The following is a 57,671-nucleotide window of genomic DNA, read 5'->3' as shown; positions in this document are numbered from 1 at the left end:
GTCGTACCGCTGAACAACTCAAATTGCTCGTCTTTTTGCTTATGATTGCTGCAGTGCTGATCGTCCCGATGATGTTGATTGTCTGGTAATAAGTGAGGTCTGAGGCTGCAGGCCCCAGCGCATGGTGTTTACGGCATCAATTCGACACCCGGCGCTTCGTTGAGATAGTACTATAGTCATAGTCCGTAGACCTCAAACCGTCAGCTAGCAACTGACAATGATTATCAGCTTACGCAGCATCATATCAGCCATCGTTCAGACCAGCGCCATGTGACTGAGAACGGCTCATTGCAGCTACCTGTAGACCCGGGCAATTGATGTGTAGTCGAAAAAGTCTTGACACTAATCCTGGCTCGCGCAAGAGGCTACGTAGACTATTTGGCATTCTAATGCACAAAAACGACTGGATCACAGGTACTATTGACAGAATGCGTGACATATCTTAAACTTAGATTTACCATTTTGGCGCACAGTGATTGTGTAGCCTCCCCACATAACTAACGCTTGCACGTGCGATGAAAGCGGATGTGGGGCAGCAAACTCAAAGTCGGTCACTTTCCCAGCACGGTAACAACCCACTTAACACCTGATACGGCTCTGAGAATTGCAGGGTGTGCAGACCTGTGTTATATTCAGGTTCCTCGTTCCTGATAGCCAGTGAAGGCGCAAAGGCACCCCGATTGTGTTGTGGGCATAAGACCTGCGCATATGCGCCGTATGGATTACAAGTGAGGTACATTGCTCCATGATCGAGCTTAATCGCAATCAGCCTTCTTCAGACCTGCGCAGTAGCACTGAACATCTGCAACAACAAGCGTCAAGACGCCATGATCGCTACCGTCAGCAGAGTCACCCTTTCGCCGGCCTTGGTTCCAAGGGCATCATTGCCTTTCTCCATCCCCGAACCTGGGTTTCGTATCTTCCGACACGCTTTATTCTCCACGCGATCATTGCGTTGATGATCCCTCTGGCATTGCTGCTGAGTCAGTTGCCAACCACAGTTCCCATTGCTCCTGCTCCCGAAGCGAGTGCGCTCATTTTGCCGGGAGAGTCTGCTTTTGGTTCGGTCGCGTTGCAGATCGAAGATGGTGTGCCGCTGGTCGGTGATCCTCCGCTTGATGAGCACGACGCGCTGCCGGTTCCTATTTCGCTCTCTTCGCGCACTGAATTGCTTGCACCATTGATTGTTCCCGCTACCATTGCAGGTGATAGTGTGCGGCTGCGGAATGGTCCTGGCCTTGCCTATGATGATGTTGAACGTGTTCAGGTTGGTACCGAAATTGAGGTTGTCGCCCGGTTTGAAGAGTGGCTCCAGATTCGTCGTGTCGGCGAAGGGACACTGTACTGGGTCTCGGCTGAACTGGTCAATATTCCTGAGGCCGTTGTCTATACGCTCAATCAGGTTTCTGCTGACGTTATTCCGCCGCCCCCGCCGCCCAAAATTGGCGTGGTGCGCGAAGAAAGCCTGAACCTGCGTGATGGCCCCGGGGTCAACTATGTGAGTATGGCCAAAATGACTGCCGGTCAGGAACTGACCCTCATCCAACGGTACGAGGAGTGGTTCCTGGTCGAGTATGGCTCTCAGTATGGCTGGGTCACGTCAGAGTTTCTGAATATTGTTGATGGTGTCATCGAGCGCATTCCAATTGCCGCCTCCATTCCTGATCCCAATCCTCCCCTGGTGGGCATGGTACTGGAAAACCGAGTCAACCTGCGCCGTGGTCCGGGTTCTGCTTATGACCGGGTTGGTTCGGTCAACGCAGATAATAACGTGAAGTTGCTTGCCCGCCATAAAGATTGGTACCGGGTTGAACTCGAAAATGGAACCCGTGCCTGGATCTTCTCGGATCTGCTGCGGGTGTCGCCAATGGCGGCCCGCCGTGTGCCCGTTACCAATGATATCCCTGCGCTGCCTGTGCGTACTGCGGTGGCGCAGACACGGAGCAGTGGCGGCGGCGGTGCTGCCGTTAGTGTGCCTGCGAGTGGCGATGTCGCAAGCTATGCGGTGCAGTTTATTGGTTCACGGTATGTCTGGGGTGGCAGCAGCCCCCGGGGCTTTGATTGCAGTGGCTTGACCAGCTATGTCTATCGTCAGTTTGGGGTTAATCTGCCTCATAGTGCTGCCGGTCAGTACAGCACACGCTATGGTGCGATGATTGGCAGTATGGGCAGCCTTGCCCCCGGTGACTTGATGTTCTTTGCTAATACCGGTGGGCGTCGTGGCATCAGCCACGTGGCGATCTATCTTGGCGGTGGCCGGATGGTTCACGCGATGACCCCCAGCTATGGCGTGCAGGCTTCAAGTATCTGGAGTAGCTACTGGCAGAATACGTTTGTCGGTGCTATTCGTCCGTATCGTTAGATGATGGCGCGGGCTACCGCCCTGAACATCCTGATGGGTGCAGAAGAGGCCAGCATTGCTGGCCTCTTCTGCATCCATCAACAGTTTACCTGGCAAGTGCCATGCGGTTGCAACGCATTGTGTACATGCAACACGCGGATACTGGTACAATAGAAGCATGGGTTATGGCCGTGGTTATTGAAAGGTTGTTGCATGAAAGGGCTCGTGCTGAGTGGAGGCAAAGGAACACGCCTTCGCCCGATTACCTATACGAGTGCCAAGCAGCTCGTTCCTGTTGGCAATAAACCGGTTCTCTTTCGTGTGATTGAAGCGATCAGGGATGCCGGGATCGGGGATATTGGGATCGTGATTGGTGACACCGGCGACGAGATCAGGGCGGCTGTTGGCAATGGACGCCGCTGGGGGGTGCAGATTACCTATATCGAGCAGGATGCGCCCCTCGGTCTGGCCCACGCGGTCAAGATTAGTCACGATTTTATTGGCGATGACCGTTTTGTGATGTTCCTCGGTGATAATTGTATCCAGGGCGGCATCAGTCCCTTGATCCAACAATTTGGACATAGCGATTTCAATGCCCAGGTGGTGCTCAAACAGGTCGCTGATCCTCGGTCGTTTGGCGTCGCTGAACTGGACGAAAATGGACGGATCGAGCGCCTGGTCGAAAAGCCCCGTGATCCCCAAAGCGATCTGGCCCTGGTCGGGGTCTATATGTTTGACCACCACATTTTTGAGGCTGTGCATAGCATTACGCCCTCGCTGCGTGGCGAACTCGAGATTACTGATGCCATTCAGTGGCTCATTACGTCGGGCTATCAGGTCTTCCCCTATATCCACGATGGCTGGTGGATCGATACCGGGAAGAAAGACGATATGCTTGAAGCCAATCGCCTCGTGCTCGAGGAGATGCAGCCAGTTGTCCATGGGTATGTTGACCGCGACTCGAATCTGATTGGCAAGGTGATTGTCGAGGCTGGGGCCGAGATTATTAATTCAACCATCCGTGGTCCGGCCATTATTGGTGAACAGACCCGGATTTTGAATGCCTATGTCGGGCCTTTTACGTCCATTTATCATCACTGTCTGATCGAAGATAGTGAGGTCGAACATAGCATCGTGCTGGAACATAGCACGATCCGTGGTATGCCTGCACGCATTGAGGATAGCCTGATCGGGCGTAATGTGACGGTGACACGTAGTCCACTCAAGCCGAAGGCGTATCGGTTGCTGATCGGCGATAATAGTACCGTGGGAGTGCTCTAAACTATCTGGAGATGGAGGGGGTGTGCAGAAAATTCCGTCCTCGGAGATCACGTCCGAGGGTTTGTATCTGTCGCGCCGGGCGTTGCTCGGGGCTGCCGGCACGTTGAGTGCGGCAGCCTTGCTGGCGGCGTGCGGTAGCGACACGTATGTTTCACCTGAAGTTCTTGAGCAAGAGGCTGCTGGACTAACGGATGAACTGGGCGCTCCCTTGAATAGTTTTCAAGCCATCACAACCTACAATAACTATTATGAGTTTACGACGGATAAACAGGGCGTTGCCCGGTTAGCCGCTAACTTTCAGACGTCACCGTGGGAACTGGAAGTTAGTGGCCTGGTCAACAAGCCGCGTATCTTTGCGCTGGAGGATCTGCTTGCGTTTGAGCAAGAAGAACGCATCTATCGGTTACGTTGCGTAGAGGCCTGGTCAATGGTGATTCCGTGGCTCGGGTTTCCCCTGCATCGTTTGCTCAAGCTTGTTGAACCACGCCCCGAGGCAACGTATGTGCGCTTCGAGACCGTCTATCGCCCGGAAGAGATGCCAGGACAGAAGGATCGCTTTTATCCGTGGCCGTATGTGGAAGGGCTGCGCCTTGATGAAGCGATGCACGATTTGACCCTCCTTGCCACCGGGTTGTATGGTCAGACCCTGACGGCCCAGAGTGGTGCCCCAGTGCGGCTTGTGGTACCCTGGAAATATGGCTTCAAGAGTATCAAGGCGATCGTCAAGATCGAACTGGTCGACACGATGCCAACCTCGCTCTGGATGGCGCTGGCCCCCAATGAGTACGGTTTTTACGCCAATGTCAATCCCGACGTGGCTCACCCGCGTTGGTCTCAGGCCAGTGAACGACGCATTGGTGAGCAAGGACGCCGCCCGACCTTGATGTTCAATGGCTATGAAGATCAGGTTGCAGCGTTATATCAAGATCTTGATTTGCGGGTGAATTATTAAGCGAGAACGTACATTCATCAAGCGCCAGATCCTTGATCTTATCGTAACGATCGTGGCACTCTTGCCGCTGGGGCTCATCTTTTTTGATGCTATGACGGGGCGGTTGAGTGTCAACCCGATCCAGGAACTCATCCTGCGCACAGGCAAGCCGGCCCTCGTGCTGCTGATCGCCTCGCTAGCCTGTACGCCACTCAACGTACTCTTTGGGTGGAAATGGATCATGGCAGCACGCAAGCCCCTCGGTCTCTACAGCTTTGGCTATATCGTGCTGCATCTCTTCCTGTTTGTGGTGGTGGATTACAGCCTGGATCTTGGCTTGATCAGCCAGGCGGTACGTGAAAAACGGTACGTTTTGGCAGGGATGGCTGCTTTCTTGCTCCTGGTTCCGCTTGCCCTGACGTCCAACGGGGCAGCGATGCGGAAACTCGGGCGCTGGTGGCGGCGTTTACACCGCCTCGTCTACCTGGCGGCCATCCTTGCCGTCTTGCACTATCTGTGGCTAGCGAAGGTCATCCGTGAACCTGTTATCTACGGGGTCATCTTACTCGCCTTGCTTGCCCTCCGGCTTCCCATCATTCGGCGCACGTTGCTACGGCGCACGTAAGCGAGCTCAGCGCCCACGGGGGCGCTCGGAAGTCAATCCGCGGAGGCCGAGCCAGATACCGAGGGCAAACCCACCGCCGATGCTCAACAGGGCAAACATTGACGCTGGTCCATAGACGATTGCTGCTGCGCGGAGGGCACCGGCGAGCAACAGGGCAATAATCCAGCCCATAAAGAAGAGGCGCTGACGAGACTCTGGCCCGAACCACTCTGGTCGCCCCTGAGCAACCAGATACCCAATACCGCCCGCGATTGTGAGGAGAAGAAGGTTAGTGATCAGAACTTGCATTGCTCTATGATAGCATAGCTTGTACCTGGTGTGAACGTCGGCTATAAGGACAGGATCGTTGTATGTCAGAGCTCAAAGACAAACTGGTGTTAGTCGTTGATGATGAGCCGCGTATGGTCAGTTTTATGCGGATGAATCTTGAACTCGAGGGGATGCGTGTGGCGACTGCCTCGAATGGCCGCGAGGCCGTTGATCAGGTTCGTGAGACAATGCCAGATATTATCCTGCTCGATATTATGATGCCGGTACTCGATGGCTTCGAGGCATTGCGCCGGATTCGTCAATTCACGCAGGTACCTGTCATTGTCCTGACGGCCAAGGACGAGGAAGAAGATCGTATTCGCGGGCTAGAGCTGGGGGCTGATGATTATGTGGGCAAACCTTTCAGCCATCGTGAACTCGTGAGCCGGATTCGGGCCGTGCTGCGCCGTCACTATGCTGCACCTCCGGTGCCACAGACACTGGTACAGGTTGACGAACGCCTGAGCATTGACTTTGCCCGTCGTGAGGTGCTTGTCGAAGGTGAACGGGTCAATTTGCGGCCCACTGAATATCGCCTGCTCTACCATCTGGTGCAACATGCTGGTTATGTTCAGACGCACGAGATGTTGTTGTCGAAAGTCTGGGGACCAGAATACCGCGACGAGAACCACTATCTGCGCCTTTACATTACCTATTTGCGGCAGAAACTGGAAAAAGATCCGGCCAATCCGCGCTATATCCTCACCGAGCGTGGCGTCGGGTATCGTTTTGTTGCTTTTGATGAGGCATCCGAAAAAGCGACGGGGTAAGGGTTTCAGGCTTCGACGAGACTGAGGATGAGGCGTCGGATCTGGCGGAGGCGCCGGTCACTCCCTTCGGGGCGGAGGCGGAGTTCGTCGCGGAGTTGGCTGATCTGCAGGCGGAACGAGTCGATCGGGCCTTTGTCCTGCTCGGCGCTGAAGGCATAGGCGCGATCAAGCGAACGATAGACCAGCATCAGGGTGCGGTCTGCTTCATCGAGATCATTCGCCTGCAATGCGGCAAGCACATCATCAATCTGCGCGACTGCGCGCAGGAGATAGATCACGCTCCAGAGGCGTCGTTGTTCAGCCTGGAGATCAAGAATATCGAGGCGTAGGGCACTCTCGTCAACCATAGTCGGGGGAGGCGTTGCTGGAGGCACAGGCGTTGGCAACGGTGTGGTTACTGGCGTAGGCTGCACCTCAGTTGCAGGTTGCGCAACAGAGGGAGGCGTCACTGACGTTGGCGAGAAGAACCATGCCTGAAACGCAAGGCTGACAAAAACGGCTGCGATTGCCGTTACAACAAACGGCAATGCAGCCCTGATCCACGACCGCGCAGCAGATTCTGGCGGTGCTGATGAATCCGCAGAGGGCTGAGGCTCTTCGGACACAGAAGACCTAGATCTCGTTGGCCAGAATAATGGCCTGCGCGATCTCTTTCATCGACTTGCGCGTATTCATCGAGAGTTGCTGGATCTTGCGAAACGCTTCAGCCTCTTTGAGCCCCTGGGAATCCATAAGAATCCCCTTGGCTCGTTCGACCAGCTTCCGCGTATCAAGGGTCTCCTTCAGATCGGAAATTTCGCGATCCATCTCAAGAAACTCTTGATAGCGAGCCATAGCGATCTCAATTGCCGGCAGCAACTCAGCCTCGCGGAAGGGCTTGACCACATAATTGACCACGCCGGCCTCTTTCGCGCGTTCGACCAGATCGCGATCAGAATAGGCAGTCAAGAGCAGGACTGGAGCGATTTTTTCTTCGGTCAAAATCTTGGCAGCTTGGATGCCATCCAGCTTGGGCATCTTAATATCCATGAGCACCAGGTCAGGCTGCAACTCACGGGCAAGATGGACGACACTGCCACCATCACCAGCCTCTCCGACGACAAGATAGCCAAGACCCACGAGAGTCTCTTTCAGGTTCATGCGAATGATTGACTCATCATCGGCAATGACCAGACGTGTCTGGGCCATACGGCACCTTCTTTATTGTTAGAACAAGGATACAAAAGCAATCATCAAGACAAGGGCTAGTATAGCATGGTGCAGGGGCGTGGGTCAACCCGAAGCATCAGGCTGAATGCGGGCATAGCTGGTAGGGCAATGGGTTGGGATCAGGGTTACAGAGGGGTTGGCGCGGGCAAAGGTGTGCAGGTTCGCCAGAGTTTGATCAACCTGGTGCGCGTCGTCGGCAATGAGATAGCCAAAGAGTCCAGGGCCGCGTTGTTCTTCAATCGAACGGGTCAGCCATGCGCCGTCAGCAATGAGGAAGACGGGGCCAGTGTCGGTTTGCAGCAAGAGGCCCATCTGCCCACGAGCATGGCCTGGCAAGCGTACCAGACGCAGCGTATGGTCACCAAAGAGGTCGTGGGTCGCCCCGAAGGGGGGCAGCGGCGCATCATTGAAGTGGTACACCGGCTGCACGCGTTGCCCAAAATCATCAGGCAAGAGGGATGGGGCAAACGCCCGGCGCAGCGCCGCGAAGCCATCCAGCCCGATCACACTATCGAGTGCCTCAACGTCAGCGACAATGGTCGCCCGTGGGAAATCACGCAGGCCACTGATATGATCAAAGTGAAAGTGCGACACCAGCACATAGCGAATCTCGGCGGGATCAATGCCCCGTCGTTGCAACTGGGTCACAAGGGCCAGGTGTGGTTCAATCGCCAACGGCATGAGGAGCGGGTAGAGCAGAAAAGGCCAGCGACGCAACGCCTCAAAGAGACGTGGTGCATAGCCGGTATCCCAGAGGATCCAACCATACCGGGGGTGCTCGATCAGGGCCACAAGGGCGTGAAATGCGATGGGTTCTGAAGGGGCACCGCGTAAGGCCTGCTGCAGTGAGGCACGGCACGAGCCGGTATCGAACAGATAGAGACGAACGACGGTTTGGTTCATGGCTGAAACTCCTGGATCAACGTTGCGGCATACGCTTGCCAACGGGTTATCTATCGTGCTATGCTATAGTGCCGCTCGATAGATGTCAATGCTGGTCAGTTTATGGACAACACACCTGGAGATAAATCAACCTTGGACGCTCTTAGCCAACGGATCAGGTTGTTAGAGGCCGTGCGCTTTTTTGATGGTGCCTATGAGGATGCGCTTCCAACGATAGCAGCGGCGCTAGAGTCGGTGCGCCTTGGCGAAGGTCAACTGCTCTTCCAGAAGGGTGATGTAGGTGATAGCCTCTATGTCATTATTTCGGGAGGGGTGCGGATTCATGATGACGCTCTGATCTTCAATGAACTGGGGCCGGGTGAGGTTGTCGGCGAAATGGCGGTGCTCGATGCCGAGCCGCGCAGTGCTTCGGTGACGGCGACGCAAGCCACCGAGTTGCTCTGTCTGCGTCAAGCCGTTCTCTATGATTTAATCGAGAATCATAGCGGCGTGGCGCGTGGCATTATTCATGTGCTGACGCGACATTTGCGAAGTCGGGTGCGCGACGTGATCGAAGACTATGCGTATATCAGTCAGGTACGCATTATTACCGAAGCCGCACAGGCGATCAATGATGGCCGTTATACCCCCGCGAGTCTGGCTGATGTTGGGCGCCGCGATGATGCTCTGGGGCAACTGGCCCGCACCTTTCAGCAGATGGCCGACGAAGTCATTGCCCGTGAGCAGAACCTGCGCCGTGAGGTACAGGAACTGCGGATCGAAATTGATCGTACACGCCAGCAAAACCAGGTCGCCGAGATTACCGAGAATGACTATTTCCGGCGCCTGCAGCAACAGGCCAGAGCGATGCGCGCCAGTGTAGGCGAGAATAAGACCGGGGATAAATCAACGCCTGAGAGCTAGCAGCAAGCCCGTGTAGGGAGGAGCGGAGGAGCGTGCCTGTGATGACTCTCGCCTTCGCTCTTCCCGAGACGGTTGTTAATGAACCATCGTCGCGATAGGCGGTCTTCCCTTGATGATGGTGCGCACCAGTTCGATCTGCGGTAGCGGGTTGGTAACGCTGTCGCGGTGGGCTGTACCAGCCAGGCGGTAGACGGTGGCTTGGGGGTAGAGGCTGCGCAGCGCGGCTTGCTCATTCGCAGGCAGCATACGATCCTGGGGTGCTTCGATGATCGCGATACGGCCAGGCCATGCCTGAAGATCCTCGGGGGTGAAGCGATAGTTGTGGTCGTAGTCAGCCAGGGTTTGGAAACGCGCAGCCAGACTGGCGCGTGTTTGCTCGCCAATGACCCCAGCAAAGTGCCAACGCCAGAAGATCATCTCTTCGCTACGGCCTGGTAAAAAGGCATGGACGGCCAGCCGTAAGCAGCCCAGGATCAATGCGGCGGGCAACTCTTCACATGCTCTGGCAATTAACCGATCGAGCCACGCCCGCTCACGACGCGGTGCCCCCGTCTGCGCAAGGATGAGCGTCGCGATGCGCTGCGGGTGGTGCCGCACGAGTACCTGGGCAACGCCGCCACTGGCGGAGCCGCCGACGATGTGCGCTGCACCGACCCCACAAGCGTCGAGTATCGCAACTACCCCGGAGGTAAGCTGCGCAACCTGGTTGAGCCGGGGCGGGTAGCTCAACGCGATCACATGATAGTCAGATGCAAGTGCGGCAATGTATTGAAATGAGGTTGCCGCCAGGCCAAAGCCGCCCGGCAAGAGCACGACCGTCGGGCCTGTGCCAGCCTGTATGACTGTCCATCGTTCACCCGCGATCATGCGTTGCACGGGTGGGTACGCCGCCAACACATTCTCGTATGTTTCGCCAAGCTTCATTAGTCGCGCCGGTGCACGAGGCGGAGCGTACCGCCACGTTCGATCTGCATCGTATGTCCACGCCAGTTGATCCTCCGGGGGGCCAGCAACGCGCTCACGAATTGCGCAGGCAGCAGGATTTGCACCAGGGGCACCATCCAACTCCAGCGCCAGGGGGTTGCGCTGTTGAGGTAGCTCCTGTTGTGATAGGCAAAGATCAGGTAGCTCAGGCCAGCATAGGCGAGAAAGAGCCCCCGTGTGGCCTGCCCCGGTCTTCCCACTGACACGGCGAGTGCCATCCACGGCAAAAACGTCGGTAGCCCCACCAGGCTATAGATCAGTACCAGTTCGTGCGGTGGCAGATGACGCATCAGCGACTCGCGGGGGAAGATGAGCCAGCGTTGCATCAAACGCAGATAGTGACGTGGCCCTGCGACCGTCGTGCGGATCGCGTGACGCACCGGGGTCTGCACCAGACGATAGCCGTGTTTTCGCAACCGATCGGCGACGGCAAAGTCGTCGGCGACAAGTTGTTCCAGACCAGCGAACCCACCGACAGCCTCAAGCGTGGTGCGTCGGATGGCATAAAACATGCCATTGATCGTCACGGGCTCGTGAAGTAGGCTGAACGGAATGTAGGTCATCAAGCTGCTGCTGTTGACAAACGTCGCTACCAGACCTGACCATACATTGTCGTAACTGACATAGTAGGGCAGGCCAAAGACAAGCCCGGCCCCAGGCTGCGCCAGATAGGGCAGGCACTGCTCTAGACCATGGTCGGGCAACATGGTATCGTCGTCGAGCACACAGATGACCGTGCCACGTGCGCGGGCACTTCCAGCGATCAGCTTGACAAGCTTCGGGTTGTGCTCAGGCGGCGGGGCAGGCAAGGCCACCAGCGTAATTGCCACCGAGGGATAGCGGCCCATCAGGTCAGTGCAGATCTGCCGCGCTGGCTCATCATCATCGTCAATGAGCCAGAGAAATTCACGTTGATACCCTGAATGCGCTACGAGATTGGTCTCCAGACATGCTGCCAGCGCCAGATCACCGCTGAGGATCGGTTGCATGATGCTGACCAGCCCTGGGTCAGCCTCGACTGGTGGCTGAGCACGACGAAAAAACCGCACCACAGCCAGGTGTTTCAGCAACCGCTCGCCACAGAGCAGGATGATCAGCAACCGCCAGAGCCAGCGCATACGGCTTCCTTTGCTTGATACATAACGTCATTCTTCGATGACGGCATATGTCCCTCCGCGTTCAACCCGTAGGCGTTGCCCACGCCAGACAATGGTATTGCTGCCGAGGCTGATCACGCTGACATAGAGGGGGGTGAGCCAGTTGAGGATCGGGAGCAACAGCATCTGGCGTAGTGGCATCGCCTGGCCCAGATAGATGCGTTCGATCAGCGCCTGGGTTGTCGCAACATAGCCCAGACTCGACCCGAGGCTCAGCCACGGCACACGTCGGCGCGTCACCAGGGCGAGCAGCAGCAGCAGTGGCGGCAACAGGTTCCCGAGGCTCCCAAACAGCATCGCGCTGCGCTCACGAAGGTTCAGGTGCGGCAACATTGCCTGGCGCGGGATCACCAACCAGCGTCGCATCTGCAAGTGATAATCGCGCAGACGGGCAAGCCGGTTGTCTACATCATAGACCAACGGGGTCTGCACGTTACGCAGGCCGTATCTGCGCACCCGCCGCGCAAGCTCGTGGTCATCGTCGATCCGTTCTTCCATGCCCTCTAGTCCACCTATTGCGGTAAAAACCTCACGGCGCAAGGCAAAACAGTGGCCGGTGATTGTGAATGGCTCGACCAGATAGGTCACCGGCACATAACTAAGCAGCGCATTAGTATTGACAAAGCCGCTCATCAGGCTTTCGGCAAGCGTCTGCCAGCGTGTATAACAGGCCAACCCAAAGGCTGCCCCCGTAGTGGGCTGCATCACATACGGCACCAGAATGCGCAAGGTATCGGGTCGCAGGAGAATATCGTCATCAACAAAACAGAGCACCTCGCCATGCGCCTCGGGCAACGCGGTGCGCAGTTTAGCAATCTTCGAGGCCAGCGTTCCATGCTCCGGCTCAGCCAGCACGATGCGCGCCGGCCACGTTGGATAACGCTCCATTACCTCCGTACAGATCGCCTGCGTTGCAACATCTTCACGGTCGCAGATCAAGAGACACTCGTGCTGACCAGGATAGACGAGGTGCGCTCTGGCGATCAGCACTGATCGCAGATCATTGGGCGACCGAGTCATCGGGCAGAGCAAGGTCAGTGATGGCCATTGCGTAGGCACTGGTGGCGGAGGTCGCCGAAAAAAAGCGACGACAGCCAGGATCTTCCAGAGCCGGTCAAGTAGATAGAGCAAACCGAGTACCTGGGCAAGACGATCAAGCCGGTGTGTCATGGGAGGTTGCTTGGGTAAAGATGAAGTCGTAGGCGTGGACACCATCGGCGATCTGCAAATTCATCGTCCCGGTGAGGCCCTCTAGCTCGTCGGTGCCTGAGTCTGGTACGACGCTGATGGTGAGTTGCTGGGCCCCGCGGGTCATCGTGCCACTGTGCTGGAGGACGAAACTGCCACGGCGACCGTGGAGCGTGCCGGTGAATCTTTCGATGGCGACATAGCCGGCTGAGCCATCGACCGCGCTGCGGGCGCTGAGCATCTCACCATGGCTTATGCCAGTGATGTCGCCCTGAAACTCCTTGGCGATAGCGAGACGGCCGAGTAGGCTGTCGGCAGTGGGGTCGGCAAGGGGCTGAGGGGTGAGTTGAACCGTGAACGTGCCGTGGGCATGCAGGGTCATCGTGTGCTCCTCACAAAATGGATGGGATCTATTGGTCGTGCCATGGTAGTACACTTGAGCGCTTTTGTCAACGATGAACATACTCCACCCACACCATAAGCCAGAAGGCAAACGCCAGATCTGGCCAGAAGTAGAACTGGTCAACCATGCCATGGAGAAGTCCGCCCGCCATCGCGGCACTGACTCCAGCGACTAGCACGGGGCCGTATGCGCCAGCGTGCCGCGCCGCACCAGTGCGAGCAAGCGTTTGCCAGGCCCCGCGTGCGAAATTAAAGAGCAACCACCCGAAGGCAAGCAGACCGAGCGGCCCCATCCGCAGGGCGAGATCAAGCAACAGATTGTGCGGATGCGCCGTATTGATCTCGTTGGTCGCGGCCAGGGCCGGGTTGATATAGGCTGGATAGAGGCGGCCAAACTGGTCGAGGCCGATGCCCAGCGGGTGATCGCGCCACATTGCCAGCGCCGAAAGCCAGGTCTGCACGCGCACGCCGCTGCTTGCCCCAAATGGATTGAGCCGCTCGATATCGAGGATGATCACCAGGATCACCCCAACCACGCCGATTCCCGCGACTATCGCGAGGGGCACCAGCACCCGCCGCGTGCGCCACAGTTTTGCTGGTACCAGGGCGAGCGCCAAAACACCACTCGCTACCAACATCCCCAGATAGGCCCCCCGCGAAAACGAGACGAGCAAGCCCCCCAGGGTAAGCAGAGTCACCAGTGCATAGGGCCATGCCCTGCGTACACCACCCGCACGCAGCGCCACAAACGTCAACGCCGCCGCCACGGGCCAATAGCGCCCCATTGCGAGGCCCAGATTATTCGGATGCCCATAGAGACTCGCGACGCGCCTTACGCCCTCAACAAAGAAGCTATCATCGCCAAAACCTGCCTTGGTGCCAAAGAGGGGCACCAGATTGAGCCCACCAAACTGGAGCAAGCCAACCAACCCGGCGAGTGCCCCACCCGTGAGCCAGGCAAGCACCACTGGGCGTTGATACGCCTGACCAAAGAGTGCGGCGACCCCCACAAAGACCATTGGGCCAACAAACATCCAGCGCAATTCGCGCAACGCAGGCCCGCGCTGCTCGGCAATGACGACGCCCCAGACTGCTGCCAACCCAACAAGCAGGATCGGCAGCCAGAACGACCAGGTCTGGCGACGATCGCGCAAGGCACACATAGCGTTGCCAGGCAAGGCAAGCACCTGCGGCTCGCGGAGCGGGCGCTTGAGCCAGTGCGCCATCACCTCAATGACCAGGCGCACGCCAGCCGCAAAAAGCGCGATCACCAGCAAGAGTTCGTGCAGCGGCAACGCCAGGCCACTCTCGCGCAACCCAAAGCGGCTATCAAAGATCAACTTGGGGATAAAGTAGAGCGGCAACGTCAAGGGAACAAAGAGCAGCGCCACCCTGGGCCGCATCACCGCCAGGATCGCGAAGAGCAACAGGCCAGCGAGGGTTAGCGGTACCTGGGGCGAAGCCCGGTAGGCAATGATCACCGCGAAAAGCATGCCACTCGCAACAAGCGTGTCGGTCTGCACAAGGTAGGCCAGCCATCCGCCGCGTGCAAGCATCTGCCCACGCAGACGACGAACACGCTGACTCATCAGCACAAGCACAGGCGGTGCTGCCAACATCGTCGCCGCGCCACTGACCGCCATCAGGGCAAGCAAACCCAACGCCCCATAGTCCCACCAGAAAGCCCACCGACGACTCCGCTCAACAATGAAACTCACCGGCGCACGCGGCCCTTGCAACTCAAGCACATGCACGCTATCGGGCAATTCGTCACTGACCAGCAGCGATCGCCCGTCCGACTCAGCGTGACGCAACGCAACCGGGTCGCCATTGATCGTCACTGCCACAGGGTTGGCCTGATCAACCACGAGGGCAATGCGTGTCCCAGCGAACTGCAAGCGCCATCCATCAGCCAGGGGGGCAACGGCGGCATGGTTCCACGAATGCGCCCCGACGCCGGCAATTGCGGGGGCGGTCGCAAAGGCTTGCAGAATGTCGAACGACGGCTGGATCTGCCAATCACGGCTAACCAGGGCAAAATAGGGCGTTGGATCAGCGGGATCTGGCTCGGCATAGCCGCCGTAGCGCAGCATCCAGACATTCATCACGCCGATCCAGGGCCACTCGTCGCGGGCGCGTTCCATCTGGCCGACCAGATATTCGCCCTTGGTTGTTTCGCTCACCGGCGGCCCCCAGGTCATACGGCGCTCGGGCGGGATGTGATCGGGGGCGCTATTCCAGCCAAACTCGGTGATCCAGATCGGCGTCGCATGATCGCCGTGTCGCTCCATCACCTCGCGCAAGAGCACCACCCGGCTCACGTCGTTGCGAGTATCAATCGGGCGTTGCCAGTTCCAGTTGCCACGACCGCGCAAAAAGACATACCGATGCTCATCTGGCGACTGACCGAGACCATACCCCTGCGCTGCCATCACATCAAAATAGGCCGCGCCGCCCGCTCGATAGACCCGGTCGAGGTACTCGAGTTCGGTCATTGGCGCACGAAAATCGAGCCCATCGGTCGGGGCAAGACCGGGGAAGATGACGACCGCATCGGGATTTGTCTCACGCACGGCAGTGGCCCCGACACGCAAGAGTTCAACAAAATCCTCGGGCCGCGGATCGTGCCAGTTCCACTCATTGCGGAGATTTGGTTCATTCCAGATCTGGAAATAGCGCACCACCGGGCTACCGGGGGCGTCATCCACCCCATTACCGTTATAACGCTCGACCACAGCCCGCACAAAAGCCGCATAATCCGCAAGATCGTCGGGAGGGCCGGTCGAATTGCCATCCACCAGCAACCCGGCCTGAAAGACCGGATCAGCCTCGAACTGACGACGTGCCCATACGGGAGGCCTTTCGAGGCGCCAGATCAACTCTATCCCGGCGGCACGAGCGGCATGGGCAATCCGATCATATTTGGCCCACGACGAAACTACGCCGATGGCCTCAACATTGCGCCGATCCTCAAAATCACCCCGCCCGTGGATCTCAAGATCGTCCCAGGGTACCTGCATCCGCACAAAACGCGCCCCGAGTTCAGCCGAGAGTTCAAAGGAACGCTGCACCGCCACAGGGTCTGGTTCGAGATGAACATTAAACAGATTGATGCCCAGGGTTGGGCCATCAGCCTGTGGGATAGGCTCAGGGTCAGGGGTAAAGACAACGCCCCGATGAAGCGCATTATCAGCCCAGACAAAGCCAGCAAAACTAACAAGCAGCAAGCCATTCAGCAGCAGCAACGCGACGAGCCTGAAGGAGTGGTGAATCTTCATGATGACATATTATAAAACACTCTTGATACACGGGGCGTCGCCCTGCGCATCAAGAGTGTTTGGGAAGCTTCCCCTCCCGTTGCTGGGTATGGCTCTAGAAAGCATAAGGTGAGAGTGCTATACTTGTCATATATACAACCCAGGTGCATGCGCAACAACTGTCAATCTACCATCGGCACGCTTAGCAAAGGGAGGGTTCGATGCGTACCCTATCTTCGAGTAGCAGACATGGTCGTGTTCGTTTAGGCGGCATCTTTGCGATGCTTGGTATCCTTGCGTTGATCCTCGCTGTCCTGCCCCTACAGGCCCAACCAGCCACCGATAATCCTCTGGCCCGTCTATCCGTTGCGACGACCCTCCAGGCGAGCGCGGCAATGCCATCAGGCGATAGTGGCGCAATGGCACGTAGTAGTGCCCAGAAGCCTATCTTTGCGATGGAAGGTCCGGCGCGCAGCCCAGATCGTGCTGGCGGCGTGCCGTTGCTCAGTCTCGCTGATCGCTCGATGACCAAAGATGTGCGCCGTCTGTTGCTCAACAACGCGAGCGGCGAACCAGGCAGCATGATCGAGGTGCAGGGCTTTGGATATGCCCCCCATCAGCGCGTCAAGCTCTTGTGGAATGGGGTCAATGTCACCGAACGCCGCCTCATTTTGCCTGATTTTGACGGCACCTTCCGTACGTCGTTCATTATTCCCGAGCCGATGACGAATGGAGTGCATACGCTCACCGCCATCGAGGCGACGCTCAGCGGGGCGATGCAGGCCGCGACGCATCCGCAACTCACCCAGAGCAGTGCCGCCTTCACCGTGGTTGGTGGCCTCCCCCAGGGGAGCGTCTTGCCACCCCTTGGGCCGCCTTCGGTCACGTTCCCCGTGCTCGATCCTTCACCCGAACTCGCCCAGATTGGTCAGCCTACCACCAAACAGTGGACGGTAGCAGTTTATATTGCGGGCGACAATGATCTCTCGAACTATGCCCAGTTCAACATCGATCAGATGATCGCGTCTGGCGGTACAACCAACGACGTCAATATTGTCGTGCTCAGTGATGAGTCGAATCGTCCTACCACCCTCTATGAAGTGCAGAGCAACAAGGTGATCAATGTGACTGGCAATTCTGATTTCAGTGGCAATCTTGATACTGGTGATCCCGCGACGTTTGTGCGTTTTATGAATTTTGTCAAGCAAAACTATCCTGCAAACCAGTATGCAGTAGTCATCTGGAATCACGGAGGTGGCTGGAAAGCCATCGAGACAGATGATGTGAGCAGTAACTTCTGGAATATGCTCGAGCTCCGGCAGGCGCTGCAACAGGGCCTCGCTGCACTCGGCAAGAGCCAGTTCGATCTGCTCATCTTCGACGCCTGTCTGATGGGCCAGTACGAAGTTGCCTACGAAATCAAAGATTATGTCAGCTTGATGGTCGCCTCCGAGGAGGTGGTGCCGGGGCCGGGCTTCCCGTACCATACCTTCCTCAGGCCGGTGCTGCAGAATCCCACGATTGATCCAAAGGTCTGGGCAGCGCAGATTGTTGCGGCCTATGCCAATTTCTATCGCGGCAACGACGGTGGCCTAGCCCGCCAGGAGTTTACCGTGAGTGCGGTCAATCTTGATCAGCCCTTCGATGAACTGATCCAGCGGGTCAATAACTTCGCCAATGCCATCTTGAATGTCGGTTCTAGTGCAGCCGGTGATCTGCTGCTTGCTGGTGAACAGACCCAGTTTTATCATGACCGCGACTTCCGCGATCTCTACCACTATGCCCAGAATGTGCGCACACTCAATCTGACGGGTGTCACCACCCCTGCCGAGGCTCTGATCAATGCCTTTACTCCAGGCCAAAACAATGTGATCATTGCCGAAGATAATGGTACCCGCTCACCACAAAGCTTCGGGCTGAGTGTGCATATGCCGTTGCCAGCTGGACGGCCGGGGGGCTTTGACCCACGCGCTGGTGGCTTTGATCCGCGGAGTCCGATCAACTATAGCCAGATTGCGATCCAGGGAACGCCCTGGTATACCCTGGCCCGGGCGCAGTACCTCGGCGAGTGGCCCAATGTCCAGAACCCAGAGCCCGATCCTACGCTTCCACCGCCCCCGCCGCCAGCAGCCGCCTCGTTCAGCGATCTTGTCTATGCGCGGGTTGTCAATACTGAACAACGCGACCTCTACCGTATTCAGTCGACCGCTTCGGCTGAAGAGACTGCGGAAACCTTCCCGTTGCTCAGTGATGGATTTGCCAATAGTTATCCACGTTGGTCGCCCGACGGCCAACAGGTCGTTTATGTCTCAAACCGCCATGCCACGCCGAGCGAAGCCACCAGCCTCAATCTGAATCTCTTCCTCGTTGACGCTGACGGCACTGGCCCTGGCAATGCCAGCGGACCGCAGCAACTCACCTTTGGCACCGTCAATTGCCCGAACGGGCCAGGCAACGATCTGCCCTGCACGATTGAACAGTCGTACGATCCCTCATGGGATTTTGTCGCCACACCTGCCCCTGGGCTGCGGAGGGGCATTTTCTATACCAAATTGCGCTTTGATCTCAGTAGCAGTGATCCGCTTGACTGGGAGATCAGCCAGGCAATCCACTATCTTAACCTGAGCAAGCAACCCGGACAAACCGACTTCGACATTATGATCCTTGGACCGGGTGCAGGTTTTTACAACACGGTGGAGGAGCGCTATTACAATGTCTACTATGAGAATGCCGACTACAACGGTAGATATCTCATGTTCCGCTATACGATGCTCGAAGATGAGAGTACCGTCAATCCTGTCGAATTCAATCTGATCTATAATCAGATTGGCTTTATTGACTATATGGGCAGTTCACCAAGGCTTGTCTACCTCGTCTTGCACACAACCGACGAAGTGTATGAGGGCGATTACCTGTGGACCAACTACCCGTCGTGGCGCCCAGGTACCGACGAGATGGCCTTCCTCTATACGCGGGTCGGCGATCCGTGGGTGATGCAGGGGCTTGACCCGCGCCCGGCCCCAGATCCGTTTGTCGCTGAGAATCCCTTTAGTGGCAGCTACGACCTCGGGCGGTTGAGCTTCTCCAAGCAAGATACTGGCTATTTCTACGACATGGAGTACCCCATCTGGCCATTTGTCTCGCCAGAAACCGGCGAAGGCGTCAACTTCCGTCCGGCGTGGAAGCCCGACGAGAGCGGCGGTCTCACCGCATCGTATACAGTTGATGGCGGATACACCTACGATATCGGGCTCTTTTTGAATGCGGTGGATGACAACTTCGAGGATGACCGTGGCTTCTTGATCACCGGCAATGGTTATAGCTATCTGCCTTCGTGGGGCAAAGTGACCGCTGCCGATATCCAGGCTCGCATGGAGATCAAGCCACCCTATCTCGAACCAGGCAATAACGCCCGGTATTATGTATCGGGATCAGGATTTGCGCCTGGCACAACGGTGACGATCTTCCGTGGGCTCAATCAAGAGGCGATTAATACGGAAGTAACCCAGGCGACCAGCGATGCAAGCGGCAACTTCGAGGCCGAGTTGTCGCTACCCAAAGGCACCCCGCCTGGCTCGGTCTACTATGTTGTGCGTACCGCCTCAACCGAGTCAAATGTGGGCCGCCTCGTGGTGCTGGCACCGCGCACAACCAATGTGACGGATCGCGTCTACCTGCCGCTTATGCGGCGCTAATCAAACAACGTGACGCGACGTGGCGACGGCTTTGCTGCCACCACGTCGCGTCATCTCGTTCTCAAACGAAAGACCGCACACGCTAGTCATCATCTTCCGATACATGTTCAGCGATGACCGTATGGGCATACGCAATCGCTTTCTCAAGCGACAACCCTGCTCCTTGCCGCACACAAGCCTCGTACTGCTCACCCAGATCGGCGGCAAGCGCGGCCATAGCCGCATCACGGCGGATTTGTTCACTATGCGGGAAGGCAACCTTTAACGTGGCCCGCAGCGCCGCCGTGGCCCCATAGATCTGGGCCGCCGACGCACTCACCCCCATCTGGGCAAGAATGTCGGCAATGCCATCAAGGCACTCGGGAATGTATTCGTGATTGCCAAGCTCAAACCAGAGGTCAACGGCCTGAATGAGATGACTCACGGCATCCTGATAGCGCCCAAGGGCAACGAGAATGCGTCCGAGGTTGATCAGGGCTAAGCCTTGACTATGGGTGTCACGCAAACCAATCGCAATGCCGTAACTCTCGCTGCAAAAGTTCAACGCTTCTTCATAATTGCCCTGGTAATACGCGGCGAGGCCAAGATTATTGAGCGAATTGCTAATGCCCCAGGTATCGCCGAGGCTCCGACGCAAAAGGATCGTCTCTTCGAAAAAGCGTTCGGCGCGTTCGTAATCACCCTGATAGAGCGTCAAGAGGCCCAGGTTATTCAGGGAGCTTGCAATGCTCACCGGATCACCAAGCGTGCGCCGCAAGGCAAGACTCTCTTCAAAAAGGGCAATCGCACGAAGGTAGTCACCCTGTTGCAGCACAGCAATGCCAAGATTGGTCGCCACAAATGCCATGGTTGCGGGATCGTCAAGGCTGCGCTGTATGTGCAGCGCCTCTTCGAGCAGGTGTGCAGCGCGCTCGTGATCCCCCTGGGCATTAGCAAGCACCCCTGCCCCACTGATGACCTGCACTCGTTCTTCCACAGGCTCATCCCCGCTGAACTGTATCAGCGTCTCTAACCAGCGCCGTCCTTCCTGCAAATAGCCCCGCGCCCACCAGTATCGCCAGAGCACACCCCCCAGTTGCAAAGAGCGGAGCTTTTCGTTGTGCTCCACACAATAAGACAGTGCCGCCCGCAAGTTGTCATGCTCCCGGTCAAATAACTCAAGGCAATGGTTATTATCGGCACTGCGCAGTTCAGGCTCAGCCTCTTGCACAAAGGTGGCATAGTACGAAATATGGTGTCTTTGCATCATAGGAAACTCCCCTGTCGCAACGAGTTGTTCAAGGGCATACGCACGGATGGTTCCGAGCATATCGCAACGCAACGTATCTTCACAATCGAGATCCTGGCGCAGCAGGCTTTTGCTCAACAGCGACTCAATTCCGGTGAAGAGATCCGGCAATTCGGGGTCAAAGCAGATCGCTTCAGCAGCCTCAAGCGTGAAACCATCGGCAAAGACGGCGAGACGTTGAAAGAGACGTTGTTCAAGCGGCGGCAACAAATCGTAGCCCCATGCAATCGCTGCGCGTAGCGTTTGTTGGCGCACCGGGCGATCACGCCCACCTGTCGTCAGTAACTCAAACTGGTTGCTCAAACGGTCAAGGAGCGCTTGCGGGGCAAAGAGCTTGCTTCGCGCTGCGGCAAGCTCAATCGCCAGGGGCAAGCCATCAAGCCGATGACAGATCTCGGCGACCGCACGCGCATTGGTGTCAGTCAGAACAAAGGATGGTTTGACCGCTTGGGTGCGCTCAACAAAGAGGGTGACCGAAGGATAGGTTGCCAATTCAGGGACAGGCGGGGGTGGTTTGAGCGGTGGCAACTTGAGGGGTGGCACCGGATACTCGTTTTCGCCATAGACTTGCAAGACCGTACGACTGCTCACCAGCAACTTGAGCGAGGGGATCGCTTGCAACAATTCACCAACCAGTGGCACGGCAGCGATAACCTGCTCAAGATTATCGAGCACAATCAAGGTTGGGGACGCCGACAATCCTTCCTTCAGGTCTGCGAGACTCGTCTGACTATTGCGCTCTTTGATCCCGACACTATGCATAATCGCCGGCAAGACATCATCGGGATTGCGTATACTATCAAGGGGCACAAAGAAGACCCCGCCCGCAAAAAAATCGAGCAATTCGGCGGCAACCTGGATCGCCAGACGGGTCTTGCCGGTACCACCCGGCCCGGTAAGCGATACAAGCCGCAACTCAGGTTGCCGTAACAAGGCACAGACAGCAGCAAGCTCGCGTTCACGTCCGATCAAGGCTGTCGTCTGCGCGGGTAAGTTATTCGGACGGGTATCAACCGTCCTGAGGGGCGGAAAAGAACTGGGGAGATCGGGGACAACAACCTGGAAAATATGCTCGGGACGACTGAGATCCTTGAGTTGGCGTTCCCCAAGATCAAGCAGCGTTACATCGGCAGGCAGCGCAGGCAACAGTGCCGATGTGGTCGCCTTCGAAAGCAAAATTTGCCCCCCATGCCCGGTAGCCATCAGACGGGCAACCCGGTTAAGGGTGGGGCCAAAATAGTCGCCATCACGCACAACGCTGTCGCCTGAATGCAACGCCATACGTACGCGTAGGCTCCCGGTTACGCCCCACGCCTCAGTGACCAGGCTACGCTGTGCGTCCAGGGCCGCTTGCAGAGCATCCTCGGGGCGCACAAAGGCGGCACAAAACGCATCACCAACGGTCTTAAAGACGGTACCACCATTGGTCGTAATTGCATCGCGCAGAAGAAGGTCGTGACGAGCCAGGGCACTGGCCATAGCCTCCTGGTATTGTTCCCAGAGGCGTGTGCTGCCCTCAATATCAGTAAAAAGAAACGTGACTGTCCCTGAGGGGCCAGTTGGCATCTTCAGGCTCCTGACGCCATGCAATCAAACACCACATGGGTATTATAGCCTACCTGCCAACTATCTCGGGGCGCTATATTTTCCCATTCGTCACGGCATCTTCTTTCCGCCAGATTTTGGCCGCCCGACGGAAGACCCGATAAGCTACAAACGCCAGCACAATCGCGAGAACCACCGCGAGAATTGGCACAAGAATTGCCAAGATACTCAAGACTAACGCGGTCACATCCTCAATGGTACTGATGATAGGATTGCCAGTCCCCCCGGTTGCAGCGGTCACGACAGGACGAACCGAGGCCCGGGCCGCGTGGGTGCTACCCGCAGCAATCAGGCCAGCCGCGCCAACAAGAATTGGGCTGACGGTAGCAAGATCACCCTGGCTCGCCAGGGCAAGAATCGCTCCGGCAATAGGATTGATCACCATCCCGGCTGCGTGCAGAAAACTATCAATAGCCGGAAGCTTGTCGCCAGCAAAATCAAGCACGGCTAGCACTGCGATCACCAGCAAGACAAACACATTCGAAAGGAGATCAAATGGCTCGGCCAGTTGAATCATCCCCAGGCGCGCAAAAATACCAATTGTCAACAACGGAAGATATGCGTTCAACCCCGAAGCTGTCGCCAGACCCAGGCCCGTTGCCAGGGCAATGATCCACTCCATACGTTACCCCTTTTGCCATAGTGTCAGCGGAGTAACTCCTGACGGCGCAGCCCGCCACGAGTCACTCCGCTGTCGGTTGACGTCCCGTACCTACAAGACGGTGAAGTGCTGCAAAAGGTTGCACGCCTCCTCCACTTTTGTTCAGGTGGTTCCTCTGCGTATGCAGGGGGTGTATGATACCCACTAGGGGTATAATAGAATGGGGCACGTAGCCCCCAGGAATCTTGGGGTGCTGGGGCCAAGACCAGCAAAGCTGGTCTTGGCCCCAGCACACGTATGGTTTGTTAGGGCGATAGCCCTAAAGAGGAGCCAGATCAAATCACGATGAGTCAAACATCTTCCTCACGCCGACGAGGCTCTGCCAGTACACAAGGTTCTCTTCCTGATGAACCACGTAAAACCATCGCCGAGCGCTGGCAGATTCTACGCTCGGCCCTCCGCAACATTCCCAGGGTCTTTGCCCTGGTCTGGCAGGCGCACAAAGGGGCAACCATCACGATGGCCGTCGTGACCTTGATCAGTGGTCTGCTGCCCATTGCCCAGGCCTGGGTCGGCAAGTTGATCATTGATGAAGTTGTGCTGATTGTCACTACCGATATCAGCGCCGAGGCCGGTTTGCGTGCGACTGTCCCCTTCCTGGTAATGGAGTTTCTTTTGCTGACAACGGGCACAATTCTCGGGCAGTTGCGTGCGCTGGCTGAGCATATTCTCAATGCGCGCCTGGGCAATGCGATCAATACGGCGATCATCCGTAAATCACTGAGCCTCGATCTCCACTATTTTGAAGATGCCGAGTTTTACGACAAGCTCCAGAATGCTCGCCGCGAGTCCAACTGGCGTGCGATCAGTATTATTACGACCACCTTCAGCCTGATCCAGAATACGATCACGCTCAGTTCGTTTGCTGCTGGCATTCTTGCCTTTAGCCCCCTGGTAGCCTTGATCCTGTTTGGGGCAACCCTGCCCTCCTTTGTTGTCCAGACGCGGTATAGCCACCTGTCTTTTCGGTTGCTTACCTGGCGTGCGCCGGAATCACGCCGCATGACCTACCTCGAACATCTGTTAACCGTTGATCAGAGTGCGAAGGAGATCAAGCTCTTTGCGCTCGGGGAACCATTGCTGGCACGGTATCAGGAGATGTTCTTGAAGATTATGCATGAGGATGAGTATCTGGCCCGGCGGCGCTCACTGATCAGTACGCTCTGGGGGTTGCTGGCAAGCATCAGTTATTACGGGGCCTATGCCTGGATTGTCTGGCAAACGTTTGTGGGGGCGATTACGATTGGCAGCCTGACCTTCTACCTCACCCTCTTTCGTCAGAGTCAGGGCACGTTTCAGGGTCTCTTTTACAATGTGAATCAACTCTTTGAGAGCGGTCTCTTTCTTGAGAATCTCTTTGGTTTTCTTGAATTGCGTCCGCAGATGATCACTGGCGAAGGGCAACCAATGCCGCACCCGATCAGCCAGGGTATCGAGTTTCGCAATGTTGGTTTTCAGTACCCTGATCGCACCGAATGGGCGTTGCGCGGGATCAATCTGCATGTCAAGCCCGGTGAAAAGATCGCGCTTGTCGGGGCCAATGGCGCAGGCAAAACAACCCTGATTAAGTTGTTGACGCGCCTCTATGATCCAACCGAGGGTCAGATTCTCCTGGATGGCGTCGATCTCCGTGCCTACAATCTTGAAGAGCTACGCGCCTCAATTGGGGTCATTTTCCAGGATTTTGTGCGCTATCAAGCCTCGGCGCGGGACAATATCGGGTTTGGTCAGATCGAAGAACTTGCCAACGAGTCACGCATCCGTCTTGCTGCTGAGCGCGGCGGTGCTGATGAGGTGATTGAACCGTTACCTCAGGGCTATGATACGATTCTGGGGCGCTGGTTTGCCGGGGGGGCCGAACTCTCGGGGGGGCAATGGCAGAAGATTGCCCTGGGTAGGGCGTTTATGCGGAAGAGCGAAGTGCTGGTGCTCGATGAACCAACGGCGGCCCTCGATGCACAACGTGAATACGAAATCTTTCAGCGTTTTCGTGAATTGACTGCCGGGCGGATCGCCTTTTTGATCAGTCACCGGTTTTCAACGGTGCGTATGGCCGACCGCATTGCCGTCATTGAAGAGGGCACGATTACGGAATATGGTACCCACCGCGAACTTATCCTGCTCGACGGTACCTATGCCCACCTCTTCAACCTGCAGGCTGAAGGCTACCGTTAAAACAGGCACGACCACCGTTATTTGGTGGTCGTGTCACGTGCAAGCTTCTGCTTAGGCGTGCTTACTTTTTGGAGCCATCGCCTGAGGCTGCTTTTACCATCATCTGGCTGAACTGCGTCTGCGCCTCAACCGCCTTCTGGGCGGCATCCTGCCACATCGCCATGATCTTCTGGGCCTGCACCATATCAAAAGTCTGCGCCATCATGCTCGGCTCGGCCTTCTTCAACATCTCAAACCAGTTCTCGGAAAAACGAACCTGCGTATCAGTCCATGTCCGTGTCATCTCGAGCATCTGGCGTGTCCACTCAACCGAAGTCGCCGGCATACCAGGGATGGTTGGCATGCCAGGGATGGTTGGCATACCAGGCATGATAGGCATGTTCGGCATGCCAGGCATGTTTGGCATGCTCACGGAAGAAGCGGCCACGCTCTCGGCCCACAACTTGGTCAGTTCAAGCTGCTGCTCAAGAGCATACTTTACGGTACCACGCCAGGTATCAACGGTCTTCTGCCAGGCTTCTGGGCTCTGTGGTGTTGCCATCATTTGCATTGAGGAGACCCAACTCTCCCAGACCTTCTGCTGTGTGGTTGTAAAGGTCTTGAGCATATCATTCGCCTGCTTCGTCCAGTCCATGCCGACCCTCCTTGTATATTGCACTCGGTGTGCTGTTCTTAAAACCTTTGCGTCAATACATAGCTTATGTATGTTTTGAGCGTACCAGGAATGGTTACAGATGAGTTACGTAGTAACAAGAAAGATTATAACCACAGATTATGCACTTCGCAACCACCAGGATGGTGAAATACCAGATCAAGCTTTTTCTGCTTGCAATTTATTTGACACTCTGATGTTTGACAAGCATCCTACGCTCATCTACCATGCATATGGAAGAGCGTTTTTGACCAGCGTTTGGGGGCCTGCGGCCTCCAGGAATTTTGCTTGGGTTGGCGACAACGGCAAGCAAAGCTTGCCGTTGTCGCCAATCCAAGCATGGGGCGCAGTGCTCAGGAATCTCGGCTTGCCCTCGCAGCAGAGCCGCTGCATACAGTACCAAGAGGTCGTTGATGACAAGCATTGCTAGCCCCATGGCCCTGCCTTCGTATGCCGCGATTCGCGAAGTCGGACCACGTGATGGGCTCCAAAATGAGTCGGTGGTGCTCACCACTGCCGAGAAACTTGAACTGATTGCCGCACTTCGTGACGCCGGTCTGCGCCAGATCGAGGTCGGGGCTTTTGTGCGTCCTCAACAGGTTCCCCAGATGGCGAATACTGCCGAGGTGTTTGCCCAGTTGCCGCGCCCTCCCGAGGTGATGTATTGTGCCATTGCTCCTAATTTGGTGGGGGCACAACGCGCGGTTGCGTCTCGCGTCGATCTCGTTCAGGTCTTTCTCAGTGCAACGGAAAGTCACAATCAGAGCAATGTCAACATGGGGGTTGCGCAATCGCTTGATCAGGTTGCCGAGATGAGTCTGTTGGTGCGTCAGGCCGGAATCGCTTTTGATGCTGTGCTCTCGGTGGCTTTTGGGTGCCCGTTTGAGGGCCATGTACGGGTTGAACGGGTGCTCGATCTTTGTGGTCAGTTGCTCGATCTTGGCGTTGGCGAGGTGACCCTCGGTGACACGACGGGCATGGCCCATCCGCTGCTGGTGCAACAGATCGTTCTTGCCTTCCGTGAGCGCTTTCCCCGTCAGTCGCTGCGGCTCCATTTGCATAGCGCTCGCGGGGCCGGGCTTGCCAATGTGCTCGCAGCGTTGCAACTTGGTATTACGACCTTTGATAGCAGCATCGGGGGTATCGGCGGGTGCCCATTTGCCCCCGGCGCTCCGGGCAATCTCTGTACCGAGGATCTGACGCATATGTTGCACGAATTGGGAGTGACAACCGGGCTTGATCTGCCCGCGTTAATGCGTGCGGCCCGCCTCCTTGAATGCTTGCTGGGCCATGAAGTGCCAGGTCAGACGATCAAGGCCGGGATCTGTAAACATTTGACAGGATGAGTATGCGTACACTTGCAGGAAATGTTGTGGTTGTGACCGGGGCTTCTGCGGGCATTGGGGCCGCGACTGCACAGGCTTTTGCGCATGCTGGCGCACACCTGGTGCTTGCCGCCCGTTCACCTGAACCCCTCGCCCGCCTGTCCACGAGTCTGCCTGGCAACCATCTGGTTGTGCCAACCGATGTGGCTGATCCGGTGGCCTGTCACAACCTGATCAGTCAGGCGGTCAACCGATATGGCACGGTTGATCTGTTGATCAATAATGCTGGCGTTGGTCTGTCTGGCCCTGTCAGCAGCCTCGATCACGATGATCTCACCCGTGCCCTCGCCGTCGATCTCTTTGGCCCCCTCGCTCTGATGCAGGCGGTGCTTCCGGTGATGCGAGCCCGCGGTCGTGGGCATATCATCAATGTTTCAACGGTGCTCGCGGTGCAACCCCTGCCCTATCTGGGTGGCTACGCTGCTGCCAAAGCTGGCCTTGAACGCCTGAGCGATGCACTCCGCATGGAATTACATGACAGCGGTATCAATGTCTCGGTCGTACGTCCAGGCACAACGCGCACTGGTTTCAGCCAGAATCGTCTGGGCAAAGGGGGGGAACAACGGCGCTTTTCACCCCCCGGCGTAGGCCCTGAGGTGGTGGCCCGTACCATTCTGCGGGTGGCCCGTCGCCCGACACGGGTTACCTATGTCACTGTTGGCGACCGCATCGGGGTCATCGCTGCGGCGCTCTTCCCGGGCTTGATCGAACGCATCCTTGGCAAAGCGATTGGCTGGAAAGAAGCATGAGCACACACCCCTATTTTCGGACTCCTAGCATCGATCCCGATGGCACCCAGATTGCCTTTGTCTATGCCGGTGATATCTGGCTTGTGGCAGCCTCAGGTGGCAGGGCCGAACGCTTGACGGCCCACGCGGCCAGCCATAAGAGCCCCCGGTTTAGCCCCGATGGTGCTAGCCTCGCTTTTACTGCTGATCGCAATGGCAATGGTGAAATCTATGTGTTGCCCCTTGACGGTGGCGCGGTCCGCCAGTTGACGTTTCACGATGGTCGTTCCACCGTCGAAGCCTGGGCGCGTGATGGTCAGGCGATCTATTTTACGGCGAACCGCGAGCAGATTGGTGATAGTATCTATCGCGTTCATCTCACTGGCGGTACTCCGGCGCTCATCTATAGTGAACCCTACGAAGACCTCGGTGCGGTGAGCATCGATCCGACCGGCACCCGTCTGGCCTTCTGCAATATCCGTGATCACTGGTGGCGGTGTGGGCCAGATCCCTTCTCACCCGGTGAGATCTGGCTTGGCCCGAGCGCTGAAACTGATGCATGGAAAACTGGGAATTATACGGCCTTGCAATTGCTTGCCGGTCCACAGCCGACGAGTCCCGCATCCCAGCCTGTGACCTCTATCCCCGGGGCCTATGCTGGCCGCAATGCCTGGCCGTTGTGGGCACCTGATGGGGCGGGGATCTACTTTGTCAGTGACCGCGATGGGATCGAAAATCTCTGGTATCTGGCCCTGGATGGCACCGAGCCACAACGCTTGACGACCTTTGAAGATGGGCGGTTGCTTTTTCCCCAGATCGCGCTCAACGCTGGCTTGATCGTCTTTGAACGCAACTTCCAGATCTGGCAGCTTGATCTTGCCACGCGTGAAGCCGCTCCGCTATCCATTACTGCCCGTGGTGATAGCAAGGTCACACCGGTGCGCGAAGAGAGTTGGCCGCGCCATTTTAGTGAATTACGCCTCAGCCCCGATGGCAAAAAGATTGCTTTTATTGCCCGTGGTCAGGTCTTTGTTGATTTTGCCGATAAAGAGACGGAACGTGACGTGCGCCAGGGGCCTTCCTTCCGCGTCACCGATACCCGCGCTCGTGAACGCCAGGTCGCCTGGACGCCTGATAGCCGTAGTCTGATCTATCTCTCGGATCGTCACGGTGAAGATGAGATCTATCGCTACGATGTGGTTGCGCGCAAAGAGACTCGGCTCACCACCGATCTTACCCCCAAAGCGATGCCGCGGATTTCACCCGATGGCAAGTGGATCGCGTATCTCAGTCAGACCGAAGCTGTGCGTCTGGTCAGTCTGAACGGTGAAGAGGCCCGTGAACTGTGTCGGGCGCGTTTTGTTGTCTCTGCTGATCTCTGCTGGTCTCCCGACTCGCGCTGGCTCGCCTATCTGGCTCAGGACGAGCACTTTTTTAGCAACAGCTATGTGGTGCCGCTGGAAGGAGGCGAGCCACGCCAGATTACCTTTTTGAGTAACCTTGGGGGCAGTAATCTGCTCTGGTCACCGAACGGGCAGCACCTGATCTTTACCACCAGACAGTACCGCGCCGAGGCACAGATTGTCTGTGTCGATCTGCGCCCTCAGAACCCGCTCTTTCGTGAAGCTGAATTTGAGAAACTCTTTGAAGAGAAGGACAAAGAGCCATCGAAAGAAGAGTATAAGCGGCCAATCGAAAAAATTGCGGTTGAGTTTGATCCACCAACCGAGCCAGAAGATCCCGATGAAACGCCCGATGCAACGGCACCATCGCAGCTTCCCGCGGATCGTGATCCTGTCACCCGAACTGAGGCGGCAGCGCAGGCGACGAGCACATCATCCCCTGAACAGCCTGAAGTCAGCCCAATGATTGTTTTTGAAGGCATTGAGCGCCGCCTCCACTTTCTTACACCTATCCAGATGGATGCCAGTGCTGCCGCGATCAGCCCTGATAGCCGCGATCTGCTGCTGCTTGCCGTCGTCGCCGATAAGGTCAATATTTGGAGTATGCCACTCGATGAACCACGTCGTGGGCATCCGCCACGTCAGTTGACAGCAAGCGAAAGTTCCAAAGCGGCTGTGCAGTTCACACCTGATGGCCGAGCCTTTTTTGCCCTCGAAGATGGTACGATCACGATTCGCAAATTTCCTGCCGGCAATGAACCGGTCAAAGTGCATGTCCGTGGCGACGTAACGGTCGACTTCCACTGTGACAAACAGCAGATCTTTCATGAAGCCTGGCGTGCGCTTCGTGACAACTTCTATGATCCTACCTTTCGCGGTCAGGATTGGGCCTTATTGCGGGAGCGTTTCGCCCCCTTGATCGAAGGTGCCCAGACGACCGATGAGTTGCACACGTTGATCAATTTGATGACTGGCGAATTGCGTGCCTCGCATCTGGGCAGCCGCCCTGGCAGCTGGATGGGCAGTGATGGGTATATCGGGGTGCTCTTTGATCCGGTTGAACTCACCACAAGCGGACGCCTGCGGGTGCAGCGCCTGATCCCTGATAGTCCGGTCGCCATGGGGCCTCAGCCACCGCGCCCCGGCGAATATCTCGTCGCGATTAATGGTACCGCCTTGACAACCGAGACGAGCCTGGATCGCCTGATGCGCCGCAGTGTTGGCCGTCGTATTCGTCTGACTCTCGCCGAAAATCCTGACCATGATGGGCCAACTCGTGAGGTTGATCTGCGCCCCCTGAATGGACACGACTACGCCTACCTGCGCTATCGTGACTGGGTCATAAGCAATGAAGCCTACGTCCACCGTATCAGTGATGGACGGCTAGGGTATGTCCATATCGAGCGCATGAGTTACGATGCGTACCAGCAATTCCTGGCCGATCTTGATGCTGAAGCACACGGCAAAGAGGGCGTTGTTATTGATGTACGCTACAACTCTGGTGGGCACACAGCGACCTTTATCCTTGATCTCCTGACCCGGCGTACCGTTGTGCTCAGCAGCTTCCGTCAGCAAGCCGCCATCGACTCGACCCATATGGCGGGCAATCGCATCCTCAACAAACCAACCGTGCTCGTCACCAACGAACATTCGGCCAGCAATACCGAAATGCTGAGCGAGAGCTATCGTCGGCTTGGGCTGGGCAAGATAGTCGGACGCCCGACCGCCGGAGCAGTCATCTGGACGCACAATATCCGCCTGCTCGACGGGGCCTTCTTTAGGCTCCCGAGTTTTGCTGTGCTGACGCCAGAAGGTGAGCTCCTCGAAGGTCACGGGCGCCCGGTCGATGTTGATGTCACGCGTCCCCTTGGTGAATGGGCGCTCGGGCGTGACCGTCAGCTTGACGCTGCCGTGGCGGTCTTGCTTGGGGAGAACTGGTGAGACTTAGGGCCAATACCTTGCACAGAAGGTTGACTCGTGTTGACGCAAAGGCGCAAAGGCGCAAAGCTGCACATGCAGCTCCCTCAAACCTTCGCGCCTCTGCGCCTTTGCGTCAAACAGACTAATCGGCTGCTGATGCAGGTGCTGCCACTTCCCTGACGACACGCGGTGTCCCAGGCATTGCCAGCGCAAGCAGGGCCGCTGGCAAGCCCAGCAACGTCGCCCATACCATCACCGTCTGCATGCCAACCTGGTTTGCGAGTTGCCCCGCCACCCAGGTGCCGATGGCCCCGCTGGCAAAGGTAAACCCAAGGATCAGCCCGGCAGCAAAACCTCGTTGGACGGGCAACATCCGCTGGGCATGCACCACGAGCACACTATGCTGGCCACCAATCAGCAAACCTGCGCCTGCACACGCGATAAACGCAACCGCAATCGACGGGGTCAAGAGACAGAGCAGACCAACCGGCACACTCAAAAGCAACGGGCCGACAATCGCCACGCGCATCCCGTGACGATCCGCGAGCATCCCGTTGAGGATCTGCCCGACGGCCCCGGCAGCCATAAAAACACCGGCCAGCAACCCAAAGAGGGCTGGTTCCCAACCGCGCCCCTGGAAGAGTTGCGGCAGATAAGCCTGATAGACTGCCTGGATCGACGAGCGCACTGCGACCAGCAAGACAAAGGCTGCAATCAACACAACCCCAAGCAATGTCCAGGTACGTGCCGTCTGGTGAGCAGATGCTTTCGGCTTGTGGCGTGGTTCTCCCTTGGTTTGCGTACGGGCCGAAGCGAGCAAGAGGCCGATGGGGATAACGGCAATTGCGGTCAACGGGAGCAACCCGATCGCGCCAAAGCGACCGGCGAGAATACCGGCGAGAAAAGGCCCCACTGCGAGGCCGACCTGGCCTGAAAAGAAGAAGATCGACGTTGCACTAGCCGCACGGTCAGGCACCGCCACTGACGAAGCTGCGGTACCAATCGGATGAAAGAGGCCACTCCCAAGGGCAGCAAGGAGAAAAACGGGCAGAAGCCATGTCCAGGTTGGGGCAAGGGCGACCAGCGTAAAGAAGAAAGCCATCCAGGCGACACTGACGGCCGCGAGCAGCATCGTATGGCCCGGGGCCTTGTCGGAAAGCCAGCCAAACAATGGCTGTGACAGTGAACCAATGAGCAGATAGATCGCCAGAGCTGTTCCGATCTGCGCATAACTCAACCCGAGTGGCTCTTTGAGCACAGCGAGCAACACGGCACCCGTACTATTGAGTACATCAACCACAAAGTGTCCACTTGAAACAGCGATAAAGGCTTTATTCTTGTACATACCTACCGACGAAGATCAAGCCTTCGCCTGCTCCTTTCCTCATACACCTGATGACGAACGCTCAAACACCACCTGTCCATCAACAAGCGTCATCGCTGCCGTTATCGCTCCAAGTTCATCAGCACGGCACTGCAAGGGATCACCGGTCAACACAACAAGATCGGCCAGTTTACCGGGGGTCAGTGACCCTTTCAATGCAGTTTCCGCACTTGCCACCGCTGGCCCATAACAATAGGCACGCAGGGCTTCTTCGACCGTCAGGCATTGCTCGGCATACCAACCGTCTGCCGGGGTACCATCGGGGCGCTGCCGCGTCACCGCAGCGTGGATGCCCGACCACGGATTCATCGTCTCAACGGGCGCATCGGAGCCAAAGGCGAGCGTTGCGCCACTGGCCTGGATACTGCGCCAGGCATACGCAAAGCGAGAGCGCTCGCCCCCCCAGAGCCGCGAGGCAGCGGTGATATCGCTGGTACAGTGGATCGGCTGCATCGAGGCAATGATCCCGAGTTGCCCGAGCCGAGGTACATCAGCGGGATGCAGCACCTGGACATGCTCAATCCGGTTCGGCAACGTCATGGCTGGGAAGGCCGCAGGCTGGGCCTGGCGGTCGTGCATCGCCCGTTCGATAGCATCAAGCACCTTACGATTGGCGGCATCACCAATTGCATGCACAGCAACGCTGATCCCGTGGGCATTTGCCCGCCTGATCGTTGCCTCAAGCACCTCGGGTGGCATCATCGCCAGGCCCGTACTGCTCGTGCCCTCATACGGCCTCAGCATCTCAGCACTCTGCGAGCCAAGTGAACCATCGGCAAAGAGCTTGAGTCCGCCAAGGCGGAGCCAGGCATCGCCAAAGCCACTGCGCAACCCGAGGGCAATCGCGGCGTCGAGATCGGGCTGAGCCATATAAACCAGACAACGCACACTCAACTTGCCCCGCTGGCGCATCGTCTGCAGATCACGTAAGGTGGTCGATGCATCAGTAGGATCAGTGCCCGGAGGCACATGGATGCTGGTGATCCCATAGCTCACGGCTTCATCGAAAGCCGCTTGCAGCGCAGTGAGCCGGTCTTGCTCACTGAGGGGCGGCTCAACCGCACGTACGAGATCCATCGCTGTGTCAACCAGAATACCGGTTGGTTCACCATCGCGGTCACGCATAATCTGGCCGCCCGCAGGATCTGGCGTTGCGGCGGTAACGCCTGCGAGTTCGAGCGCGCGACGATTGACCCAGGCCGAATGGCAATCTTTGCGCAGCAGGATCACCGGGCGGTGTGGGCAAACCCGGTCGAGATCCTCTCGGGTTGGCCAACGCTCCCCCCAGAGCACGTGATCCCACCCACCGCCGCGCAGCCAGGCCCCCTGAGGCAACCGAGCATCCCGCTGAGCCACCACCTCCAAGGCCATCTCAAGCGTAGCAATACCGGCCAGATTGGCTTCACGACTGGTAAAGCCCTGCCAGGTAATATGGACATGGGCATCGGTGAGTCCAGGCACAACCGCCCGACCGGCGAGGTCAAGTAATTCGTGGGTCCCGCCAGCTGTCGCCACCATCTCCTGAACCTGACGTTCGGTGCCAAGCGCAACGATCCGTCCGTCACGCACCGCGAGTGCCTGAGCCACTGGCACAGCCGGGTCAAGCGTGTAAATCGGGCCATTGTAGAGGATCAGCGTTATCATACCATCGAGTTCCTGCACACGTGAGCAATTGTTGTACTAATCAAATAACGGGCAGTGCGAATTATACACCTTTTGCAAAGATCTTGCGCTCACCTTATGCACACAGCTCTCAACATTGCTTGAGGGACGGTTCATCAACCAGCGAAGCTGGTTGATGAACCGTCCCTCAAGCGAATACGCAAAACGCCCCTCGAGAACCGAGGGGCGTATCACGATACATACCCACCAAAGAGCTTTAACCCTTTGGCACTGTGTAGGCCATCACCTACCTACTTAGGCGCGAGGCCACTATTGATTTCTGAGAAAACCTGATTAACCCTTCCGCCGAGCACTGTCAGGATACCAATAACAACAATAGCAATAAGCACAAGAATAAGTGCGTACTCAACGAGGCCCTGGCCCTCTTCTTTCGCGAAAAAGCTGCGTAGCATGTCTGTCACCTCCCCCCTGTTTGAAGTATTCCCTTGCGGGTTGTCATCACATACTTAGTATAAGTTTACCCGGGCTCATCTGCAATAGTCTGAAAGTCCTGTCAACTCAGGGTACTGCCAGAAGTGATGACGTAGTCTAATAGACTACGTCATCATCAGTCAGGGTAAGGGTATATTAGCCGCCACTCTAGTTCCCCGGTTTATCGCGCTCTCAATGCCAAACTCGCCGCGCAGCAACACTTCGGCCTGTTGGCGCATATTGGCAATGCCCATGCAGCGACGTGCACGGGCATGTTCCAGCGTATCACTCACGTGAAAGCCCTGACCATCATCTTCGATGATGATCTGCAACGTATGCCCAGAGCCATCGAGCAAGACGCGCACCTGATTGGCATTGGCGTGACGAGCCACATTATTGAGGGCCTCCTGGATGAAGCGAAAGATCATTACTTCATAGTGATTCGGCAAGCGTTGTTCAAGGTTCTGGATCATCAGATTTACCTCGAGCTTATTCTTTTCACTGAACTGCGTTGTATAACGCCGCACCGTCGGTACCAGGCCAAGGTCATCGAGGGTCATTGGGCGCAAATCAAAGATGAGCTTCCGGGTATCTTGCAGCGTTGTATTGATCGCGTTCTTGAGTGCGTTGAGTTCAGAACGAGCCTGTTCGAGATCATGATCAATCAGGCGATAGCAAATTTCAGCGCGCAGTACCAGGTTGCTCATTGATTGGGCTGGCCCATCGTGCATCTGAAGGGAAAGGCGTAGCCGTTCACTCTCTTGTGATTGAATGATATTGGCAATCATCGCTTCGGTGTCCAGACCGTTCTGGTTCTGTGCGTCAGCCGAGAAGCCTCCGGTCTGCATGGCTTCGAGGAGATCGCTGAGCAATCCAACCACATTTGCGATTTGACCCTGTTGCGTCCGTAGCATATCACGCCGACTCTGGATCTGTTCCAGTTGCCCCCGCATGATCTGCAAACGCATCTGCACTTCCTGGGAGGTGGTGTAAAAGTTCTTGATCTCGTCTTTGCTGTAACGTTCAAGGTTGACTTCGAGATCACGTACGCGATTGGAGACTGACAACTCGCGCTGGGCAAGTTTTTCGACCTCAATCGTGCTCTGGCGTACCAGAACCTCGACTTCGCTGAGTTCGCGCCGCGAGCGTTCCTGGTCTTCGCGATAAGTTGTCAGCGTGCCTTCGAGTTTCTGAATAAGCTCTTCGATTGACATAGATCTTCCTTAGATGCGCCCAAAGCGCAACTTCCAGACATTGATCAACGCTTCGAGGACGATGCGGCGGGACATTTTGGATCGCCCGACCCTGCGGTCGGGGAAGATGATCGGCACTTCGCGGATGGTGAAACCGGCCTGCAAGACACGGTAGACCATTTCAACTTGGAAGCCATAACCATTCGAGCGGATGCGGCTCAGATCAAGGCGCTCGAGTACCTGACGCCGGTAACAGCGAAAACCCCCAGTCGCGTCAGCAACCGGCAAGCCGAGAATCAAACCAGCGTAGAGGTTGCCCCCACGGCTGATCAGTTGGCGTCCAGGCCCCCAATCGGTTGTGCCACCCCCGGCAACATAGCGCGAACCAAGCACCAGATCAGCTCCTGCTTCGGCTGCCGCCAGTAGGCCTGGCAAATACCCGGGATCATGTGAAAAATCGGCGTCCATCTCAAAGATGAACTCGGCACCTTCAGCGAGTGCCCGTTGGAAACCCGCAATGTACGCACTGCCGAGGCCAAGTTTGCCAGGGCGCCTCAAGAGCCCGATGCGTGGTTCGTTGTGCGCCATCTCTGCAACCAGTTCACCGGTGCCATCTGGTGAACCATCATCGACCACGAGCACACGGAAGCGGTCATGCTCGAGAATGCGTGGAATGAGTTGCCCAATATTCTCGGCTTCATTGTAGGTTGGCACAATGACCGTACAGTCGGTGACAAGCACAAAATGAGGCAGGACAACTGGTTTTGTGGGTGAAATTGTGGTGAGCATAACAGGCCCATCCCTCTATGTATCGGTTCAACGTGCGCTGGCTATGCGCCCGTTATCGTCTAATGGTATTATAACGATTGAGCGAACCAATAGCGATAGCCTGAGAGTATTGGTTTCTTACCTGACTGGATCACCCTCGTGTCCCCTACGTCATCTGATCATACACGGCAGTTGCCCCTCGTGCGGCTGGATCACCTCTGGGTGCTGTTGGCGCTCAGTGTGATTGCGGTCTTTATCAGCCTTGCCCCGACGAGCCCCAACGATTTCTGGTGGCACCTCAAAGCTGGTGAATTGACCGCGACCTCTGGCTTGCCCACGACGAATCTTTTTGCCTGGGGGGTACCTCCCGAAACCCCGTATATCTATCAGAGTTGGCTCGGCGAGTGGCTCTTTTTTCAAATCTATACGTTTGGTGGCTTTCCGCTCGTGATCTTTGTGCGCAATCTGCTGGGCATAACCGCCTATACGCTGGTCGCGTATGAAACCCATGCCCGTAGTGGGTCGTGGCGTCTGGCCGCCTTGGCCGCCCTCTTTGCTGCGGCGATGACGATCAATAATTTGACCACGCGAACCCAGAACTGGTCATGGGTGCCGTTTCTCGTTACTTTGTTTGTACTGGGACGCTATGTTGATGGCCGCATGGGGCCACGCTGGTTGATTAGTCTGCCCCTGGTGATGATCTTCTGGGTAAATGCGCACGGTGCGTTTGTGATGGGTCTGTTGCTCGCCGGGGCTTTTGTGGTTGGCGAAACGTTGCGCCGCCTCTTGCGGCAACCTCGTGCGCTGGCCTGGTATCGCCTTCGTCCCCTCTATCTGGTTACTGGCGCAATGCTACTTGCCACGCTGATCAATCCGCTGGGCTTCGGCATTTTCAGGTATGTGCAGACCTTGTTGAATGATCCCGCCAGTCAGGAGTTGATCATTGAGTGGCAATCGCCTACACCACGGAATCTCGCCGGAGCCGCTTTTTACCTCGGTGTGCTCGCCTTGTTTGCCGCGTTTGGGCTTGGACGCCGTCGCCCGACCATCACCGAGGTGCTTCTGGTGTGTGGCCTTGCCTGGCAGAGCTTTCTTGGGGTACGCTATGTTGTCTGGTTCGGGTTTGCCGCTATGCCGATTATGGCGCAGAGTCTGGCGGCCATAAGGCCAACTGTTGGAACCATCGGGTTGCCAGCACGCAAAGAACGCGGTGGTGGTTCGGTCGCGAATCTGGCGGTGGTACTCTTTTTGTTGATCGCAGTGCTTGCCGTTCAACCCTGGACAAAACCATATCTGGGGTTGCCTGCGCCTTATCAAGCGCTTTTTGTTGATCTACCCGGCGCGCCCCTCCTCTTTACCATCGATACGCCCGTGGCCGCAACTGAACACCTGCGCACCGAGCCGTGCGATGGGCGGCTTTTCAACGAAATGGGCTATGGTTCATATTTGGCCTGGGCACACTATCCCCAGGATCTCCATTTTATCGATCCCCGGATTGAGCTTTTTCCCTTTGAGCTCTGGCAAACCTATATCGAGGTGAGTGCCGGGCGTGGCGTGGCGGCGTTTCTTGATGACCACGACGTTAGGTGTGTGCTCCTTCATCAGACCCGCCAGGCAGGGCTGGCCGCAACGCTTGCGACGTTGCCGACATGGGAACGCAGTTTTCAGGATGACACAAGTGAAGTCTGGCGCCGCCGTTGATTGATCAGGGTGGTTGATGTAGTGGTGGATATGGTGAAGAGCATGCAGAGAGGACAACCTGGTCAGCGTGGCGTGAGCCTTGATCACGTCTGGCTTTTTGCCGGCGTCGCGTTTATTGCGCTCAGAGTTCTGTTGACGCCAATCCAACCCCACGATTTCTGGTGGCATATGGCGACCGGGCGCGTGATTGTTGCCACTGGGACGATTCCAACGGTCGATAGTTTTTCGTATACCCAGGCTGGGCAACCTTTTTATAATCAGAGCTGGCTGGCTCAAGTTGGGATGTATCTGCTCTTTTCGGTCGGGGGCGCTCCGCTGATCATTTTCGTGCAGGCGCTCCTGCTTGCGTTTGCCTACGGGCTCTTGCTGCGTCTTGCGATCAGGCAGAGCGGGCACCTTCGCTTGAGTGTGGGGGTGCTTTTGCTTGGTACGTTGCCTGCTTCATTTGACAACTGGCTGGTACGTCCGCAGAGTTATGCCCTGGTCATCTTTATCATCTATCTCTATGTGTTGACGGTCTGGCGTGACCCTCACGAGCCACGACGACAACAATGGCTCTGGCCGCCGCTCCTGCTGTTGCCCCTACTGGGGATCATCTGGGTGAATATCCACGGTTCATTTGTGCTTGGTGGTGCATTGATCGGGCTCATTTTTGTGGGAGAGGTTTTGCGCCGTTGGATCGAGCGACGGCAGGCACGGCGGCGGGATAGTACCGCACCTTTGCGTCCACCCCTCGTGCAACTGATCATCATCGGCAGCTTGACCGGGCTGAGTTGGCTGATCAATCCTGGCGGCTTCCAGGTGCTCGGGTATGTAGGCAATCTGCTGAGCAGTTCGCAGGTGACGCAACTGGTCACTGAATGGGCACCACCCACAACACGCGATCTTAATGGGGCGATCTTTTTTCTCTTTGTGATGGCGGGCATTGTCATTCTTGCGTATGCGCATACTCGGCCTGATCCGGTGGATATGCTGCTCGCGGGTGCCTTTCTCTGGCTAGCGCTGGGGGCGGGGCGCAATAATATCTGGTTTGTCGCCGTTGTGAGCCCCTTGTTGGCACGGCAACTGGCGGCCTGGCGTTCCGCCGAGGTGCCGCCGCGTCCGCCGTATCAAGGGCTGCCGATGGTCAATGCCATGCTCGTTGGTTTGATCAGTCTCTTGCTCGTGCTTGCTTTGCCTTGGGTCAAACCCTGGCTTGACCTTCCTCCCGAAGTGGGCTCATTGCTTGCGCCTGAGACACCAGTTGATGCAGTTGCTTTCCTCCGCCAGGATCCCCAGAGTCCTGAGCGGCTTTTTCATGATATGGGCTATGGGAGCTACCTGATCTGGGCTGCACCCGAACAGAAAGTGTGGGCCGATCCACGGATCGAACTGTACCCTCTTGAGCAATGGCTTGACTATCAACGTCTTACCGCTGGAACGAAGGTCGAGCCCTTGATTGAAGCGTACCAGATTGACGGTCTGTTGCTCAGTAACGAACAGCAGGCAGCCCTGGTTGAGTGGGCCGAGGAACAGCCAGCTTGGGAATTGCGTTTTCGCGATGAGGTGAGTAGTTATTTTGTGCTCAGGCGCTAACGCTTCCAGGAAGGTATTGAGTTCATTGCAGCATCATGAGGGGCGCTGTATACTGTAGAAAGTTATGGAGAGGAGGAAGGGGATGAACCAGATGCTTGAGCGGGCGTGCGAACTGGTTGCCCAGGCGCAACGAATTGTTGTGTTGACCGGGGCCGGGTACAGTCGCCCTTCCGGGATTCCTGATTTTCGCAGTGACGATGGGGTGTGGGCCTCGTATGATCCTGTGGAAGTTGCGTCGCTACGAGCGTTTCGGCGTAATCCCGATCGCTTTTACGCGTGGCTCCAAAACTTGCTTGAGCCAATGCTTGCGGCTCAGCCGAATCCTGCCCATCTTGCGCTTGCCGAACTCGAACGTGTTGGCAAGATTCATGCGGTGATCACCCAGAATATTGATGGCCTGCACCAGGCAGGTGGCTCGCGCAAGGTCTATGAATTGCACGGCCATCTGCGTCAGGCGACGTGTCAGGACTGTGATCGCCAGGTGCCGATGACTTCTTTGCTTGGCGAGATCAGGCGCGGCGTTGCCCCGCGATGCGGTTGCGGGGGGGCTTTCAAGCCCAATGTGGTGCTCTTTGATGAGCCACTGCCGCAGGGTATCTTCTGGTTGGCCCAGAAAGCACTGGAAGAATGCGATCTTGTCCTGGTCGCCGGAACATCGCTTGAGGTCGCACCTGCGTGCGATCTACCTTTGATTGCCCTGCGACGCAAGGCCCGTCTGGTGATAGTGAATCTTGAGGCCACGTATCTTGATGGCATGGCTGATGCTGTGCTGCACAGCGATGTAGCAACAATTATGCCCATCCTGGCCAACCAGGTGTCAAGAGTAATTGGTGGGTAGAGGGAGAAGATCTTGGAGATTCGTGAGGCGATTGTGGCGGTCGTTGCGGGCCGGGATTTGAGTCAGCATCAGGCGGCTGAAGTGATGGAGACGATCATGGCTGGCTCGGCGACCCCAGCGCAAATTGGGGCGCTGTTGACAGCCCTTCATTTGAAGGGTGAAACCGATGCGGAATTGGCGGGCATGGCGGAGGTGATGCGGCGGAAGGCGACGGTAGTGATTGCCGACGGCCCTGTGGTTGATACGTGCGGCACCGGCGGTGATGGGTCGCTCAGTTTCAATATCAGTACAACAGCTGCGTTTGTCGTGGCTGGTGCCGGGTTGACTGTTGCCAAGCATGGCAACCGGGCAATGTCGAGCGTCTGTGGGAGCGCTGATGTGCTGGAGGCTCTGGGGGTGCGGATTGAGATGAATGCGTCGGCAGTCGCACGTTGTTTGCGTGAAGCAGGCATTGGCTTTATGTTTGCGCCATCCTTTCATCCCGCAATGCGCTTTGCCGGTCCAGTCCGCCGCGAGATCGGAATTCGGACGGCCTTTAACATTCTTGGCCCGTTGACAAACCCGGCTCAGGCCCGCCATCAGGTGCTGGGCGCAGCTTCGGTTCCCCTCGCCGAGAAATTGGCGCGTACCCTCGACCGGCTTGACACCGTCCATGCTCTTGTTGTGCATGGCGATGGCGGCATGGACGAATTGACCCTCAGCGGAACCAATCTGATTGTCGAAGTCCGCCATGGGCATCCAATCAGTTCATACGAGTTTACACCCGAAGATGTAGGTCTTGCCCGTGCGCCCCAGGCGGCTCTGCGTGGGGGTGATGTCCTGGTCAATACGGCGATTGTACGCGGCATTCTGGAGGGCAGCGATACCGGTCCGCGACGCGATGTGGTCTTGCTCAACGCAGCGGCAGCCTTGATCGCAGGCGATAAAGCTACCTCGCTCAAAGAGGGGATCGCTCTGGCGCGTGCCAGTATTGACGAGGGCTACGCTCTCGAACGCCTTGAACGACTCATTGCGGTAAGCCATGCAACGCTTCACGACTGACTCGTGTGAGTTTGCACAATGAGCACACTCAACGCGTCGGAAGACGAGATTCGGCTTGAGCGCCTACGCCAGCGGCGACGAAGCTATTCGCTCTGGCGACTTTTGCGTGCCAATTTTTACGATCTGCGGATGCTGCTACGGCAAGCGTGGGTGCCGCTGGCAAGCCTCGTTGTTCTGTTGCTTGCGAGTGCGTTGTATCTGCGGCTTGACTATTTTCCTCGCCTGTGTGTAGAATCTGGCGCATTCTGCGGGGTAGATGGCGACTTTGCGACGTCGCTCTATGCGACGCTGCTGCTGCTTGTGTTTGAAGCTCCAACCGACTTTCCAAACGATCTGGGCGGGAGGCTCATCTTCTTTGGCGTTCCTCTCTTCGGGCTCTTCTTCCTACTGCAGAGTGTGGTCGATTTTGCCCAGCGGCTCTTTGACAAGGGGCTGCGACGCGAAGGATGGCAGACAGCCCTCGCCAGTACCTTCAGTGGTCACGTGATTGTCTGTGGTATCGGGCGAGTCGGTTATCGCACGGTGTTGCAACTCCTTGATGTTGGCTACGATGTGGTTGCGATTGATCATGACATGGGCAGCGAATTTGCCATTACTATGAGCCGACTGAAAGTACCGTTGATCGTGGGTGACGCACGTGAGCCAGAGGTATTGACGCAGGCCGGGCTCGCTCGCGCACACAGCCTGATCGCAGCAATCAATGATGACCTGCTGAATGTTGAAATCGCGCTCGCTGCTCGCCGCAAATGCCCCGGCTTGCAGACAGTCATGCGGATCTTCAATCGTCAACTCGATCAGCATCTTGAGCTGACAATTGGACGCAATACTGCTTTTAGTTCATCAGCGCTGGCAGCACCGACCCTGGCTGCGGCCGCCGTCAGCGAGGCAATCATGCATGTCTTTCATCTACCAGGAGGACCCCTTGCCCTCTCGGAAGTGACGGTGGCGGGCGAGAGTGATCTGACCGGTTTTGTTGGCGCGATTGAGCAAGCTTACGGGGTACGAGTCTTGCGGCTACGTGACGCCAAGCGATACGAGCGGCGCTGCACATTTATGACCCGGATCGAAGGCAATGATCGCATCTTGCTGCTAGGCAGCCTGGATGCCCTTGAACGAGTACGTCTCGCCAACCGGACTGATAGCAAGTTGAGCTTTCTGAGTGCCCAGATGCAACCTGTCCATGATGAACCGCGCCCCAATACCGTCATTGTGTGCGGGATGGGAAAAGTTGGCTCGGCAATCATTCGGTTGCTTTTGCCGATGAAACCTCGGCCAAATCTCGTGGCGATCTGCAAGCCCGATACGCCACGTTGGCAGATCGAGGATCTTGAAGCAGGTGGCGTACGCGTTCTACGTGGCGATGCACGTGAGGCAGCCGTCCTCGAAAAGGCTGGCATTGCTGATGCCTATGCGGTCGCTGCTGTTGTTGGTGACGACCTCGCCAATCTGCAGATTGGCATGGTCGCCCGTTCGCTCCGACCTGAGGTGCATCTGGTCTTACGGGTCTTTAGTGATGTGCTCGCCGAACGACTCTCAGGACTCTTTGGGATCAATACGGTCTATAGCACCTCGGCCCTGGCGGCACCAACGCTTGCTGCCGCTGCCATTTCACGCGAGATTGATCATGCGGTTGATCTTGGCGAACGCATCTTTGCCAGTCAGACCATTGTGATCGATGCTGACAGCACACTGGGACAACGTACCATCGGAGCAATTCGCGAGCAAGACAACCTGCTCGTGATTGCGCTGCAACACAATGGACAGCTGACGCAACTTCCCACCCCAGAACGATCGGTCGTTCCTGGTGACGAAATCATGGTGCTCGCCGATCTGAAGGCCTTGCACAGGCTGCATACTGACAAGAAGAGGAAAGGGTAAGGTATGGCCCAAGAGACGATTCTAGATACGATCCTGGCGCATAAAGCCGTCGAAGTGGCCCGCCAGCAGGCCAAAGTATCGATGACCGCACTGGGCGCACGCATTGCCCGTGCGCCGAAACCACGCGACTTTGCGCTGGCGTTGCGTCGTGCCCATGGGACGGCCTTGATCGCCGAGGTTAAAAAAGCCTCGCCTAGTCGGGGTGTCTTGCTTGAACCGTTTGATCACCTTGCGCTGGCGCAGATCTACCGTGATGCGGGCGCAGCCGCGATTTCGGTGCTAACGGATAATCGTTTTTTTCAAGGGAGCCTGAAATTCCTTGAGGGTATCCGTAAACTCCCTGGCATCCCACCCCTCTTGCGCAAAGACTTCATCATTGACCCCTACCAGATCTACGAGGCACGCGCATATGGGGCCGATGCGTTGCTTTTGATCGCCGGGGCGCTCGACGATGCCATGCTGCTTGAGCTCCACGCTCTGACGACGATCCTTGGCATGACGGCGCTGGTTGAAGTTCACACCGAGCAAGAACTCAAGCGTGCGCTGGCCGTCGGAGCAAGGGTGATCGGGGTCAACAACCGGAACCTGCACACCTTTGTCATCGACCTAGGCACGACTGAAAGCCTAGCCCAGCATCTGCCCGGGGGCCCTGACCGCCCAATCCTCGTCAGTGAAAGCGGCATCTTTACCCCCGAACATGTTCGCCAGGTGCAGAGCTACGGGGTTGATGCCGTTCTCGTCGGCGAAGCACTCGTGACCGCCGCCGATATTGGCTTGCTGACGCGTACCCTCGTCAATGCGTAGGGGTCTCGTGCAACTGTTGCCCCCAGCGTAGCGTATAATCCGTAGCACAATTGCTGAAGATGTTCTGGAGAATGCGATGATTTGTTCACAGTGTGGAGCAGAAAGTGCCGAGGGCCAGCGCTTTTGTTATAACTGTGGCGCACAGTTGACCCAGCAACAACTGCAGGTGGATCAGCCTTCGCGGGTCACCCCGATAACAACGCCATACCAGCCGACTCAGCCTGATCCATATACATATCAACAACAACCACCTGCACCATATCAACCCCAGGTTTCTGAGGGGTATGCGCCTGCGGTCATTCCCAATAGCCAGTTAGCCGTGATCAGTGTCATCATGGGGGTGATCAGTTGGATCATCTTGCCGGTGATTGGCTCGATTGCCGCGATCATCTTTGGGCATCTAGGCCGCAGCGAGATCCGTCAGTCGGGCGGGCGTATTGGTGGCGACGGGCTAGCCGTGGTTGGCCTGGTGCTTGGCTATGCCCAGTTAATCATTCTCGTCCTTGGTTTTTGCGCCTTTATGGCCTTGATCGTCGCTGTCGCGTAGCTAGGTTGAAGATGACAAAACGGCCAGCTCTGCTGGCCGTTTTGTCATCTTCAACCACCTGAAAGCTTAGACAGGATCAGGTACGATCATGCCATAGTTACCATCACGCCGACGATACAGCACACTCAGTCGCTGCGAATCGGCGTCGTGGAAGACAAAGAAATTGTGGCCCAGCAACTCCATCTGTTCAATCGCGTCGTCCGTAAACATTGGACGAAGCGTGAGTTGTTTCGTGCGGATCACTTCGTGTTGCGGCGGAACATCGTCTTGATCGGTATCGAGTTCAGCCACCAGGATGTCAGCCTCAAGTTCGGATGGAAAGACACTGGGTTGACGTGTACGTTCACGCCTCCAGTATTTCTCTTTATACCGTTTGATCTGACGTTGCAATACCTGTTGAACCTTATCCACGGCGGTGTAGAGATCACTCGCCTCTTCTTCGGCCCGCAGGATAACCCCGTGCTCACCTACGAGTGTTACCTGCACCCGACTGACTTCGCCGGCATTGCGGTGTTGTTCAGTATGAACCTCAACCGTGGCGCTCGTAATTGCGCCCATATAGCGTCCCAGTTTGGATAGTTTCTCTTCGATGTGTCTGTGCTGGCGCTCGGTGATCTTGCCGCTGCGACTCTTGACTGTCAGTTCCATCGGGGCCTCCATCCTAACTCAAGGGGGCGAACAATTCCAGCCTGTTCGCAGGGTGCGAACAGAAAAGCCCCCGGTACCATACCATGGTACCCAGGGACTCGGTCACACATTAGAGGATAATGGGAAATGGGCTGTTGTTGCGATTGACGATCATCGCTCGTCACTTCCTGAAAATACACACCACACCATTGTGGTGTGACAGCACGGTGAACAACCAAACCACTGTTGTTCAAAGATGCTGTTATAAAGCATTGTACTACGGTGTGCGTCCTGTTTCAAGAGGGAAAGCCGAAACTTTACGTCACAACAGCTTGATGATACAATGCATTGGTATGCCATATGAGGCGCTTTGATGGATGTCTTGCAAAACAAAAACATTATTCTGGGGGTCTGTGGCAGTATTGCGGCCTACAAGGTGGTGCAACTTGCCCGTGATCTGACCCTTGCCGGGGCTCATGTTCATGTAATCATGACTCCCGCCGCACAGCGTTTTGTTGGTACAGCGACGTTTCAGGCCTTGACAGGCCATCCTGTGTTGACTGATATGTGGGCCTTGCCTGAAGATGGTGTGATCGGCCATATCGCCCTCGGTGCTCAGGCTGATCTGGTTGTGATTGCTCCGGCTACGGCTCATACGATCGCTCGTCTTGCTGTCGGCTTGAGTGATGATTTGTTAACCACAACGGTGCTCGCAACGAGCGCACCCATCTTGCTTGCGCCCGCGATGAATCCGTTGATGCTTGCCAACCCAGCTACCCAAGCGAATCTCGCGACGCTGCGGGCGCGGGGTGTGCTCGTGATTGAGCCTGAAGTCGGGCGGATGGCCGAGGATGTCAGTGGCAAAGGCCGTTTGCCTGAACCGGCTACCCTCGAAGGCACGATTCGTGCTACCCTTGGTCAACAGAATGGCCCCCTCCGTGGCCGACACGTGGTTGTTACCGCTGGAGGCACTCGTGAGCCAATTGATCCGGTGCGCTACCTGGCGAATCGCGCTTCGGGACAGATGGGCTATGCCCTCGCTATCCATGCACGCGATCTCGGGGCAACCGTTACGCTGATCAGTGGCCCGACGGCGCTGCCAGCCCCTGCCGCTCTAACGACTGTCCAGATTGAAACGGCCCTCGAAATGCAGGCCGCGCTCCACGAGGTCATCGGCCAGGCCGATATCCTAATCATGAATGCTGCCGTTGCTGATTTTCGTCCCTCCGTCGCAGCTGAGCATAAACTCAAAAAGCAACCCGATACAACCGGGATGCACCTTGATCTCGTCACCAACCCTGATTTGCTTGCCGGTCTCGCCGAGCAACACCACGTCTTTAAGGTTGGGTTTGCCGCCGAGACGGATGACCTCCTGACCAATGCCCAGAGCAAGCTTGAACGCAAACGCCTTGACCTCATTGTTGCCAATGATGCGGTGACGAGCATTGGACAAGAGACGATCGCTTTGACGTTGATTGATCATCTTGGGATGGTCGCGCTTGAGCGTCGCCCCAAGCATGAGGCCGCAGCCGAGTTGCTCGCGGCTATCGTTCCTCGTTATGAATGTTGGGTAAAGGATAAAACTTCACTATGACCAGTGAGCGTGAAGAGCCGACAGAGAAGCCTGTGCAGCGTGATCCTGGCCGATCCCCAAAAGCTTCCGCTGCAAAGGAACCCCCTGAGCGCACGACTCGCCGCTCACCAGCGCCGACCAGCGCCAAGCAACGTGCCTCGCACGATGGTCGTTCTACCGTGCCTCGTGAAGAACTTGCCGATCTCATTGTGGCGCTCGGCGATACGAGTCATCCGCGTCACGCCAGTGCCGTCAATGATCTGGTCGCCCTCGGGCCCGTTGCGGTTCCCGCCATCTGCGATGCCCTTGGCCCTAATAAGTCCTGGCTGACTGTCTATCGTGCCGCCGAGGCCGCCGGTCGTCTTGGGGATGGTCGTACCAGCGGCCCGCTGATCCAGGCCCTCCAGCATCCCAATAGCAATGTACGGTGGAGCATTGTGCAGGCGCTTGGGCAGGTCAGTGATATGCGCGCGATGCTCGAGTTGCGTCGGGTGGCTCGTACCGATCAGGGGCGTACTACCTGGGGTGAGTCGGTCGCCGAAACCGCCCAGAGTGTGCTCGATGAACTGGGACGCCGCAGCGTTTGGGGCCAGGGTCTTGAATTGATCAAGACGGCGGTCGTCGCCGGCCTGATGATTGTCGCACTGATTCTTAGCTTCAGTGTGATCACGTCGCTGCGCGCTGAGTTGGAACGCTTCGGGCGGTTTATTCCCGGTGAGACGGAGTTTCCCCAGTTTACGTTGCCGACGGCTCTGCCTACCACCACCACAGATAGTACCGCTGCGGGCTCGGGGTATGTGGTGCCCCAACCGACGACGCTTGCCCAACCAACTGTCGAGCCGGTGCTTGGCCCTACGGCTCTCCCCAATCTTGCCACGGAACTGACCGGTACGGTGCTGCAAGAAGCAAATGTGCGCCCGGTGCCGAATACCGATAATCAGCCTATCGGGCGGGTCAGTCCTGGCGATGAGATCATTTTTCTTGCCCGCACAGCCAATAGTCAGTGGTATTTGATCCGCCTCGCTGACGATGCTGTGTCGGGCTCGACGATCAATAGCCTAGATGGCACGGGCTGGATTAGCCAGGCCCTTGTTTCTGCGCCCACCGGTGATCTGGAAGTGCGCCAGGTGGATCTGTCAGCGCCAATACCTGATGCGAATCCCTGAGATGTGGCTTTGCGTTGCGCGTGCAGTGTTGCTCGCGGCGCTTGCTGGTGCGTTGCTGATCGCTGGGTTGAGCCAGTTTCCCGTTCGCCATCTGGTTGATGTGGGTGGCTTTGATGCTGCCTATGTCCAGGGTTTCCACGAGGCGCAACGGGTGACCGATACCCCTGATGTGCCAGCATACCTTGATGGTAGCAGTGGCGCGGCCCGCTGGTCTCGTGCTTCGTCGGCACTGCGCTTTCCTCAGGCTGGCTTGCCTTCTACAGTGACCATCCGTTTTCGTGGCCCACCGGGGCGCGAAGTTCCGCTGGAACTCTGGCTCAATGGTGGCGGTGAACCAGTGCAATATTTTGCAGGCGAAACCTGGCAAGAGGCGACCCTTCCGGTTGCTGGTGGCTTGCTCAAGGCAACCGATTTTTTTGTCGAGTTGCGTGCACCGGTTACTCGCTTGCCCGATGGGCGCGAGGTTGGCGTGCTCGTTGATACGGCCCACTACGAGGTCGGCCCGCCCCCAATCATGCCCTATCCGGCCCAGGTGCTCTATGGCGCGATCGTTGGGGCGCTGCTCGTGCTGGTGACCAGGGTTTGTGCGCCGCCAACACAACCGATGGGGCAACGCTGGTGGCACCATCGTTCCCGGCTAGTTGCTGTCGGCATCATTGGCTACGGGTTGCTCTGGCTCTTCTTCACCCGCCTTCAACCACCTTTCTATCCCTTTCCTCTGCGCGAGTTGCCGCTGGTGATCATTGGTGTGCTCGGTGCGGTGTTGGTGATCCGCGATGGCCCGACGCTCGTCCAACGCTGGCCGTGGGTGCTCACAGTCGCTGCCCCCACGCTGGTGATCGCCATCTGGACAGGCGCAACCCTGCTGGCTGCGCAACAGCATCTTACGCTCTCGCGGCCCGGCGTCGAAAACGATTTTCGTTCGTTTGCGACCCGTGAGACGCTCGAACAGGTTTTTCGTGCCGATGGTTTTTACAATCTGGGCTATCCGCTTCTGCTCTGGCTGGTGCGTCCGTTGACCTTCGACAATGCATTTCTTGCCGGTCGCCTGATCAGTGCGGCCAGCGGGGCAATGCTGTTGAGCGCTGGCTACTGGCTTGCACGAAGCATGCTTGCATCAGGGCCGGCACTGGTCGCCCTGATGATGCTCGCGCTCAGCGGCACCGTGGCGCAGTATGGACTCTATATCGGTACGGATATGCCTTTTGCGGCGTGCTTCGTGCTCTGTGTCGCGGCGCTGATCGCCGGTCTGCAGGAGTTGCGCCCTCCGCGGCAGGCCACGTTGCTGCTTGTGCTGGCGGGGGTTGCGGGCGGTCTCGCCTTTCTCATGCGCCATCCGGGGTTGCTCCTCTTGCCCTGGGGCTTGCTGCTGCTGGGAACTGTGGCCCTAACCAACCCCAAACAAACCCGGCGCTTCCGTGGTCTGATCGTTTTTCTTATTGCGTTCCTCATTACCATCAGTCCTCAGATCCTCATCAACACCATCCAGACCGGCCAACCGCTCTACAATCAGCAGGCCAAGAATGTCTGGTTGGCCGTCTATGGCAATATTGACTGGGGCCGTTGGGACGAAGCGCCGAATGAGATTGGGTTGGCCGAGTTGATTTTGCGCGATCCACCACGCTTTTTTGGCAACTGGGCCAACAATATCGTCGGTTATCTGGGCAGTGGGGCCGAGGATACGAGCGAGTTTGGCCGTGCGATCCAGTTGCGCCTGCTCGGCTTTCCCGCCAATTGGCTTGCGCTCAGCGGCCTGCTCGTCTGGCTTGCTCTGGTCGCGGGCGCTCTCTGTCAGTTCCTCACTCCTGTCTGGTACCGGATTACTGGTGTGTCGGCCTCACCTGATGTGCCTCAGGGTGGGGGAAAAGTTGGGGGCCTCCTGACGCTGATTGGGCTCTATGTCGTCACAGTCAGTACGGGTTTTCTCTTGCCGCGCTTCTTTCTGCCACTGACCGCACTCTATGCCGTCGCCGCCGGATGGTTGCTCGGGCGTGTGGTTGGCAACGGTCGCCTCCTCGTTGGTGCAGCGCTCTTCCTGAGTATGGTACTATGGGGAGGGTATGGAGCCGGCGTGCGTTATGTGCTGGATCTTCAGCCTGCCGATGAGATCGCAGCGATCCAGATGGTGCAGGCTCACGTCCCTGCTGATGCGATGTTGGCGGGCAATGTGCCAGCGCGTTTGCCAATAGCCAAGTATTCGGCGATCGCGCATCAGGTGATAGAATGGCCGTCGGCAGAGGCCATCCAGACCGGCATTACTGCCGCAGAACTTGACGCGGCGCGTGCTGCCGGTGCAACCTATTTGCTCTGGGATGCCGCACAGGGTCCCCCGCCCTTAGATAACCCGGAAGCCGCCCTGATTGCACAGACCGAACGCTATCGTCTCTATCGGTTGTGACGGCTGCCAGGGTGAATGGTGTAGTGCCGACTTCAGTCGGCTTCCGGCTCAGCCGACTGAAGTCGGCACTACCTGATTTCATTCTTGAAAACCATAAGCACCTGGGCTTCAGAGTGTAAACATGTGCGCTTTCGTCAAGGGTCAGGGTTCAGAGAGATATGCAGAGTTCGTCGACAACAGTTTCATCAGAAAGCCCCCGGTCTACCCAGCAAGCGCGTGCGCGTGGTCTGACGATTCCTCGCATTGAACCGGTGACGATCGCTTTGATCGTGATGGTCTTGATCGGGCTAGCCTTGCGGATCTGGTTTATCAATCTCAGTCCGCTCGATCCCCGCTTTTCGGCCTCGGACGATGGCGACTATTACCAACGGGCCTTGCGCCTCGCCACAACCGGCGAGTATCTGGATAATTCATGGCTGATCCGCCCGCCGGGGCATATTTTCTTTTTTGCGGCAGTCATGAAGCTGTCGCTCTGGATGGGCGATCTTGCTCTGACAACGCAATTGATTCGCGTGGTTCACGTCGGCTTCTCGTTGCTCTTGATTCCCCTGGGCTACGATCTGGCGCGCCGACTCTTTCACCGTCCGGCCGGTCTCATCTTTGCCGGCATCTTGACGATCTGGTGGCCCCTGGTCGAACTTCCCTCACTGATCCAGAGCGAGCCGCTCTTTTTCTTTACCCTGACGATGCACTGCTGGATGCTGGTGCGCTGGCGCGACGCGTATCATGCAGGTGCGCGGCGAGCCTGGTTCTGGCTGGTGGGTGCGGGATTGGTGCTTGGCTATTGTGCGCTGACCCGTTCGCCTGCGCTTTACAGCGTTGTCTTTAGCCTGCTCTTTCTTGCCGTCGAAATCTGGCGGGGCAAGGGAGGTCCGTTGTCTCTCTGGGCAGGTCGGCTGGCGGTGACAGCCCTGGCGCTGCTCATTCCCTTTGCGAGTCTGATTATCCCGTGGACGGCGAGAAACTATCTGACCTATGGGCAGATGATCATGATTGATACGACTGGGCCGATCAATCTGTGGCTCTCGTTGCAAGACGAACGCATTGATGGCGGCAAGAGCGTCCTGGCCGGTATGGCGCAGGGCGAACGGCAGCCCTTTGCCAGCGCAGAGATCAGGGAGATCTTGCGCGATGATCCGCTGCGCCTGGTGCGCAATGCCTGGCCCCATTTCACCCATATCTGGAAGGCGCAGTTTGTTGAGGATTTTTTTGTCAAGGTCAGCTTCTTCTCGCGCCCTGTCCGTGAAATGGCGCTGCTTGGCCTGGTCGGCGACCTCATCTGGTTGACGTTTTGTGCGGCGAGCCTCTTTGCCGTCACGAGTCGCCCACACGAAGGCGGCTTTCGCTTGATTGCGCTGGGATGGGCCGCCTACTCCTGCCTAACTGTCATGCTGATCCACGTTGAACCGCGTTACCTCTTGCCGCTCTGGCTCTTTATGGCGTTGTATGGAGCGGCGGCGCTGGGCACGCTCGCCCTGTGGTTCGCACGGCTCCGGCGTGATGCGCCCGCGGCGCGCACCGAAGCGCGTGCCTACCTGCGTACACCCTGGTTTGGTGCAGGCGCCTTGCTCTGCCTGAGCTTTGTCGTGCTCGTGGTGACCTATCGCGACTATCCGCAGATTATCAGTCGTGGGCTCGAGCGTGAACGCCATCGGGCGTCTGCGGTGCGCGCCCAGGCAGACGGCGATTATGCCAGAGCAATTGCGGCCTACGAGCAGATGATGGCAACTGACCCGAATTTTGTGGATGGACGCCTCGAGTTAGCGCGGCTCTATCTTGCGCTGGGCGACTACGAGCAAGGGTGGAACGTCTTGAGTGAGCGCCACACCCATCGCGGCGACGTTGTCCGTGCGGCGCTGGCGCGGGCGCGGGGCGACCTTGAATTGGCGGCGGAACTCTTTACAGATGCAGAAGTACGTGCCGGCGAGGATGTGCAAAAACTCGGCCTGGCATGGCTAGAACCGGCCCCCTTGACCAGTCTGCGCCTGGGGAACGGGCTTGACATCGGCTATCTCGAAGGCTTTTCGTTTGGCGAAACCCTCCCTTCGACCGACACAAGCCCGCCCCAGACCTATCGCTGGCTTGAAGCCGAGGGACGCCTTATCCTGCCCCTACCTGAGCCGTTGCAAGAGAGTGATGTCGTCCACCTGCGGATGGCTGGAGGCATCGAGGGGGTTACGCCACTGCGCGTGCAACTTGGCAGTACCGAGGTGACCATCCCGGTCGAGGCCGGGGCATGGCGTGTCTATCGCCTGGCCGTGCCCGCCGAACTGCATGGCGCGCACGAGCTTGAAATCCGTCTCTCAGCCCCGACCTTTATTCCGCTCCAGGTAAACCCAACGAGCTACGATGCCCGCCGACTGAGTGTGAAGGTGAGTGATGCAGGTCTTGAATAGCACGGGGCAAAGCTACCCCTTTACGGTGACGGTCGTAATGCCGGCTTATAACGAAGCGCATGGCATCGCGGCGGTCGTCGAGCGCGTACGTGATGCGTTGCCCGACGCCGAAATCCTGGTGGTAGACGACGCTTCCACTGATGCGACCGGCGCGGCGGCGGCAGCGGCGGGTGCCCGGGTCGAGCGGCACCCGGCCAACCGGGGCAACGGCGCGGCGGTGAAAACAGGCATCCGGCGAGCCACCGGCGACGTTGTGCTCTTGATGGATGCCGACGGTCAGATGGACCCGCGCTATATCCCGGCGATCCTCGACGGCATTGCCGATGGCTACGATATGGTTGTCGGCGCACGTACCCGCGACACGCAGGGCGACAGCCTGCCGCGGCGACTGGGCAACCGGGCGCTTGATGCGCTTGGTGGCTATCTCGTTGAGACCGAAGTGCGCGACCTGACCAGCGGCTATCGAGCCATGCGCCGCGAAATCATCATGGAATACATCCACCTCTTGCCCAATCGCTACTCGTATCCCACGACAAGCACCCTCGCTTTGCTCAAAGGCGGGCACGGGGTCGGCTTCGTCACCATCGAAGGCAAACGACGTGGCGGCGGCCAGAGCGGGCAAAAACTCATGCGCAACGGCATCCGTTTTGGCCTCATCATCCTGCGCATCATCTCGCTCTTTGCCCCCTTGCGAGTCTACTTTCCGGTGGCCGTGCTCATGTTTAGTCTTGGCCTTCTTTCGTGGCTGCTCAACATGTTTCTGTTGGAGCCAGCGCGGGGTCTCTACATTCCCAACTCAGCCCTGTTGCTCTTTGTCGGCAGCATCATCATCTTTCTCTTTGGCCTGTTAGCAGAACAACTTGCTGCTTTGCGTTTTCAACGTCACGAACGGTAACCTTCATACACATATGAAAAAAAACCTATCATTGCTCCTCCGCTTGCTCGGACCGACCCTGCTGATCATCTTTCTGATCAACGCGGACCTTGGCAAGCTCTGGTTGACCCTACGTGAAGCGCAACTCTGGCCGATCCTGCTCTCGCTTGCCCTGATGCCACCCTTTGTCATCATCAAATCGTGGCGATGGGTACGGCTCTTGCGCGAGATGGGGCTGACGCTCAAGCTCTCCGAGGCATGCCTGGTCTACACCGTCGGCCTCTTTTATGGCGCAACAACGCCAGGGCAAGCAGGCGATCTGCTCAAGGCAGTCTATCTCGGCGAGCGCGGGCAACCGGTCGCCCCGGCAATGCTGAGTGTTGTGCTGGATCGCCTCTTTGACCTGCTGATCATGGCCGCACTCGCCACACTCGGCATCTTTGCCCTGGGGCAACTGCTGCCGAGTCGCGAACTGCAACTAGCGCTCGTCATCCTGATGGGCCTCGGGCTCGTCACCCTAACGATCTTCCTGCTGGCCCGCAAACCACGCGAATGGGTCTTGACAAGCGTCTTGCCGCGCATTGCACCGCGTTTCACGGCCAGCCTCGAACGCTGGAACGACCAATTACAGCACCTCTCACTGAGCCCACAACTGATCGTCGCCGTCACCATCGCCAGCCTCATCTCAGCGACCTTCACCTTTATCCGGCTCTGGTTGCTTTTTCTCGCGCTTGGCCTTGATCGTGTTCCCCTCTACGTCGTCGTCGGCGCTTCCGCCCTCGTCGCCGTCTTGCAAGTGCTCCCAATCTCAATTGCGGGCGTCGGCGTCCGCGACGCCGTCCTGATCGCCATCCTGCTCCCGTACGGCTACACCGCCGAACAAGCCCTGACGCTCTCGGGGCTTTTTCTGCTGCTCAACCTACAGCACATCCTGGTGGGCTTCCTCTTCTCACTGCGCGTCCCGCTAGTGAGCGGGAAGGTGAAGGAGAGTGAGGTTGTGCGTGGGGATGAGGGGTGAAAGGACAACTACCTCTTCTCTGATCCATTCTTTGGTGACGGTGGCGAGGCGCGTTCTAAAGAGATCAATGCTCTGAACTTTATAACCGACACGTTCAGCAATATCGGCCAGGATGGTACCGGTACGGAAGGAGAACCTCGACGGTGACTCAAGATTATGCTACACCTGGAACCCTAAAGTCCTTCGGTGCTTCGCTGTTGATCAGCGCTACCTCATTTTCGTGTATGCGAATGTGGTCATTGGCCAGTTACCTTGCTTCCTCAACGATGAATGCACCCGCACTCCCAACAAGCTCAAACCACTGGGAAAGATTGAGAGACATAGCAACCGCCTCCGTGAATCTTCATTATTGATCATCGTAGGTGGCTTCCCACCGCCGCACACTGTGCGCGTATCCACCTACCCACTCATCCGCCAAGGTGCGTAAAGAAGGCGCTCACCTCAGTCGCGTCCATCCCGCGGGGGTGGCGCACCTGGTGAAAAGGGTCTAGACTCAATACGTTTCAAAGAAGCTCACGCGAAGGCGCGAAGGCGCGAAGGGTTGCGCACCTACGCGAAAAACGTTGCGCCGTTGGGTCAAAACAACCGCCTTACTTTGCAAGGTATTGGGTCTAGACTGCGGAGAAGCGGCGTAGCACCGACCAGGATCGTGGATAGGCCGCGAACATGTTGAAAAGTCCCAAAGGGATCGTGATGTATTTTCTTATATTTTTTCTCGTTTTGTTACTTGCCCTTGCGACATATCTCGTTCTTGGTGGGCCGAAACTGCCGTCCGATACGGATGCGATCATTGAGAATGTTTTGAAAAGTGAATTGCCGCAGGTTATCCGGGGCGAGGCAGGCTTTGTTACGTCAGACGGATTGCAGATTTGGTATGAATGTATTGCTCCCGCGGGTGAACCTCAAGGAGTGGTTCTCCTCAACACGGGGATGGCGGGCGATGCGATCGCGTGGCCTCCCATGTTCGTGCGAGCTTTTGTGGATGCCGGATATCGTGTCATCCGCTATGACTTTCGCGGAACGGGCATGTCCGATTGGGTGGAGCATTGGAACAGCAAGCATCCGTACTCGCTTGCGGATATGGCGAAAGATGCTGTCGCGGTGCTTGATGCGCTCAATGTGGATCAAGCACACCTGGTCGGCTTGTCGCTCGGCGGCATGGTCGCCCAGGAAATCGCCGTCCATAATCCCGAACGGGTTTCCTCGCTCACGCTTATGTCAACATCCGGATACGCGGGAGACCCGCAGTTCCCGATTCTCTCATCGCGGCATTTCTTCATGTCGATTGCGCAGGGCTTGCCGATCTTAAAGTACCGCCTCATGGGAGGAGAGAAGAATCTTATCAAGGAACGAATCGCGAAAATGGTCATGGCTGGAATCGAAGTAGATATACAAGAGACAGCGGAAGTCGTCTTATACGAACTGCGAAAGAGAAAAGGATTTAACATCAAGGCCTTATTGCAACACCGGGCGGCGAGCGATGTCAGCGGCTCACGCTACGAGAGTTTGAGAATGCTTGAGGTGCCGACGCTTGTCATTCACGGAACGGACGACAAGGTATTTCCTATCGATCACGGTAAAAGGGTGGCCGAACTGATACCGGGAGCAGAAGCGCTGTGGCTTGAAGGCGTGGGGCATGTGTTTCCGTATCCGAATATGGGCAGCATACATGCAAGGATTCTTTCTCATTTAGCAAAGTAAGGAATAGCAATACCGCCTGACGCAACCGAGCGTAACGAGAGTTGCTCCGCGCCTGCGCCTAACACCGCATGCAGGCGACCGGCGGAAGCGGGGCGATTTTGGAAACCAGGAGCACACCAACACTGTACCACTCCAGAAAGTTGTTCCGCCGGCGCCTGATGCATGGTCGTTGGCCCCCCCTCAACCCGAGCACCAATGCCAAGCATCGAAACAACACATGTGTGCTTGCATTTCCTTGTGCAATCTGATATGATCACGTATATCGTTGTACTTACCGTTCGCTTATTTCTTGAGGTGATTCGGACAAATGCGCAACCAACCGG

The 57,671-nt window shown here is 57.1% G+C and carries 45 protein-coding genes (1 of these 45 running past the window's edge); 27 read left to right on the top strand and 18 right to left on the bottom strand.

Annotated features, from left to right (window positions below):
• The 5 genes from EYB53_RS15830 to msrQ all read left to right on the top strand — a co-directional run.
• Nucleotides 1-89, top strand: the 3' end of a protein-coding gene (locus tag EYB53_RS15830; protein WP_135479399.1) for a hypothetical protein. The gene continues 256 nt to the left of window position 1, outside the view; the window shows 89 of its 345 coding nt (coding positions 257-345); its start codon lies beyond the left edge, outside the window; it ends in the stop codon at nt 87-89.
• 656 nt (nt 90-745) lie between these two features.
• Nucleotides 746-2,362 (top strand): C40 family peptidase, encoded by a 1,617-nt coding sequence (locus EYB53_RS15825; RefSeq protein WP_135479398.1) that lies wholly within the window; start codon nt 746-748, stop codon nt 2,360-2,362.
• Between the two features lie 192 nt (nt 2,363-2,554).
• On the top strand, nt 2,555-3,622 hold the full coding sequence (locus tag EYB53_RS15820) for a glucose-1-phosphate thymidylyltransferase (RefSeq protein WP_135479397.1): 1,068 nt from the start codon (nt 2,555-2,557) through the stop codon (nt 3,620-3,622).
• Nucleotides 3,623-3,644: 22 nt separating this feature from the next.
• Nucleotides 3,645-4,574, top strand: a complete 930-nt coding sequence (gene msrP, locus EYB53_RS15815; protein ID WP_135479396.1) for a protein-methionine-sulfoxide reductase catalytic subunit MsrP — start codon at nt 3,645-3,647, stop codon at nt 4,572-4,574.
• Entirely contained in the window at nt 4,567-5,178 is a 612-nt protein-coding gene (gene msrQ / locus EYB53_RS15810; protein WP_503827067.1) for a protein-methionine-sulfoxide reductase heme-binding subunit MsrQ, read from the top strand. The genes msrP and msrQ overlap by 8 nt, the downstream gene beginning before the upstream one ends.
• A gap of 6 nt (nt 5,179-5,184) precedes the next feature.
• On the opposite strand, the gene EYB53_RS15805 is transcribed toward msrQ, so the two are convergent.
• Nucleotides 5,185-5,466 (bottom strand): hypothetical protein, encoded by a 282-nt coding sequence (locus EYB53_RS15805; RefSeq protein ID WP_135479395.1) that lies wholly within the window; start codon nt 5,464-5,466, stop codon nt 5,185-5,187.
• A gap of 62 nt (nt 5,467-5,528) precedes the next feature.
• Here EYB53_RS15805 and EYB53_RS15800 point away from each other — a divergent pair, with 62 nt between their 5' ends.
• Complete coding sequence (locus EYB53_RS15800) at nt 5,529-6,257, top strand: response regulator transcription factor (RefSeq protein WP_135479394.1); 729 nt, start codon at nt 5,529-5,531, stop codon at nt 6,255-6,257.
• Between the two features lie 5 nt (nt 6,258-6,262).
• On the opposite strand, the gene EYB53_RS15795 is transcribed toward EYB53_RS15800, so the two are convergent.
• From EYB53_RS15795 to EYB53_RS15785, 3 genes are all read right to left on the bottom strand, one after another.
• Entirely contained in the window at nt 6,263-6,784 is a 522-nt protein-coding gene (locus EYB53_RS15795) for a hypothetical protein (protein ID WP_216863670.1), read from the bottom strand.
• An 85-nt stretch (nt 6,785-6,869) separates the two neighbouring features.
• Nucleotides 6,870-7,445 carry an ANTAR domain-containing response regulator gene (locus EYB53_RS15790; RefSeq protein ID WP_097653236.1) on the bottom strand — a complete coding sequence of 192 codons (576 nt, stop codon included), beginning with the start codon at nt 7,443-7,445 and terminating at the stop codon, nt 6,870-6,872.
• An 84-nt stretch (nt 7,446-7,529) separates the two neighbouring features.
• Nucleotides 7,530-8,369 (bottom strand): MBL fold metallo-hydrolase, encoded by an 840-nt coding sequence (locus EYB53_RS15785; protein ID WP_135479393.1) that lies wholly within the window; start codon nt 8,367-8,369, stop codon nt 7,530-7,532.
• A gap of 132 nt (nt 8,370-8,501) precedes the next feature.
• Between EYB53_RS15785 and EYB53_RS15780 the strand changes: the two genes are divergently transcribed.
• The gene (locus tag EYB53_RS15780) at nt 8,502-9,272 is read left to right on the top strand and encodes a cyclic nucleotide-binding domain-containing protein (protein WP_167857433.1); all 771 of its coding nucleotides are present in this window, start codon (nt 8,502-8,504) and stop codon (nt 9,270-9,272) included.
• Nucleotides 9,273-9,347: 75 nt separating this feature from the next.
• Here EYB53_RS15780 and EYB53_RS15775 read toward each other — a convergent pair whose 3' ends face one another.
• From EYB53_RS15775 to EYB53_RS15755, 5 genes are all read right to left on the bottom strand, one after another.
• A complete protein-coding gene (locus EYB53_RS15775) occupies nt 9,348-10,196 on the bottom strand; it encodes an alpha/beta fold hydrolase (RefSeq protein WP_135479391.1) in 849 nt (282 codons plus the stop codon).
• Nucleotides 10,196-11,374: a glycosyltransferase gene (locus tag EYB53_RS15770; protein WP_135479390.1), complete on the bottom strand. Its 1,179-nt coding sequence runs from the start codon at nt 11,372-11,374 to the stop codon at nt 10,196-10,198. Before EYB53_RS15770 ends, EYB53_RS15775 begins: the two co-directional genes overlap by 1 nt.
• 27 nt (nt 11,375-11,401) lie before the next feature.
• Entirely contained in the window at nt 11,402-12,583 is a 1,182-nt protein-coding gene (locus EYB53_RS15765) for a glycosyltransferase (protein WP_167857432.1), read from the bottom strand.
• Entirely contained in the window at nt 12,567-12,983 is a 417-nt protein-coding gene (locus EYB53_RS15760; RefSeq protein ID WP_135479388.1) for a DUF3224 domain-containing protein, read from the bottom strand. The genes EYB53_RS15765 and EYB53_RS15760 overlap by 17 nt, the downstream gene beginning before the upstream one ends.
• Before the next feature lie 67 nt (nt 12,984-13,050).
• Entirely contained in the window at nt 13,051-16,281 is a 3,231-nt protein-coding gene (locus tag EYB53_RS15755) for an O-antigen ligase family protein (RefSeq protein WP_135479387.1), read from the bottom strand.
• Between the two features lie 200 nt (nt 16,282-16,481).
• Here EYB53_RS15755 and EYB53_RS15750 point away from each other — a divergent pair, with 200 nt between their 5' ends.
• Nucleotides 16,482-19,955, top strand: a complete 3,474-nt coding sequence (locus EYB53_RS15750; RefSeq protein ID WP_135479386.1) for a clostripain-related cysteine peptidase — start codon at nt 16,482-16,484, stop codon at nt 19,953-19,955.
• Nucleotides 19,956-20,037: 82 nt separating this feature from the next.
• Here EYB53_RS15750 and EYB53_RS15745 read toward each other — a convergent pair whose 3' ends face one another.
• On the bottom strand, nt 20,038-22,809 hold the full coding sequence (locus EYB53_RS15745) for an ATP-binding protein (RefSeq protein ID WP_135479385.1): 2,772 nt from the start codon (nt 22,807-22,809) through the stop codon (nt 20,038-20,040).
• Between the two features lie 73 nt (nt 22,810-22,882).
• Complete coding sequence (locus EYB53_RS15740) at nt 22,883-23,470, bottom strand: DUF4126 domain-containing protein (protein ID WP_135479384.1); 588 nt, start codon at nt 23,468-23,470, stop codon at nt 22,883-22,885.
• 324 nt (nt 23,471-23,794) lie between these two features.
• Here EYB53_RS15740 and EYB53_RS15735 point away from each other — a divergent pair, with 324 nt between their 5' ends.
• Entirely contained in the window at nt 23,795-25,684 is a 1,890-nt protein-coding gene (locus EYB53_RS15735; protein WP_135479383.1) for an ABC transporter ATP-binding protein, read from the top strand.
• Nucleotides 25,685-25,745: 61 nt separating this feature from the next.
• Here EYB53_RS15735 and EYB53_RS15730 read toward each other — a convergent pair whose 3' ends face one another.
• Entirely contained in the window at nt 25,746-26,318 is a 573-nt protein-coding gene (locus EYB53_RS15730) for a hypothetical protein (protein WP_167857431.1), read from the bottom strand.
• Nucleotides 26,319-26,418: 100 nt separating this feature from the next.
• Here EYB53_RS15730 and EYB53_RS15725 point away from each other — a divergent pair, with 100 nt between their 5' ends.
• Genes EYB53_RS15725 through EYB53_RS15710 form a run of 4 tightly spaced genes read left to right on the top strand, consistent with a single transcriptional unit; the run spans nt 26,419 to nt 31,793 of the window.
• Complete coding sequence (locus EYB53_RS15725; RefSeq protein ID WP_135479381.1) at nt 26,419-26,766, top strand: hypothetical protein; 348 nt, start codon at nt 26,419-26,421, stop codon at nt 26,764-26,766.
• Nucleotides 26,750-27,682 carry a hydroxymethylglutaryl-CoA lyase gene (locus EYB53_RS15720; RefSeq protein ID WP_135479380.1) on the top strand — a complete coding sequence of 311 codons (933 nt, stop codon included), beginning with the start codon at nt 26,750-26,752 and terminating at the stop codon, nt 27,680-27,682. The genes EYB53_RS15725 and EYB53_RS15720 overlap by 17 nt, the downstream gene beginning before the upstream one ends.
• A gap of 2 nt (nt 27,683-27,684) precedes the next feature.
• Complete coding sequence (locus EYB53_RS15715) at nt 27,685-28,470, top strand: SDR family NAD(P)-dependent oxidoreductase (RefSeq protein ID WP_135479379.1); 786 nt, start codon at nt 27,685-27,687, stop codon at nt 28,468-28,470.
• On the top strand, nt 28,467-31,793 hold the full coding sequence (locus EYB53_RS15710) for a S41 family peptidase (protein WP_135479378.1): 3,327 nt from the start codon (nt 28,467-28,469) through the stop codon (nt 31,791-31,793). The genes EYB53_RS15715 and EYB53_RS15710 overlap by 4 nt, the downstream gene beginning before the upstream one ends.
• 121 nt (nt 31,794-31,914) lie before the next feature.
• On the opposite strand, the gene EYB53_RS15705 is transcribed toward EYB53_RS15710, so the two are convergent.
• The 5 genes from EYB53_RS15705 to EYB53_RS15685 form a co-directional block, all read right to left on the bottom strand.
• Nucleotides 31,915-33,117 carry an MFS transporter gene (locus EYB53_RS15705; RefSeq protein ID WP_135479377.1) on the bottom strand — a complete coding sequence of 401 codons (1,203 nt, stop codon included), beginning with the start codon at nt 33,115-33,117 and terminating at the stop codon, nt 31,915-31,917.
• A 39-nt stretch (nt 33,118-33,156) separates the two neighbouring features.
• Nucleotides 33,157-34,800 (bottom strand): amidohydrolase, encoded by a 1,644-nt coding sequence (locus tag EYB53_RS15700; protein WP_135479376.1) that lies wholly within the window; start codon nt 34,798-34,800, stop codon nt 33,157-33,159.
• Nucleotides 34,801-35,069: 269 nt separating this feature from the next.
• A complete protein-coding gene (locus EYB53_RS15695; protein ID WP_135479375.1) occupies nt 35,070-35,231 on the bottom strand; it encodes a Flp family type IVb pilin in 162 nt (53 codons plus the stop codon).
• 159 nt (nt 35,232-35,390) lie between these two features.
• Nucleotides 35,391-36,464, bottom strand: a complete 1,074-nt coding sequence (locus EYB53_RS15690) for a sensor histidine kinase (RefSeq protein WP_135479374.1) — start codon at nt 36,462-36,464, stop codon at nt 35,391-35,393.
• 9 nt (nt 36,465-36,473) lie between these two features.
• The gene (locus EYB53_RS15685) at nt 36,474-37,232 is read right to left on the bottom strand and encodes a polyprenol monophosphomannose synthase (RefSeq protein WP_135479373.1); all 759 of its coding nucleotides are present in this window, start codon (nt 37,230-37,232) and stop codon (nt 36,474-36,476) included.
• A 138-nt stretch (nt 37,233-37,370) separates the two neighbouring features.
• Between EYB53_RS15685 and EYB53_RS15680 the strand changes: the two genes are divergently transcribed.
• The 7 genes from EYB53_RS15680 (at nt 37,371) to EYB53_RS15650 (ending at nt 45,595) form a co-directional block, all read left to right on the top strand.
• Nucleotides 37,371-38,912, top strand: coding sequence for a hypothetical protein (locus tag EYB53_RS15680; RefSeq protein ID WP_135479372.1), 1,542 nt, complete (start codon nt 37,371-37,373; stop codon nt 38,910-38,912).
• Nucleotides 38,913-38,954: 42 nt separating this feature from the next.
• The gene (locus tag EYB53_RS15675; protein WP_135479371.1) at nt 38,955-40,487 is read left to right on the top strand and encodes a hypothetical protein; all 1,533 of its coding nucleotides are present in this window, start codon (nt 38,955-38,957) and stop codon (nt 40,485-40,487) included.
• Between the two features lie 82 nt (nt 40,488-40,569).
• A complete protein-coding gene (locus EYB53_RS15670) occupies nt 40,570-41,325 on the top strand; it encodes an SIR2 family NAD-dependent protein deacylase (protein ID WP_135479370.1) in 756 nt (251 codons plus the stop codon).
• Between the two features lie 12 nt (nt 41,326-41,337).
• The gene (gene trpD / locus EYB53_RS15665) at nt 41,338-42,366 is read left to right on the top strand and encodes an anthranilate phosphoribosyltransferase (protein WP_135479369.1); all 1,029 of its coding nucleotides are present in this window, start codon (nt 41,338-41,340) and stop codon (nt 42,364-42,366) included.
• A gap of 18 nt (nt 42,367-42,384) precedes the next feature.
• A complete protein-coding gene (locus tag EYB53_RS15660) occupies nt 42,385-44,244 on the top strand; it encodes an NAD-binding protein (RefSeq protein WP_135479368.1) in 1,860 nt (619 codons plus the stop codon).
• Between the two features lie 3 nt (nt 44,245-44,247).
• On the top strand, nt 44,248-45,048 hold the full coding sequence (gene trpC, locus EYB53_RS15655) for an indole-3-glycerol phosphate synthase TrpC (protein WP_135479367.1): 801 nt from the start codon (nt 44,248-44,250) through the stop codon (nt 45,046-45,048).
• Between the two features lie 76 nt (nt 45,049-45,124).
• The gene (locus EYB53_RS15650; RefSeq protein ID WP_135479366.1) at nt 45,125-45,595 is read left to right on the top strand and encodes a DUF4190 domain-containing protein; all 471 of its coding nucleotides are present in this window, start codon (nt 45,125-45,127) and stop codon (nt 45,593-45,595) included.
• A 66-nt stretch (nt 45,596-45,661) separates the two neighbouring features.
• Here EYB53_RS15650 and hpf read toward each other — a convergent pair whose 3' ends face one another.
• Complete coding sequence (hpf, locus tag EYB53_RS15645; protein ID WP_097653208.1) at nt 45,662-46,243, bottom strand: ribosome hibernation-promoting factor, HPF/YfiA family; 582 nt, start codon at nt 46,241-46,243, stop codon at nt 45,662-45,664.
• A gap of 352 nt (nt 46,244-46,595) precedes the next feature.
• Between hpf and coaBC the strand changes: the two genes are divergently transcribed.
• The 7 genes from coaBC to EYB53_RS15610 all read left to right on the top strand — a co-directional run bounded on the left by coaBC (nt 46,596) and on the right by EYB53_RS15610 (nt 57,348).
• Nucleotides 46,596-47,816: a bifunctional phosphopantothenoylcysteine decarboxylase/phosphopantothenate--cysteine ligase CoaBC gene (gene coaBC, locus EYB53_RS15640; protein ID WP_135479365.1), complete on the top strand. Its 1,221-nt coding sequence runs from the start codon at nt 46,596-46,598 to the stop codon at nt 47,814-47,816.
• Nucleotides 47,813-48,961: a HEAT repeat domain-containing protein gene (locus tag EYB53_RS15635; protein WP_135479364.1), complete on the top strand. Its 1,149-nt coding sequence runs from the start codon at nt 47,813-47,815 to the stop codon at nt 48,959-48,961. The genes coaBC and EYB53_RS15635 overlap by 4 nt, the downstream gene beginning before the upstream one ends.
• 1 nt (nt 48,962) lies before the next feature.
• Complete coding sequence (locus EYB53_RS15630; protein ID WP_135479363.1) at nt 48,963-51,359, top strand: glycosyltransferase family 39 protein; 2,397 nt, start codon at nt 48,963-48,965, stop codon at nt 51,357-51,359.
• A gap of 158 nt (nt 51,360-51,517) precedes the next feature.
• Entirely contained in the window at nt 51,518-53,755 is a 2,238-nt protein-coding gene (locus EYB53_RS15625) for a tetratricopeptide repeat protein (RefSeq protein ID WP_254151097.1), read from the top strand.
• Entirely contained in the window at nt 53,739-54,650 is a 912-nt protein-coding gene (locus EYB53_RS15620) for a glycosyltransferase family 2 protein (protein ID WP_097653201.1), read from the top strand. Before EYB53_RS15625 ends, EYB53_RS15620 begins: the two co-directional genes overlap by 17 nt.
• A 13-nt stretch (nt 54,651-54,663) precedes the next feature.
• Complete coding sequence (locus EYB53_RS15615) at nt 54,664-55,647, top strand: lysylphosphatidylglycerol synthase transmembrane domain-containing protein (protein WP_135479362.1); 984 nt, start codon at nt 54,664-54,666, stop codon at nt 55,645-55,647.
• 666 nt (nt 55,648-56,313) lie between these two features.
• Complete coding sequence (locus tag EYB53_RS15610; protein WP_135479361.1) at nt 56,314-57,348, top strand: alpha/beta fold hydrolase; 1,035 nt, start codon at nt 56,314-56,316, stop codon at nt 57,346-57,348.
• The last annotated feature ends 323 nt before the right edge of the window (nt 57,349-57,671 follow it).

The organism is Candidatus Chloroploca mongolica (genome assembly GCF_004762035.2).
Lineage (GTDB): Bacteria > Chloroflexota > Chloroflexia > Chloroflexales > Chloroflexaceae > Chloroploca > Chloroploca mongolica.
Note: the sequence above shows the minus strand (reverse complement) of the source record. Positions and strands in the feature narration are given on the sequence as shown.

What these genes read in the sequence shown, in the direction of transcription:
- trpC (WP_135479367.1), top strand. Translation starts at nt 44,248, where the DNA reads ATGGCCCAAGAGACGATTCTAGATACGATCCTGGCGCATAAAGCCGTC.
- coaBC (WP_135479365.1), top strand. Translation starts at nt 46,596, where the DNA reads ATGGATGTCTTGCAAAACAAAAACATTATTCTGGGGGTCTGTGGCAGT.
- EYB53_RS15785 (WP_135479393.1), bottom strand. Translation starts at nt 8,369, where the DNA reads ATGAACCAAACCGTCGTTCGTCTCTATCTGTTCGATACCGGCTCGTGC.
- EYB53_RS15775 (WP_135479391.1), bottom strand. Translation starts at nt 10,196, where the DNA reads ATGAAGCTTGGCGAAACATACGAGAATGTGTTGGCGGCGTACCCACCC.
- hpf (WP_097653208.1), bottom strand. Translation starts at nt 46,243, where the DNA reads ATGGAACTGACAGTCAAGAGTCGCAGCGGCAAGATCACCGAGCGCCAG.
- EYB53_RS15635 (WP_135479364.1), top strand. Translation starts at nt 47,813, where the DNA reads ATGACCAGTGAGCGTGAAGAGCCGACAGAGAAGCCTGTGCAGCGTGAT.
- EYB53_RS15715 (WP_135479379.1), top strand. Translation starts at nt 27,685, where the DNA reads ATGCGTACACTTGCAGGAAATGTTGTGGTTGTGACCGGGGCTTCTGCG.
- EYB53_RS15820 (WP_135479397.1), top strand. Translation starts at nt 2,555, where the DNA reads ATGAAAGGGCTCGTGCTGAGTGGAGGCAAAGGAACACGCCTTCGCCCG.
- EYB53_RS15770 (WP_135479390.1), bottom strand. Translation starts at nt 11,374, where the DNA reads ATGCGCTGGCTCTGGCGGTTGCTGATCATCCTGCTCTGTGGCGAGCGG.
- EYB53_RS15705 (WP_135479377.1), bottom strand. Translation starts at nt 33,117, where the DNA reads ATGTACAAGAATAAAGCCTTTATCGCTGTTTCAAGTGGACACTTTGTG.
- EYB53_RS15730 (WP_167857431.1), bottom strand. Translation starts at nt 26,318, where the DNA reads ATGGACTGGACGAAGCAGGCGAATGATATGCTCAAGACCTTTACAACC.
- EYB53_RS15630 (WP_135479363.1), top strand. Translation starts at nt 48,963, where the DNA reads ATGTGGCTTTGCGTTGCGCGTGCAGTGTTGCTCGCGGCGCTTGCTGGT.
- EYB53_RS15670 (WP_135479370.1), top strand. Translation starts at nt 40,570, where the DNA reads ATGAACCAGATGCTTGAGCGGGCGTGCGAACTGGTTGCCCAGGCGCAA.
- EYB53_RS15675 (WP_135479371.1), top strand. Translation starts at nt 38,955, where the DNA reads ATGCAGAGAGGACAACCTGGTCAGCGTGGCGTGAGCCTTGATCACGTC.
- EYB53_RS15745 (WP_135479385.1), bottom strand. Translation starts at nt 22,809, where the DNA reads ATGCCAACTGGCCCCTCAGGGACAGTCACGTTTCTTTTTACTGATATT.
- EYB53_RS15800 (WP_135479394.1), top strand. Translation starts at nt 5,529, where the DNA reads ATGTCAGAGCTCAAAGACAAACTGGTGTTAGTCGTTGATGATGAGCCG.
- EYB53_RS15690 (WP_135479374.1), bottom strand. Translation starts at nt 36,464, where the DNA reads ATGTCAATCGAAGAGCTTATTCAGAAACTCGAAGGCACGCTGACAACT.
- EYB53_RS15750 (WP_135479386.1), top strand. Translation starts at nt 16,482, where the DNA reads ATGCGTACCCTATCTTCGAGTAGCAGACATGGTCGTGTTCGTTTAGGC.
- EYB53_RS15725 (WP_135479381.1), top strand. Translation starts at nt 26,419, where the DNA reads ATGAGTTACGTAGTAACAAGAAAGATTATAACCACAGATTATGCACTT.
- EYB53_RS15660 (WP_135479368.1), top strand. Translation starts at nt 42,385, where the DNA reads ATGAGCACACTCAACGCGTCGGAAGACGAGATTCGGCTTGAGCGCCTA.
- EYB53_RS15765 (WP_167857432.1), bottom strand. Translation starts at nt 12,583, where the DNA reads ATGACACACCGGCTTGATCGTCTTGCCCAGGTACTCGGTTTGCTCTAT.
- EYB53_RS15790 (WP_097653236.1), bottom strand. Translation starts at nt 7,445, where the DNA reads ATGGCCCAGACACGTCTGGTCATTGCCGATGATGAGTCAATCATTCGC.
- EYB53_RS15695 (WP_135479375.1), bottom strand. Translation starts at nt 35,231, where the DNA reads ATGCTACGCAGCTTTTTCGCGAAAGAAGAGGGCCAGGGCCTCGTTGAG.
- EYB53_RS15740 (WP_135479384.1), bottom strand. Translation starts at nt 23,470, where the DNA reads ATGGAGTGGATCATTGCCCTGGCAACGGGCCTGGGTCTGGCGACAGCT.
- EYB53_RS15710 (WP_135479378.1), top strand. Translation starts at nt 28,467, where the DNA reads ATGAGCACACACCCCTATTTTCGGACTCCTAGCATCGATCCCGATGGC.
- EYB53_RS15700 (WP_135479376.1), bottom strand. Translation starts at nt 34,800, where the DNA reads ATGATAACGCTGATCCTCTACAATGGCCCGATTTACACGCTTGACCCG.
- EYB53_RS15755 (WP_135479387.1), bottom strand. Translation starts at nt 16,281, where the DNA reads ATGAAGATTCACCACTCCTTCAGGCTCGTCGCGTTGCTGCTGCTGAAT.
- EYB53_RS15735 (WP_135479383.1), top strand. Translation starts at nt 23,795, where the DNA reads ATGAGTCAAACATCTTCCTCACGCCGACGAGGCTCTGCCAGTACACAA.
- EYB53_RS15650 (WP_135479366.1), top strand. Translation starts at nt 45,125, where the DNA reads ATGATTTGTTCACAGTGTGGAGCAGAAAGTGCCGAGGGCCAGCGCTTT.
- EYB53_RS15805 (WP_135479395.1), bottom strand. Translation starts at nt 5,466, where the DNA reads ATGCAAGTTCTGATCACTAACCTTCTTCTCCTCACAATCGCGGGCGGT.
- EYB53_RS15615 (WP_135479362.1), top strand. Translation starts at nt 54,664, where the DNA reads ATGAAAAAAAACCTATCATTGCTCCTCCGCTTGCTCGGACCGACCCTG.
- EYB53_RS15720 (WP_135479380.1), top strand. Translation starts at nt 26,750, where the DNA reads ATGACAAGCATTGCTAGCCCCATGGCCCTGCCTTCGTATGCCGCGATT.
- EYB53_RS15620 (WP_097653201.1), top strand. Translation starts at nt 53,739, where the DNA reads ATGCAGGTCTTGAATAGCACGGGGCAAAGCTACCCCTTTACGGTGACG.
- EYB53_RS15685 (WP_135479373.1), bottom strand. Translation starts at nt 37,232, where the DNA reads ATGCTCACCACAATTTCACCCACAAAACCAGTTGTCCTGCCTCATTTT.
- EYB53_RS15825 (WP_135479398.1), top strand. Translation starts at nt 746, where the DNA reads ATGATCGAGCTTAATCGCAATCAGCCTTCTTCAGACCTGCGCAGTAGC.
- EYB53_RS15610 (WP_135479361.1), top strand. Translation starts at nt 56,314, where the DNA reads ATGTTGAAAAGTCCCAAAGGGATCGTGATGTATTTTCTTATATTTTTT.
- EYB53_RS15625 (WP_254151097.1), top strand. Translation starts at nt 51,518, where the DNA reads ATGCAGAGTTCGTCGACAACAGTTTCATCAGAAAGCCCCCGGTCTACC.
- EYB53_RS15760 (WP_135479388.1), bottom strand. Translation starts at nt 12,983, where the DNA reads ATGACCCTGCATGCCCACGGCACGTTCACGGTTCAACTCACCCCTCAG.